This is a genomic window from Leisingera sp. ANG49 (assembly GCF_059694505.1).
This window is the reverse complement of record NZ_JCATZN010000003.1, coordinates 216,980-271,605: the sequence shown is the minus strand read 5'-3', so window position 1 is coordinate 271,605 and position 54,626 is coordinate 216,980. Positions and strand designations below refer to the sequence as shown.

Here is a 54,626-nt window from a genome sequence, read left to right as displayed (position 1 = left end):
CGCCACCATTCTGGCCAATTCCCCCAGGTGCTTGGTGCCGCGGGCTGTGACACTGTCGGGAAACTCTGCCAGCCCCGGTTCGCGCGACAGGGTCACGCTCTTCACTTCAACATAGCAATCGGCCAGGCCGACCTGCTGCAGCAGGAAGTCGATGCGGCTTTTCTCACCGTATTTCACTTCGGGGCGCACGGTCTTGTAGGCGGCGAGTTCCGGAACTTCCCCCGCTTCCAGCGCGGCACGCAAGGCGCGGTTCGGCACCGAAGTGTCGACGCCGGTGAAATGGCCGTCCGCGTGCTCCACCAGCCGCCAGCCGTGTTTCAGCTTCTTCTTGGGATCGTCGTTGGGCTCCAGCCAGACCTTCATGCCCGGCTCGGCCAGCCCCATCATGCTGCCGGGGTTGGCGCAATGGGCGGTGATTTCCCGACCGTCTTCCAGCCGGCAATCGGCGAGAAAGCGTTTGTAGCGGCGGATCAGTGTGGCGGGGATCAGGGGCTGGGCAAAGTTCATGGCGAGATGACTATCCCAGCCCAGCCCGGTAGCAAAGCCCTAGTTGCGCCCGGCCATGACGCCGCCGTCGACATCCCAAATGGCGCCGGTCACCCAGGCAGCCTGATCCGACAGCAGGTGGAGCACGGTGGCGGCAATGTCAGCCGGGCGGCCGACGCGGCCAATCGGGTGGAAGGCGTCGAAGCCGCTGGTCAGCGTATCCTCGATCTGCGCCGGGTCGATGAAGGCGCCGTAGATCGGGGTGACCACCACCGCGGGGGCCACCGCGTTCACCCGGATGCCGTGGTCCGCCAGCTCCATCGCCAGGTGCTGCGTCAGGGCGTGCAAGCCGGCCTTGGCCATGGAGTAAGCTGAACTGGGGGTCGCCTTGATGGCTTGCTTGGCCCACATGGAGCCGATGTTGACGATGGCACCGCCGCCGTTGCGCTGCATGTTGGTTGCAACGGCCTGAGTCAGGAAAAACGTGGCGCGGTTCAGCCCCATGTAACGGTCGTAGTCTTCGAGCCCGTGTTCAAGGAAAGGTTTGGGAGCAAAAACGCCGGCAGCATTGACCAGCTTGCTGATGTAGCGGCTGTCTGCCTTCAGTTCTGCCGCCAGTTCTTCGACAGCTGCGAAATCCATCAGGTCGATCTGCCGGGCCTCGGCGAGGGCCCCGAGCTCAGCCTTGGCGGCCTCAAGCTTGGCAGCGGACGAGCCCAGCAGGGTGACATGTTGTCCCGATTTGACCAGCTGGCGGGCGGTTTCCAGACCCATTCCCGAGGATCCGCCGATTATCAGTACGGTTTCAGTCGTCATAGCGATTCTCCTATCTATCAGTAGGTAGATAAATGTGGATTGTGCTGCCTGCCGTCAAGACCTATCTGTAGATAGGTAGACAGATGAGGGGTGAACATGGCAAAGCCGGACACCGCGGAACGCATCCTGGACATTGCGGAGAAGGCAGCGCGCACAGGTGGCTACAACGCCTTCAGCTTCCGTGAAATTGCTGCGGAAATCGGTATCAAATCGGCCTCTGTCCACTACCATTTTCCGACCAAGGAAGCCTTGGGGGAGGCTTTGGCGGAGCGGTATTCGGACAATTTTTTCAAAGTCTTGGGTGATCCCCAAGGGGCGAATCCCGCGGAATTGCTCAAGCGCTATGTTGCATCTTATGGCGCGGCTCTGAAACAGGACGGGCTGATGTGCCTGTGCGGCGTCTTCGGGGCCGAGATTGCCGATTTGCCGCCACCGGTGGCCAGGGCAACACGGGCGTTTTTCGAGCGCAACCTCGACTGGCTGCGGCAGGTCCATTGCCGTCAAGGGATGGCGCCGGAGCAAGCCGAAAAGGCTGCCGCGCATATGATTGCGGCCCTGGAAGGGGCGATGATACTGGCCCGCGCGATGGGGGATGCGGCGCTGTTCGACGCTGCGGTTGCGGGGCTTTCCTAGTCGCTTTGGCCCTTGTGCCGCCCCGCCGGCAGGGTATTTTCACGCTCAGCCAAGGGAGATGCTTATGTCCGCAACGCCTAACCCTACTGCCGCCATGCTGGTCATCGGGGATGAAATCCTTTCGGGCCGCACCCGCGATGCCAATATGCATTTTCTTGCGGGGGAGCTGACCAAACACGGCATCGACTTGAAGGAAGCCCGCGTTGTCAGCGACGATGAGGCGGCGATCATCGCCGCTGTGCAGGCGCTCTCGGGTGCTTATGACCAAGTGTTCACCAGCGGCGGCATCGGGCCGACACATGATGACATCACTGCCGATTGCATCGCCATGGCGTTTGACGCGCATCTGGATGTGCGCGACGATGCCCGGGCGATCCTGCAGGCGCATTACGATACCCAGGGGCTGGAGATGAACGAGGCGCGGCTGCGGATGGCCCGCATCCCGAATGGCGCGGTGCTGATCGACAACCCGGTCTCGGCGGCGCCGGGGTTCACCATCGGCAATGTGCATGTGATGGCGGGGGTGCCGATGATTTTCCAGGCGATGGTGGCGAGCGTGATGCCGACCCTGACCGGCGGCAGGCCGATGCTGTCGCAGACCCTGCGGGTGCTGCGCGGCGAGGGTGAGATTGCCGGACCGCTGCGCGCCTTGGCTGAGGCCTATGGCGATCTGTCGGTGGGCTGCTACCCGTTCCAGAAAGACGGCGCTTTCGGCGCCAATATCGTGATCCGCGGCACAGATGGCGTGCGGATCGACGCGGCGATGACCGAGCTGGCAAAGGAGCTGGACCAGTGACCACCGATCCCCGTTATTACGCCGTGACCGAGGCGACCTGGCCGCCGGCTGCGTTGCGCAAGCTTGGTCCCGTTACCCTGCGCGCGGGGCAGGGCGGCGGCAGCCGGGTGTCGGCAGCGACGGTGAACGGTGCAGCGTCGGACGCGGAGATTGCAGCGGCTGAGGATGCAATGCGCGCCATGGGCCAGGACTGCCTGTTCATGATCCGCGATGGTGAGACGGAGCTGGACGCGCAGCTGGAGGCACGGGGATACGCGGTGAAGGACCCGGTCAACCTGTGGACCTGCCCGGCGGAGCGGCTGACAGATATTCCGGTGCCCCGTGTCACTGCTTTCTGCGTCTGGGAGCCGCTGGCAATCCAGCGTGAGATCTGGGCGCAGGGGGGCATCGGGCCGGAGCGGCTGGCTGTTATGCAGCGGGTGCAGGGGCCCAAGACCGGGCTGCTGGGACGCCACAGGGACAAACCAGCCGGTGCCGGTTTCGTGGCCATTCACGACGGGGTGGCGATGGTCCACGCGCTGGAAGTCCTGCCGCATCAGCGCCGGGCCGGCATGGGCGCCTGGATGATGCGCCAGGCGGCGTTCTGGGCGCTGGAGAACGGCGCCAGCGAACTGGCGGTGCTTTGCACGAAACGTAACGAGGGCGCCAACGGGCTTTACGCTTCCCTCGGCATGGACTGTGTTGGACAGTACCACTACAGGATTATGCAACAAGGCGATTGAACGCGATGAGTGACCAGACCCAGCCCACAGCCCTCGACCTGCCGATGGTGGATCCGCTGCCGCCGGAAACGCAGAAGTACTTCGATATCTGTGTCGAGAAACTGGGCTTTGTGCCGAATGTGCTGAAGGCAAATGCCTTTGACATCGACAAGCTCAATGCCTTCACGGCGATGTACAATGACCTGATGCTGGCGGACAGCGGTCTCAGCAAGCTGGAGCGGGAGATGATCGCCGTGGTGGTTTCCTCGATCAACCGTTGTTTTTATTGCCTGGTGGCCCATGGCGCCGCGGTGCGGCAGCTGTCCGGCGATCCGCAGCTGGGCGAGATGCTGGTGATGAACTACCGGGTGGCGCCGCTGGATGCGCGGCAGCGGGCGATGCTGGATTTTGCGGCCAGGATGACCACGGCGAGCGCGGAGATTGAAGAGGCCGACCGGCAAGCTTTGCGCGATGCAGGTTTTAGCGACCGGGACATCTGGGACATCGCCAATGTCGCCGGTTTCTTCAACATGTCGAACCGGGTGGCCAGCGCCACCGCCATGGTGCCCAACCCGGAATATCACAGCCAGTGCCGTTAAGACCTCTGATTGCAGCGGCTGCGGCGGTGTTCCTGTCTGGGATGCTGAGTGCAGCGGAGCTCACCCTGCCGGCCAGTGCAACTGCGATTTCCGAGCGGGCGACAGCGCTCGGCGTGTATCAGCTGCCCATTGGTCCGGAAGACGCGGACAAGGTTCCGTCAGAGCGGTTCGAGGGGCAGATCACCCGCCGCACCTGGCGGGCGGACGGGCAGAGCACGGTGCTGCAAATCCTGGCGCCCCTGCGGGACCAGCTGGTGGAGCAGGGCTACGAGGTGCGGCTGGACTGCGCGGCGCGCGATTGCGGCGGCTTCGGTTTCCGGTTCGGGATCGAGGTGGTGCCCACGCCGGACATGATGGTGGATATCTCCCGCTATCACTTCCTGTCTGCAGCCAGGGGGAGAGAGGCGGTCTCTGTCCTGGTGTCGCGGGCAGGCGGGGCGGCCTTTATACAGGTGATAAGCGTTCGGCCGCCGGATACAGCGCCAGCCATGGTAAAACCTGTTGTTCAGGCGCAGGCAGACCCCGTACAGGAGACGACGGACCCGGGGCGGCCGGTTGAACTGGCCAAGGTGCTGGAAGTGCGCGGCCATGCAGTGCTGACTGATCTGGTTTTTGACAGCGGCTCCACCCGGCTTCGCGAAGGGCGTTACGGCAGCCTAGGGGAGCTGGCAGCGTATATGGCCGCCAATCCGCAGTACCGGCTGCTGCTGGTGGGCCATACCGACCTGGTGGGATCGCAGGCGCAGAACGCGGATATTTCCGAACGCCGGGCGCAATCGGTTAAGGAACGGCTGGTAGAGGCCTACGCGGCCGACGAGGCGCGCATCGATACTGCGGGCGCCGGGTTTCTGGCGCCGATTGCCAGCAACCTGAACCCGGAAGGCAGAGAGGCCAACCGGCGGGTCGAGGCGGTGCTGCTCGCCAACTGACAGCGGGCAAAAAAATACAATCGAACCTTCCCGCCCCTGCTGGTGCCTTGGTGCTGCCAAATCTCCTGACCTAACGGGCGTGGTGGAGTTTCCCTGTGCCTGTGAGGAGGGGGATGCCTTCGGTGAGGATTCGCCCGGCAGGCTCTCAGCCACGGCGCATATCGCGCGGGCTGCGCTGGTACATAGCTTTGAACTGGCGGGAGAACCCCGGCAGCGAGGCAAATCCGGTGGCCAGTGCCACCTCAGTGACCGGCATGACGGTGCTGAGAAGCAGTTCGCGGGCCCGCTGAAGGCGTATCTGCAGATAGGTCTCCTGGGGTGTCATGCCCAGCCCGCGTTTGCAGCGCAGGCGCAACGCTTTCAGGCTGAGGCCGAGGCGCCTGGCAATGTCTGGCAGCGCCAGGGGGTCTTGCAAGTTGTTCAGCATCACCTGCTGCATCTTCCCCAGCACCGGGTCGGCTGAGGGCTGCAGCCGCTGGCGCACCTCCGGCGGACGGATGGAGCCATGTGCCATGTCCTCCGAGGTGGCGGCCGCCAGCCCGTCCGGGCCGGTGGCGGAAACCCAGGCCAGCATTGCGTCGCCCGTGGCGGTGCCGCCCACGGCGGTCAGCCTGCGGCGGCCGAAACAGTAGATCCGGTCGCTGACGGCAATATCGGGCCAGCGCTCGCGAAAGCCCGCCTCGGCTTCGTGGTGCAGTACCGCTTCATGCCCGTCCAGATAGCCCAGTTGGGCCAGCACCACGGTGCCGGTGTCAATGCCGCCCAGCGTGGCGCCAGCGCTCCCGGCCCGTGCAATATAGGCGCGTAGCCCCTGCGGCAGGTGACGCAAGGGATCGTAGCCGGCGCAAAGCAGCACCAGATCGGGCGGTTCGCCGAGGTCCCAGCCGCTGCGGTCCGGCGCGGCCAGCCGTCCGCTGGAGGCAGGCACCTGCGCCTGGGTGACGCTGAGCGTCTCCCATGTGTACAGCGGGCGCCCGGCATTCTTGTTGGCAATGCGCAGGGTTTCAGCGGCCAGCACATAGGCCAGCATCTGGAACTCAGGAAACAGGATGAAGCTCACCTTCGGCATGCCAGGAAGTTATATACAAGAATCGGGTGTTTCCATGCAAATGACGCAGGTTTCCAGCAGCTAGGGTTTTCCAGTCACAGGAAAGGAGACGCCAATGACCGTCATGACCCCGACCCCGCTGCAGGGCCGCCCGGCGAGTTGCTCGGACGCCGAATGGGAGGCCCGCTGCGAGCTGGCCGCGATCTACAACGCGCTTGTGAAATACCGGCTGACCGATCAGACCAACCAGTGGCACGCGATCCGGGTGCCCGGAGAGGACGCTCTGATCACTCATCACTATGGCTGGATGCATGAGGAGGTGACCGCGTCGAACCTGATCAAGGTTGGCTTCGACCGGATGAACCACAATCCGGAAAACGGCGAGCCGAATCCCTCGGCCACCGAGATCGGCAAGCTGTTCTTCGAGGCGGAGCCGGAGAAAAACTGCATCATGCATATCCATACCAAGGCGATCATGGGGGTGTCTGCCCAGGCAGGCGGGGTAGGCCCCTACAGCCAGGCCTATCTGATGATCGGCGGCGGCGATGTGCTGGGCTACACCGACTATGAGTTCGAGTGCACCGAGGATTTCCTGACCGGGCTGCTGGATGCTGGCCGCGGCAAGAAGGCGGTGGTCGAGGCATGGCATGGTGCCTTTGTGTTCGGGGCGACAGCGGGGGAAGCATTCTTCCGCTCCTTTTACCTGGATCAGGCCTGCGCGGTGCAGCTGGAGGTGCAGAAGGCGGCAGCCTGTCCGGGCGTCGAGGTCCGCACCATCCCGGAGAGAGAGCAGAAGCGGCACTTGCGCGACATGGCGGCAAGTGATTGGTACGGCTATGAAGGCGAGCTGGAGTGGCACGCCATCCGCCGCCGTCTGGATGCCGAAGCGCCGCATTACAAAAACTGAACCTGGGGTTAGCAGCCGTCCGGGGGCTCCCGCACCTTGGCCGCGGCATCACAGATGCCGCCGAAAGTCTTGGGCCCGGCACCGTGCCTGAGCACGGCGTGCGCCGCGTAGCGGCGCCTGGCCCAACGGGTGCGGGTCAATCTGTGATTGGCTCGGGACGTGCGGGAGCCTTCCCATCCGCTTTTGGCACCCGCCGTTGCAGGTTTCAAAAAAAGCCCCCGCGAGTGGCGCGGGGGCAGGTCTTCGAGGGATGTCTTGGCCCGGTTTTCCGTTGAACCGGTTCAGGTTTTCCATTCGGACGGGTCGCGGTCGGCAAAGGCCGCCACCAGGAAGTCGATGAAGGCCCGCACCTTGGGCTGGGTGAACTTGCCAGGCGGGTAGACGGCATAGATGCCCTGGGTTTCCACCGGCAGGCTGGGCATCACATCCTCGACCAGCCCTTCCTCCATGGCCTCAGAGTAAAGGTAGCTGGGCAGGTAGGCGATGCCGAGACCGGAGATGGCCGCATTCAGTAGAGACTGGCCGTCATTGACCGACAGCCAGCCGGAGGTGCGCACCTGGCGTTTTTCGCCTGACGGCGCGGTGATCTTCCAGACGTTGCCGCTGGACTGGCTGGAGTAGTGCAGCAGTTTGTGGATGTTCAGCTCGTCGATCTTCTGCGGACGGCCGTATTTCTCCAGGTATTCCGGTGAGGCGATCATCCGTTTGGTGGTCTCGGTCAGCTTGCGGGCGCGCAGGGAGCTGTCTTCCAGCTCGCCGATCCGTACGGCCATGTCGAAGCCCTCGGAGATCAGTTCCACATAGCGGTTGTTCAGCACCATGTTGACTGTGATATCCGGGAAGTCGCGCAGAAAGTCCGACAGCACCGGCGACAGGTGGTTCACGCCGAAATCGGTGGCGACAGAGATCCGCAATAGACCCGAAGGTGCTGACTGCATCGAGGTGACCAGCGCGTCCGCCTCGCCTGCATCATTCAGCACCCGGCGGGCGCGATCGTAATAGGCCAGGCCGATCTCGGTCGGGGAGACCCGGCGGGTGGTGCGGTTCAGCAGTCTTGCACCCAGGCGGGCCTCCAGGCTGGAGACATGTTTGGAGACGGCCGATTTGGAAATCCCCATCTTGCGTGCCGCATCGGTGAAGCCGCCCTGGTCCACCACATTGGCAAAGGCCTCCATTTCCATCAGTCGGTCCATATTCACCCATCCTAGTAAAGCCGTGTTGCCCTGAAGCTGCCGGGGAAATCGGGCAAGAACGGGGCGGAGGTGGGATAATTGCGAGGTTTCGCCGGGATCGTTTGCGCTGTGGAAACGGCTGGAGCTGAAGAGGGCTGCCGAATGCGGGAAGGTTAATGATTTCTTAAATCACGAGCCTGATCGTCAGGATCCACAGGGGCAGGGTCGCCGCGCTGAGCAGGGTGGATTGCGCTATAAGTGTGGCAGCCAGCGTGCGGTCGGCGCCAAAGGCAGAGGCGAGCACATGCGCCGCGGAGGCTGTGGGCAGGGCGGCAAACAGCACCAGCACCGCGGCAAAGCCGGGATCGCTTTCCAGCAGCAGGCAAGCGGCCAGCACAATGGCAGGCACCAGAACAAGCCGGACCAGGCAAAGATAACCGTTGAACAGGTCGAGCCGCGCCAGCGCCCGCCAGTTCATAGTGGCGCCGATGGAGAGAAGCGCAATTGGGATCGCTGCATGGGCCAGCATCTCGGCAGGTGCCAGGATCGGCGCAGGAATCTTGTAGCCCGAAAGCCCCACTGCAACACCTGCGACCGAGGCCAGCAGGAAAGGATTGAGCGCGATCTTCACCGCTGTTTCACGCAGCGAGAGGCTGCCGCCGCGTGACAGCGCGGTGACGGCCATGACATTGGCCACCGGCACGGCCATGCCGATGGCAACCGCCATCTGGCCGGTCAGCTCCTTGCCGGTCGAGGGCAGGGCGACAAAGGCAATGGCGGTATTGAAGCGCCAGGCGGTCTGCCAGGCGCCGGCGAAGTCGAGAAACTTCCCGGGCCCGAACCTGCGCGCCAGAAAGCCGAGGCCAAGCGCCAGGGCCAGGATGCTCCAGACCGCGGGGCCAATACGGCCGAGGTCGGCAATGGCGATTGGGCGGCCGCTGGCGGCAAAGAACAGCAGCGCGGGAAACAGCACTTCGAAATTCAGCCTGTCGAGGCCTTGCCATGCCTGCGGCGACAGCCGTCCGCGGACCAGGCCGCCAAGAGCAACCATCAGGAAACTGGGAGTCAGGCCCATCAGAATAACTGCAAATACCACGATTGCCCTCGCCTTGCGGTTCGGGTGCGACACTGCCGCCGCATGACGCCGCAGGCAAGCGGAACGCGGAACTGGGTCCTGGCTTTCGGTGAAGGTGACGCAAAATTGTGCATGTGCCGTCACCGCAGGGATTGCCGCCGCTGGCGCTGCTCCTAGCTTTATTCTGTTTGTTGAACAATTTGCTGGAGGATCCGGTATGAAAATTCTGTTGGCTGCTGCCGCCGCCCTGTGCCTGGCCGCACCGCTTGGGGCGCAGGAGCGGACACCGTCGCACCCGGATGCGAAGGTGTATTTCGTTAACCTGAAGGATGGCGCAACCGTCACCTCGCCAGTGACAGTTGTGTTCGGCCTCTCGGGCATGGGGGTCGCGCCAGCGGGCACAGAAAAAGAGCATACCGGCCATCACCACCTGCTGATTGACCGCCCGGCCATCGGGGAGGGCGAGGACGGTGCTGACGAATTGCTGTACGGCTTGCCAGCGGATGAGCACCATGTGCATTTCGGCGGCGGTCAGACGGAGGCCACCATCGAACTGTCGCCGGGCCGCCACACGCTGCAGCTGGTGCTGGGCGACACCAGCCATGTGCCGCATGACTCACCGGTGGTGTCTGAGGTGATCACCATCAACGTGGAGTGATACTTCGGCGTGCGGCGAAGCATCCGCCGGATCATGCAGGCTAGGCAGGAGGTCCTGAACATTCGAAGGACCTGCCATGCTGACCTGCATAATCCGCTACCGCATCGACCCCGCCAAGAAGGCGCAGTTCGAACAATACGCCAGCAACTGGGGTCAGGCGATCCCGCGCTGCGGCGCGGACCTGGTCGGCTATTTTGCGCCGCACGAGGGGTCCTCTACGCTGGCGTACGGCATTTATAACGTGAACAGCCTGGCGGAGTACGAAGCCTACCGGGCGCGGCTGGCGGCCGACCCATTGGGGCGCGAGAATTACGAGTTCGCGCAAAAGGAACGGTTTTTGCTGCGCGAGGACCGGACCTGGCTGAAGCTGGCTTCGGCGCCGCATGGTGTGAGATAGGAGAAGACCTGCATGATTGCTGTCATCTTTGAAGTGGAGCCTGCTGAGGGCATGAAGGACACCTACCTGGAACATGCCGCCGGACTGCGGCCGCTGTTCGAGGGGATCGAAGGGTTCATCTCGGTCGAACGCTTCCAAAGCCTGACAACGCCGGGCAAGCTGCTGTCGCTGTCGTTCTGGCAAAGTGAGGCAGCCTTGGCCGCCTGGCGCCAGCTTCCGGCGCACCGGGCGGCGCAAGCCAAGGGGCGCGGCGGATACTTCGCGGACTACCGTCTGAGGGTTGCGGGGGTGATCCGCGACTACGGGATGGAGGCGCGGGCGGAGGCCCCGGCGGACAGCGTTGCTGTGCATGGCTGAGGCCGCACGGGCCTCGTCCCTTAAGGGCGGCTGCAGGCGGGAGGTCTTCTTTGGTGTCACAGGCTGGCGGCCAGCCGGGTGCCCTGGTTGATGGCGCGCTTGGCGTCCAGTTCTGCAGCCACATCGGCGCCGCCGATCACATGGGCAGTGATGCCGCGCTCGGCCAGCTGGTCGGCCAAGGACCGCTCGGAAACCTGGCCTGCGCATAGAACGATGGTATCCGCCGGAATCACCCGCGGGTTTTCGCGGGTTTCCCCAAAGCTCACATGCAGGCCCTCTTCGTCGATCCGCTCGTAGTTGACGCCGCCGACGAATTCCACCTCCTTCATCTTGAGCGTTGCCCGGTGGATCCAGCCGGTGGTCTTGCCCAGCCGCTTGCCGTGGCGTTCGGCCTTGCGCTGCAGCAGGGTCACCTGGCGGGCAGGGGCCGCGGGCTGGGGGCCCTCGGGCGCCAGGCCCGCGCGGTGCTCAGCCGGGTCGGCCACACCCCATTCCTTCATCCAGGCGGGCAAGTCGGTGGCCGGGCTGTGGCCTTCTTCCAGAAGGTATTCGGAGACGTCAAAGCCGATGCCGCCGGCGCCGACCACGGCGACGCGCTGGCCCACCGGCTTCTTGTGGCGCAGCACGTCGATGTAGCTCAGCACGTTGCCCCGGTCCTGACCGGGGATTTCAGGGTCGCGCGGCAGCACGCCGGTGGCAATCACCACCTCGTCGAAGCCGGTCAAATCATCCGCGGAAACCTCACGGCCAAGTTCCAGAGCGATGCCGGCGTCGGCCACCATCACCCGGTACCAGTCCACAAGGCCCCAGAACTCCTCCTTGCCCGGCACTTGCTTGGCCATGTTGAGCTGGCCGCCGATCTCGTCTGCACGGTCAAACAGCGTCACCCGATGGCCGCGCTGGGCGGCGGTGAGCGCGGTGGCAAGGCCTGCAGGGCCAGCGCCGACGATGGCAACGGTCTTGGCAGACGCAGCCGGTTCGATCACCAGTTCGGTCTCGTGGCAGGCGCGCGGGTTGACCAGGCAGGACGTCAGCTTGCCGCTGAAGGTGTGGTCAAGGCAGGCCTGGTTGCAGGCGATGCAGGGGGCGATCTGATCCGCCTGACCCGCTTCGGCCTTGGCGAAAAAATCGGCATCCGCCAGCATCGGCCGCGCCATCGACACCATGTCGGCGCAACCGTCCGCTAGCACCTCTTCGGCCACTTCCGGCGTGTTGATGCGGTTGGAGGTGATCACCGGAATGCCGACCTTGCCCATCAGCTTTTTCGTCACCCAAGCAAAGGCCGCGCGCGGAACGCTGGTGGCGATGGTCGGAATGCGGGCCTCGTGCCAGCCTATACCGGTGTTGAGAATTGTGGCGCCGGCCTTTTCGATCTCCTGCGCCAGCTGCACAACTTCGTCGTGGGTAGAGCCCTCCGGCACCAGGTCGATCATCGACAGGCGGTAGATGATGATGAAATCGCGGCCCACGGCCTCGCGGGTGCGGCGCACCACTTCGATGGGCAGCCGCATCCGGTTTTCATAGGAGCCGCCCCAGCGGTCGGTGCGCTTGTTGGTGTGGGTGACCAGGAACTGGTTGAGGAAGTAGCCCTCGCTCCCCATGATCTCGACGCCGTCATAGCCTGCCTCCTGTGCCAGCCGGGCGGCGTTCACGATGTCGGCGATCTGCTTTTCTATGCCGTCCTCGTCCAGCTCATTCGGCGGGAAAGGGGAGATCGGCGACTTCACCGGGCTGGGGGCGACGCATTTCGGGCCGTAGGCGTATCGGCCCGCATGCAGGATCTGCATGGCGATCCTGCCGCCGGCCTCATGCACCCGGTCTGTCACCACGCGGTGGTTTTCCACGTCCTTGGCCGAGGTCATCATCGAGGCGCCGGGCAGCACCGAGCCTTCCAGGTTAGGGCCGATCCCGCCGGTCACCATCAGCGCAACGCCGCCGCGGGCGCGGGCGGTATAGAATTCCGCCACACGGTTCCAGTCGCCGGTTTCCTCCAGCCCGGTGTGCATCGAACCCATCAGCACCCGGTTCTTCAGCGTGGTAAAGCCCAGATCCAGCGGGGCAAGCAGGTTGGGGTACGCAGTCATCTAAAACTCTCCCTGGCAGTTGCCGCCTAGGATCACGGGGCGCGGGCGGCTTGTCACGGGCAAACGCCGCGTCACCCCCTTGCGTGCCCCTGCGGCAAGCGGTCTAAGGTTATGCCAGCGTTTAGTGAGGAGAGCCGGATGACGCCGGAAGATATTGCCAAGCTGCCCTACCGCCCGAATGTGGGGGTGATGCTGATCAATGCCGAGGGCGCGGTGTTCGTTGGGCAGCGCAAGGACCGCTACAAGGATGCCTGGCAGATGCCGCAGGGCGGGATCGACGCGGGCGAGGACCCGCGGATTGCGGCGCTGCGCGAGCTGGAGGAAGAAACCGGTGTGGCACCCGATCTGGTCGAGATCATCGCCGAGAGCGACGGCTGGCTGCCTTATGACCTGCCGCATGACGTGGTTCCCAGCTTCTGGGGCGGCAAATACCGCGGGCAGGAGCAGAAGTGGTATCTGATGCGGTTTCTGGGGACGGATGATCAGGTCAATATCGAGACGGATCATCCGGAGTTCTCCGCCTGGTGCTGGCAGCCGGTGGAGAGCCTGGTGGAGAAGATCGTCCCCTTCAAACGCGAGGTTTATGCGCGAGTGGTGGCAGAGTTCCGGGAGTATTTATGAGATGGGATTGAAAAACCGCTTTCAAACAGCTGGAACCGGTGCCGCCCTGGCCGCGTGTCTTGTAATTACTGCTGCAAGCCCTGCCGCAGCCCTCAGCTGCCTGCCATGGGGACCCGCGGATGCATATTTGCATGCTGCGAAGTCGGAGAGCGTGTATAACGTCATCGCAGGCGAGTTGCGGTTTGACAAAACCCTGTTGCCGCAGTCGCATTCAGACAATCCCATCGATACGCCGCCGCTTACCCGCATCCCGGCGCAGCTGACGGGCAAGGTGCTGGAAGACAAGTATTTCTCGGGCCGGGTCAATGTGCCAGCAGTGCTGGAAGTGGAATGCCTTGGCCCCTGGTGCGGTGGGATAACGCCCGGTCCAGATTATGTGTTCTTTGCCGAGCAGCGCGGCAAAGAGCTGGTTATCCGGGCCAATGCTTGCGGCGGGTTTGCGTTTGACGACACAGCGGACGTGCGGAAACAGGTGCTGAACTGCCACCGCGGCAAGGCTTGCGATCCATCCATGCCGCGGTGACGGGGTTACTCTGCCGGGGCTGAGGTGCGTTTTGCGCGCAACCGCAGCCGGGACTGGCCGAGCCACAAGCTGAAAAGGGCCAGCAGCGCGCCCAGCATCTGGTCGGGCGTCAGGGTTTCGCCCAACAGCAGCCAGCCCAGGATCACAGCGGACAGCGGGCTGAGCACTCCGAGCAGCGAAACTTGCGACGGGTCGATTTGGGCAAGGCCTCGGAACCACAGGATATAGGTCAGCGCGCCGCCAATCAGGCTCATGTAGGCAAGGCCCAGAACATTGGCGGCCGTGAAGGCCGGCATTTCCGGCACCATCCACAGCGCGACAGGCAACAGCAGCAGCCCGCCGGCGGTCAGCTGCCAGGCGGTAAAGGTGAGGGGAAGCACCTGTGGCTGCCACTTGCGGGTCAGCACAACGCCTGCAGCCATCGACAGGGCGCCGCCAAGCCCGGCCAAGACGCCCAGCGTGTCCAGCTTGGCGGCCGGGGTCAGCACCAGCAAGGCAACACCTGCCATGCTTAGAAGCGCGGCGGCAACGGCCACGGCGCGGATCTGCGTCTGCAGCAGCAGGGCGGACATGAACACCACGATCAGCGGTTGCACAGCCCCAAGGGTTGCCGCGACGCCGCCAGGCAGGCGGTAGGCTGACAGGAACAGGAGCACCCAGAACAGCGAGAAGTTCAAAGCGCCCAGCACCAGCAGCTTCGGCAGCCAGTTGAGCGGCGGCAACTGGCGCACCAGCACCAGCAGCAGCAGGCCTGCGGGCAATGCCCGCAGCAGCGCCACCACCAGCGGCGAGTGGCCGGGCAGGAAAGTTGTCGTCACGATGTAGCTGCTGCCCCAGATGGCAGGGGCCAGCGCGGTCAGCAGAAGGGTCTGGATCGGCATGTGGTTCTCCTTATCTTGATGTCGAGATAATGGATTTTATCTTGACGTCAAGATGTAAATGCCTAAACCGGTTGCATGGACCATGTGGATTTTATCACCCAGCAATGGGGGCAGGAGCGGCCGGAACTGGATGTGACGGCCATGGGCGTGATCGGCCGGGTGGCACGGCTGTATCTGGCCTATCAGCGCGAAATGCATAAGACATTTGCGGAATTCGGGCTGAATGCGGCCAAGTTTGATGTGCTGGCAACCTTGCGCCGGTCCGGGCCACCTTACACGCTGTCGCCGGGCGATCTGCTGAAGGCGACAATGGTGGCCTCCGGCACCATGACCAACCGCATCGACCGGCTGGAGGCGGACGGGCTCGTCAAGCGCACGGTGAACCCGGAAGACAGCCGCAGTTTCCTGGTGGGGCTGACGGAGGAGGGGTTTGCGCTGATCGACCGGGCTGTGACTGCGCATGTGCAGACCCAGGCGCGGCTGCTTGAGGGCATGAGCCCGCAGGACGTGGAAACGTTTACGGCGCTTCTAGGCGAGGCTCTGACGGCGGCTGACAGCTGAGGCCAGGGGCTGGATTGCGCGGGGCGGCAAAGCCGCTCCACGCCACTCCCAACGGGCGGAAACTCACCGTCAGGAGCGGTTCCGGCGGACGGGAGAGCGCTGCTGACTTAGACCAGCCCGGCCTCTTCCAGCAGGTGACGCACGTTTGTTTCCGGGCGCGGGCCGATATGGCGGATCACCTCGCCTGCGCAGATGCAGCCTATGCGGGCGCAGATTTCCATGCTGCGGCCGGTGGCCAGGCCGAACAGGAAGCCGGCCGCGAACTGGTCGCCGGCCCCGGTGGCGTCGACAGGAGTAATTGTTTCGACCGGAACGTCGACGCGCACGCCGTCGTTCAGCACCGTGACCCCGTCGCCGGAGCGGGTGCAGACCACCAGCGGGCAGATCGCAGCGGTCTTGGCCATGGCCTCTTCCAGGTCATCTGTCTCGAACAACGCGCGAATTTCATCCTGATTGCCGATCATGAAATCCAGCTCTTCGCCGATCAGTGTCAGGAAGTCGGCGCGGTGGCGCTCGACGCAGAACGGGTCAGAGATCGAGATGCCGACCTTGCCGCCGCCCTCGCGGCAGTCGCGGGCGGCCTCCAGAAAAGCGGTCTTGCCCTTGTCCTTGTCGAACAGGTAGCCCTCCAGGAACATGATCTGCGCGTTGCCTGCAACGTCTTGCGGCACGTCATCAGAGCTCAGCTCGGAGGAAATGCCCAAGTAGGTGTTCATCGACCGTTCGCCGTCCGGCGAGACAAAGATCATCGACCGCGAGGTGGGCAGCTCGCCATCCGCAACCGGCGGATTCACGAAACCGACGCCCTCGTTGTTCATTGCGTCCGCGTAAAACCTCCCCAAGTCGTCGTCATGGACCCGGCCGATGAAGGCGGCCTCCAGCCCAAGCGCACCAGCGCCGGCGATGGTGTTGGCGACCGAGCCGCCCGGTGTCATTACCCGGTTTCCCATCGCCGCATAGAGATCCTCGCAGCGGTCGCGCTCAATCAGTTGCATGATGCCTTTTTCGATGCCCTGTTCGGCCAGAAAGCTGTCCTCGCATTGCGCGATCACATCAACGACGGCGTTGCCGATACCGACGAGCTGGTAGGTTTTGGTCATGGTCCCTCCTCGGGAAATCCGAAGCGATTTCAGTTTTGCCGACTATGCCGGCCCAAAGTTTACAGGTTCTTGTCTTCGAACATGCAGAGGTCGCGGATCAGGCAGCTGCCGCACATCGGCTTGCGCGCCTTGCAGTGGTAGCGCCCGTGCAGGATCAGCCAGTGATGGGCGTGCTGTTGGAAATCCGCAGGGATGTTGTCCTCGATCGCGCGCTCAACCGCGTCCACGTCCTTGCCCGGTGCGATGCCTGAGCGGTTGCCGACGCGGAAGATGTGAGTGTCCACTGCCTGTGCGGGTTGTTTCCACCACATGTTCAGCACCACGTTGGCGGTTTTGCGGCCGACGCCGGGCAGCGATTGCAGCGCAGCGCGGGAATTCGGGACCTCGCCGCCGTAGTCCTCCACCAGGATCCTGGACAGCTTGATCACGTTCTTGGCCTTGTTGCGGTAGAGGCCGATGGTCTTGATATGCTCGATCAGGCGTTCCTCGCCCAAGTCCAGCATCTTCTGCGGGGTGTCGGCGATCTTGAACAGTTCACGGGTCGCCTTGTTGACACCGGCATCGGTTGCCTGCGCCGACAGCGCGACCGCCACCACCAGCGTGTAGGCATTGACATGTTCCAGCTCGCCCTTGGGTTCGGGCTCAGCTGCCTGGAACCGCGTGAAGATTTCGCGGAGCGTATGATAATCGAGTTGCTTTGCCATCGCGCGCCATATGTACAGAGCGGACCTTAAAGCGCAATTTAATTTATATTTGAGAACCCGGTAAACCGGCGTTTTCCGAAGGAGACCCAACGGCCTCCAGCGCTGCCCGGACAGCAGCGAACTCGGCGGGCGTTTCATTGCCGCCGTGAACGAAGGCTGCCGCAATGGGCTGCCCCGGCAGATCCGGGAACCGGGCAACCAGATTGGCGCAGAACGGGCCGCAGCCGGTGTGGCCGATAAGCCGGCCCGCACCCTCTGCCGTTCCGTTCATTATTCCAAGCCCGTATCCGGTTTCCTTCCAAACCCGACCCGGTATCGGGCCTGCCTGCATCTGCTGGTGCAGCAAGGAAGCGCGGGCCGCGTGGGTGAGAATGGATCCGGTCAGAAGCCCATGCAGAAGGCGGGCGGCATCAGCGGCGGTTCCCATCAGGCAGCCGTGATAGACCCAGCCGGGGTGATACCCCTTTGCATCCCAATGCAAGGCGTTGAAATCTTCGGGCGTTTCTGCCAGCCGCGCGCTCAGGCCAAGCGGTTGCAGGATATCCCGCCGCAGGATTTGTCCAAGCCCGCAGCCATGCAGCTTTTCCAGTTCAAGCCTAAGCAGCAGGAAGCCAATGTTGGAATAAAGCCAGCCCTGGCCGGGTGGATAGGCAAGTTCCTTGGCTTTCGCTTCGGCCAGCATCCGGCTGGGAGGCCAGGGCGGTATGCCCTGGGCAACAGCAGTTTTGTAGGCAGGCAAAGGGCCGTAGTCCCGCAATCCCGCACGGTGTTGCAGCAATTGCCGTGTGGTGAAAGGCCAGTCCGGCAGCCTGGCATCAAGATCCAGCAATCCCTTTTCAGCGGCCCGCAAGACAAGCGCAGCAATGACCGGCTTGGTAAAGCTCCACCAGGGAAAGATGGCCTTGGAGGCATCATCCCGCAAGAGATTTCCCGCGTGGTCCAGCACTGCTATGATCATGGCCTGGCCTCCGTTTCCCAAGCTATTGCGCGCCAAAAAGGATTTCGCAAGTTCCGGGTCGATTGGCCGGCCGCTGCGCGCTAGCTTGGCGATCAAGACATTCGAAGGACAAGACGATGAATATCGAAGCGCGGGAAAATTCTTATCACTACGGCGTCATGCGGCGGGCGATTGAGCTGATCGACGATGGCGGCGAGGATCTGACGCTGGAGCAACTGGCGGCCCGTATGGACATGAGCCCGGCGCATTTCCAGCGGCTGTTCTCGGCGTGGGTCGGGGTGTCGCCGAAGCGATACCAGCAGTATCTGCGGCTGGGCCATGCCAAAGCGTTGCTGCGCGAACGGTTCACCACGCTGGAGGCTTCGCATGCGGTGGGACTGTCCGGTTCCGGCCGGCTGCACGACCTGTTTCTTCGGTGGGAGGCGATGAGCCCCGGAGAATATGCCCGCAGGGGGGATGGCCTGCGGATTTTCTGGGGCTGGTTCGACAGCCCGTTTGGACTGGCCTTGGTGATGGGGACGGAGAAAGGCATATGCGGGCTTGGCTTTGCTGCCGAAACCGGTGCCGAGGCCGCCATGGAAGACATGCGTTCACGCTGGCCGCAAGCGGAATTCATTGAGGACGCCGAAGCGCTCCGTCCCCTGGCAGAGGCGGCTTTTGCCCAGAAGGGCGAAACCGCGCTGCACATGATCGGCGCCCCGCTGCAGATTAAGGTTTGGGAGGCGCTGCTGCGCATCCCTTCGGGCCATGTCACAACATATTCCGAACTGGCCCAGGCGATCGGCGTGCCCAAGGCCGTGCGGGCGGTAGGCACAGCGGTCGGGCGCAACCCGGTCAGCTGGCTGATCCCCTGCCACCGTGCTCTGCGCAAGTCCGGCGCCCTGGGCGGTTACCACTGGGGGCTGCCGGTCAAACGCGCGATGCTTGCCTATGAGGCCGCGCGGGACGAGGACCACGCGATGCATGAAGTGCGCGCCGCCGGCTGAACAGGCGCTGCAGCAGGCCGGGGCGGGCGGGCTTGGCCGCCTGTTGCGCGTCGTGCCGCCTGCGCGCTTCCTCGCGCTCGACTTCATGCGGGGCCAGGGGGCGTCGCTGGCCTTCCCAGCGGTCCAGCCCCAGGGTGATCAGCACAAACCAGTCATAACTCAGCATCTGTGTTCTCCTTATTTGCGGAGATCATAAAAACAGAGCACTGCTGACAGGCTGTTGTCAGTGGCATGTGCTAGGGTGTCAGCAGACTGTCACTGGAGCCTGCTCATGCCCCGCACCGGCCGCTTGTTTGAAATCATCCAGATCCTGCGATCAGCTTCCGCTCCGGTGCGGGCAGAGGATCTCGCGAATAAACTCGAAGTTTCCAAACGCACCATCTACCGGGACATCGCTGCATTGCAGGCGATGCGTACGCCGGTGGAGGGTGAGGCCGGGATCGGCTACATGCTGCGGAAGGGTTACGACCTGCCGCCGCTGAATTTCGACGAGGAGGAGCTGGAAGCGCTGCATGTAGGCCTGGCGATGCTGATGCGCACCGGTGACGGCGCTTTGCAGAAGGCTGCGGAGCGGGTGAGCCACAAGATCAAAGATGTACATGCCACTGCCGACTGGCTGCAGGTTGCCCCTTGGGGGGCGCCGCTGGATGATCCGGAGCAGGGCTGCGTGTCCAAGGCGCTGTTGCGCCAGGCAGTGAGGGAAAGCCGGAAACTGCATCTGACCTACTTCAGTCCTGAGCGCGGCGAAAGCTGCCGCACTTTGCGGCCGCTGGCTCTGATATATCACATCGAGTGTACCATGCTGGCTGCCTGGTGCGAGCTGCGCGGCGGGTTCCGCCATTTCCGTACCGACAGGATGCTGGCAGCGGATCTGTTGGAGACGGATTTTGCAGCCGAGGCCGGGGCCTTGCGAAAGCTGTGGATGGAACAGGAAGGCTGGGACTTTGCTTTTGCCCCCTAAGCCCCCCTGTTTTGAGTGGATTTTGCGCGGTATTCCGCCGAAACGGAAAACTCTTGCCTTGAGAACGCGGTGCGGCATCCCGATATTCGAGCGGACTGCCGGGCGCCGCCCGGAGCTTAGAAAGCAGAAGGCAATTTTATGATGCAGATGAAACTCACCACGGCTAGTATTGTCGCCGCAACCCTGGCTCTTGGCGCCTGTACCGATCCTGCAACCATCGGCACACCGGGCAGCAATACGCAAAAGGGCGCGGTTCTGGGCGGCATCATCGGTGCGGGTGTTGGCGCAATCGCAAATGACTCGGACCGTGGCCTGGGTGCCGTGACCGGCGCGCTGGTCGGTGCGACTGCAGGCAGTGTGATCGGCAACCAGCTGGATGCCCAGGAGCGCGAGCTGCGCCAGAACCTGTCAAATGACGATATCACCATCGTCAACACCGGCGACCGGCTGATCCTGTCCTTCCCGAACGACCTGACCTTTGCCACCGACAGCGCTGCAGTGTCGCCGGCGGTGCAGGGCGATCTGCGCCGGGTGGCGAACAGCCTGGTGCGCTACCCCAACAGCACGATCCAGGTGATCGGCCATACCGACAGTGACGGTGATGCGGGTTACAATCAGGGTCTGTCAGAGCGCCGCGCCAATGCCGTAGCCAGCGAAATCGCAGCCGGCGGTGTGCCTTACCACCGCATGCGCATTATTGGCCGCGGCGAAGAGCAGCCGGTAGCCTCCAACCTGACGCCGGAGGGCAAGGCCCGCAATCGCCGCGTCGAGGTAGTGGTGATTCCGCAGGCGGCCTGATCCGATACCTGACGGCAGAATGTGCAGCCCGTCCCTCAAGGGGGCGGGCTGTTTCCATTACGGTTGCAGCAGCTTTACGCAACGCTGCACATGGACTGCGCGGGCAAGGCTGTTTCATGCTGGGTGCAGCCTCCTACATGATGGGTGCAAAACCGACGCGAACCGAAGGAACTTCCCATGGCTGACCCTGTCCTGCTGACAATCTCTGGCTCGCTGCGCCGTGAGGCGACCAACCGCAAGCTTCTGGCCGAGGCGGCCCGGGTGTTCGGGCCCGCGTCGGTGGTTGAGGCGGATCTGAACCTGCCGCTTTACGATGGTGATGTCGAGGCGGCAGAGGGCATTCCGCCTGCTGTCCAGGCGCTGGCGGATCAGATTGCGGCAGCGGATGCTATCGCGATCTCCACCCCGGAATACAACAAGGGGCCGTCGGGGGTGCTGAAGAACGCGTTTGATTGGGTGAGCCGCACCGAAGGGAGCCCCTGGGCGGACAAGCCTGTGGCAGTGATGTCAGCAGCGGCTGGCCGCGCCGGAGGGGAACGGGCGCAGATGATCCTTCGGGGTTTCCTGGTGCCGTTCCAGCCGCGGCTGATCACCGGGCCGGAGGTGCATCTGGCTGGCTCCAGCAAGGAGTTCGGCGAACGCGGACGGCTGACCAGTGACCATTATGAGGCCACTCTGTCAAAGCTGATGCAGAAACTGCGCGCCGAAATCGGCCGCTGAACTTGCCTAGCGGCGTGACGCGGCTAAGGTGGCGGCATGACCAGCGACACCGCCGCCCCCGCACAGCATCTGACAGACATGATGGACCCGGCCAGGGCGGCTGCCTTTCAGGCGGCGCTGGGGCGGGTTCCGGACATTGAGGCGGGCAGCGTGCTGCCGCCGTTTTTTCACCAGCTCTACTTCTGGACCCCGCTGCCGCCGGAGGGGCTGGGCCGCGACGGCCACCCCAGGGTGGGCGGTGCCGGGTTGATCCCGGATATGGGCCTGCCGCGCCGGATGTGGGCCGGCGGGCGGCTGCGGTTCGAGGCGCCTTTGCGGGCCGGGATTGCTGCAGAGAAGTCTTCGGTGCTGGAAAAAGCAGAGCGGAAGACCGGCAGGACCGGACCCTTGGGGCTGGTGACGCTGCGCCATGAGATCCGCCAGGAGGGGAGGCTCTGCCTCACCGAATGGCATGACCTGGTCTACCGCGAAGACCCGGACCCCGCCGCACCGAAACCGGTGCCGCCGGTGGCGCGGACCGATGAGACGGAAGCGCGGGAGGAGTCGTTCAGCTCGACCCTGCTGTTCCGCTACTCGGCGCTGACCTTCAACGGGCACCGGATCCATTATGACCTGGACTACGCGCGCGATGTTGAGGGGTACGAAGGGCTGGTGGTGCACGGCCCCTTGCTGGCACAGCATCTGATGCTGCTGGCGGAGGAGCTTGTGGGGCCGCTGGCCGAGTTTTCTTTCCGGGCGTCCTCGCCGCTGATGCATTTCGAGAGCGCTACTCTGTGCCGCAAGGGCCAGGACCTGTGGGTGCGCGGGCCGGACGGGCGCCAGTGCATGAGTGCAGCGGCGGTTCCCAAAAGCTGAAACGAGGGGCACCCGCGCCGCAAGCTGCCCTGAGAGGGCAGATTAGGGGCTTGGGCGTGGCGCCGCTGCGCGGCGCGGCGGCTGAAAAGCGCTTGAAGAGCAGGTTTGCCCTTCAAAGCACGTATTCGATTGCAAGGCGCACTTTGACGCCTCAAGTGAGTACCGCGCGTGCCGCGCGGCGGCTGCGCCGTCGTTGACCCGCCAAAGGGCGGAAGAGGGGCGGGTCAGAGGTTGTCCTCCACGTGGAAGCCTTGCGGGATGGTATCGTTGTCTTCGAGAAGCAGGTCCGCCATCACATGGGCCGCTTTGGGAGCCATGCCAAAGCCGATCTTGAAGCCGCCATTTGCGATGTAGTGGCCGTCGCGGCCGGGCCATGCGCCCAGCATCGGGGCGCGGGACTTGGCGCGGGGCCGTACGCCGGCCCAGCGTTCGATCACCTCAGCCCCGTGCAGCACCGGCACCGCGGCGCGGGCGCGCTCGATCACATCGTCAAGCTGAGCGTCGGTGGCCTTGCCGTCGTCGAACTCGCGCTCGGAGGTGGAGCCGATGGCGAGGGTGCCGTCTGCGTGCGGGATGATGTGCAGGCCGTCGGCGTAAAGCTGCGGCACCTCGCCCTCGTGAAAGCGCAGGAGCGCAGCCTGACCCTTGACGCCGCCGCCTACGGACTTGCCGAAAGCTTCGTTCAGCTCCAGCAGACCCGCGTAACCCTTGGCGTGGACCACCTTGCCCTGATCGGCCGCCTCCGGCTGCACCTCGACCCCCATCACAGCGAGGGCGGAAACCAGCGCCGCGCAGGCCTGGCGGGGATGCATACGGGCGCTGAGGGTGTCGTGGATGACATAGCCGGTGGTGCTGGGTGGCACCCAGGGACCCAAGGAAGCAGCTTCGCAGACGCGCCATTCGGCCTCGCCCTTCCAGAACTCGCGGGCGGTTTGCTCGCGCAGGCGGGCGAGCTGCAGAGTGCGCTCGTCGTTAATTGGCTGCAGCCGTCCGGTGCGGCCGTAACCGGGGGAGACGCCGCCAGTTGTCTCGACATCCTCCCAGAAGCTTTCGGCCATTAGCAGGCTTTCGAGCTGGAACTGCTTCTTGGCGTTCCAGTTCTCCGGCACATGCGGGGCCAGGGCGCCGACCAGGCCGCCGCTGGAGCCTGCACCTGCGCCGAACGGGTCGACCACCTGCACATTTGCACCGTACCGGGCGCAGAGCCAAGCGATCGAGAGGCCGAAAATACCCGCCCCGCGCACCGTTACATCTGCCATTGCCATTTGGTATTCCTTTCGCCAGTGTCGCGCCGTTCCGGGCAACCACTTAGGGGATTATAGCATGGCAGACCAGCAGGCCCGCCTCAGCTGGCGTGATGGCACCGTTCCGGTGTCGGATCAGTTCGACGATCCCTATTTCTCGATCCAGGACGGACTGGCGGAAACGGAGCATGTATTCCTGGCGGGCAACGGCCTGCCGGACCGGTTTGCGCCGGGGTTCCGGATTGCCGAGCTGGGCTTTGGCACTGGTCTGAACATGCTGGCAGCCTGGCGCGCTTGGGAGGCGGCGGGGCAGGAGGGGGCCTTGCGGTTCACCAGTTTCGAGGCTTTTCCGATGGCGCCCGCCGACATGGCCAAGGCTCTGGAAGCTTTTCCGGCCGTTGCCCCTTGGGCGGAGCGGTTTCTGGCCAAGTGGCAGGGCACCGGGGCTTGCGACCTGGGCAGTCTGCAACTGGAGGTGATCCAGGGCGACGCGCGGATGTCGCTGCCTGAGTGGACAGGGCAGGCGGATGCCTGGTTTCTGGACGGGTTTTCGCCGGCCAAGAATCCCGAACTGTGGGAGGAGGCCCTGATGGCCCAGGTGGCCGCGCACACAGCGCCGGGCGGAACGGCTGCGACCTATACCGCGGCGGGGTTCGTGCGCCGCGGGCTGGAGGCGGCAGGATTCGAAGTGACCCGCATTCCCGGCTACGGGCGCAAGCGGCATATGACAAAGGCGGTACTGCGATGAGCATGGTTCCACAGGCCAAGAGCCTGCCCCAGCCCCGGGTGCAGCAGAACAACGTGCCGTTAGGCATCCTGCTGATGATCGGCGCGACCATCGTCTTTGCGCTGCAGGACGGTATCTCGCGCCATCTGGCGGGCACCTACAACACCTACATGGTCGTGATGGTGCGCTACTGGTTCTTTGCGGCCTTTGTGATGTACCTGGCGGCGCGGGCGCCGGGCGGGATAAAGGAGGCCGCGCGCACCGATCAGCTGTGGCTGCAGATCTTCCGCGGTGTGCTGCTGGTCGGGGAGATCTGCGTGGCAGTTTATGGTTTCACTGTGCTGGGCCTGATCGAGAGCCAGGCGGTGTTTATCTGTTATCCGCTGCTGGTGGCGGCGCTGAGCGGCCCGGTGCTGGGCGAAAGCGTCGGCTGGCGGCGTTGGGCGGCGATTGGCGTCGGCCTGATCGGTGTGCTGATTATCCTGCAGCCGGGTATGGGCGTGTTCAATCCGGCGGCAGTGATCCCGTTCATCTCGGCGCTGATGTTTGCCGTCTACGGGCTGGTGACGCGCTACGCCGCGCGCAAGGATAGCACCGCCACCAGCTTCTTCTGGACCGGGGTTGCCGGTATGGTCTTCATGACCGCCATCGGCATCTGGTTCTGGGAGCCGATGAGCCAGCGGGACTGGTTCTGGATGGCCCTTTTGTGCGTCTCGGGCGTGACCGGCCACTGGTTGCTGATCAAATGTTACGAGATGGCCGAGGCCAGCGCGGTGCAGCCCTTTGCCTATTTCCACCTGATCTGGGCGGCGATGCTGGGCATGGCGGTGTTCAGCGAGGTGATCCGCACCAACGTCGCCATCGGTGCGGGCATCATCATCGCGGCAGGATTGTTCACACTATGGCGCGAACGCGTGAAGCGTTGAGCCCATCAGCTCCTTTGAGAACGGGACCGGCAGCGGCGCCTTCCCAAGCCGGGCGCGGTAAACCGGCAGGCTTTCGGTCACGCGCATTACGTAGTTGCGAGTCTCGTTAAACGGAATGTGCTCGATCCAATCGACGATGTCTGGACTGCCATCCCGCGGGTCGCCATAGCGTTCCATCCAGGATGCAGGGCGGTGCGGGCCGGCGTTGTAGCCTGCCGCCATCATTACCACGTTGCCGCGGAACTTGCCGGCCAGGCCAGCCAGGTAATTGGCGCCCAGCTTGGCGTTGTAGTCCCACTCCGCCGTCAGGCGGGAGGTGTTGTGGTTCGCCAGGATCCCCAGTTCTGTTGCCACCAGCTTAGCTGTTGCCGGCATTACCTGCATCAACCCGCGCGCACCTGCGTGGCTGATGACTGCAGGATCAAACTCGCTTTCGCGCCGGGCAATGGCCAGGGTCATCTCCTCGGCCATCGGCAGCTGGTGCTTGGCAACCGCGTGCAGCGGGTAGTAGGCGCCTTCCAGCTCCACCCCTCCGCGGGCTGCGCGTTTGGCGATCATCACTGCCAGATGCGGCTGGTCCAATTCCACCGCCATTTTCCCGAGCTGGCGCGCCTGCACCGGCGGCAGGGTTTCCACCAGATGGGTGAGGAAACGCTCCGCCAGCGCCAGATCGCCGGCTTCCAGCAGCATTAGCCCTGCCTCCGTCACAGAGGACTCCATGAAGGCCGCTTCGCGCCAGTCCGGCAGAGGGGCGGGTTTTACCAGTGCCGGATCAAAGGGGCGCCCCAGTTTTTCGGCGGCCAGCAGCCCATAAAAGGAGGTCTGGTATTCCGCACCCTTGGCGTAGGCCTCGTGCGCCTTGTCTGCCTCGCCCATCGCGGCATAAGCCCGGCCCAGCCAGTAACCGCCGCGGCCGATCGAGATCGGGGTTTCGACCGAGGCCAGGAAACGCTGGAAATGCACTACGGCCAGTTCCGGATCGCGCAGTTTCTGCAGCGCGATGTACCCTGCCAGCCATTCGCAGTCGGAGTAGCCGTAGCCGTCCTCGGGAGAGGAGAAGTGATAGGCCGCCAGCTGGTAAGCGCGCTCATGATCGCCGTCGCGCATCACTTGGCGGGCCAGATCGAGGCGGCGGCGCAGCCATCTTCCGGGCTCGCCCAGTTTGTCGGCGCTGGTACTGCGGTCCATCATCATCTCGATGGCACTGTCCTGCAGCCTCTTGCGGTCGCGCCAGGCAAACCGGTCATAGGCAAGGCCGGCGGAGTCCTTCAGCCGGTCCGGAACCGCCTCGATGCGCGCATCCACCCCCGGCGCGCGCTCCTTCAGGGCGATACGCGCTTCGGCCAGCCTGCGCTCGCCTTCGGGCACCAGCGGCAGCATCCGCTTGGAACTGACCAGGTGGTCCTCCCACAACAGCCGGTCCAGCCGGGCGGTGTGGTGCGGTTTCAGGAGTTTGGCGAAATCGCGCGTGTAGGCGTCCTGAATGGCGCTGCCCATTGCCATGGTGCGCCAGGCCCAAACGATCTCTGCTTCGCCATCGCCGCGCCGTCCGTCAGCAATCAGCGCTTTGCCCAGGCTCAACGCGCCTTCGGCCGTTTGCGGACGGTCTTTGCCGTAAAAGGCGAGAATTGTCTCGCGTCCGGTTGCGGCAATGGCGTCCTCGTTCTGGCGGCGCAGATAGCCCAGCCCTGGCCAGTCCGGGCGCCGCTGCAGAAAGGCCATCACATCACCGGCAGAGCCCAGTCCGGCCCGCAAACGGTGCCATTCAATGATATCGCGCGCCACGCTTTGCTGCTTGCCCGCCTCGCGAGCGGCATCGTCCCACTTTTCGGCCCGCATCAGTTCCAGCGCCTTGCCCAGATCACGGGCGTGGGCGGGCATCCCGGGCAGAGCCGCCGCAATCAGCAGAATAAGGGCCAGGATGCGTGTCATCTCTTGCATTTTCCAACGGTCCGGGGATAGAGGCTTGAACGTTACTCATTGGCGTGCCGGTATCAACTCAAATCACCGGCATTCCGTATCTTGACGGCGGCGGATTGCCGCCTGCACCTGCAGCGAAGGGAGCGTGCCCATGTTCAAAGGCTCTATGCCAGCACTCGTTACCCCGTTTTCGAACGGCGAGCTGGATCTGGATGCGCTCAAACGTCTGGTGGAATGGCAGATTGCCGAAGGCTCGACCGGTCTGGTGCCGGTCGGCACCACCGGTGAAAGCCCGACCCTGACCCACGAAGAACATGAACTGGTCATCGCGGAAACGGTCAAAGCAGCAGCCGGCCGGGTGCCGGTTATCGCGGGCGCAGGCTCCAACAACACCGTCGAGATGATTCGATTCGTCGAGTTTGCTAAGAAAGTCGGGGCCGATGCGGCGCTGGTTGTGACCCCCTATTACAACAAGCCGACCCAGCGCGGCATGGTGCAGCACTTCCAGGCTGCTCATGACTGCGCCGAGATCCCGATCATCATCTACAACATTCCCGGCCGTTCGGTTGTCGACATGACACCTGAGACCATGGGCGAGCTGGCCAAGCTGCCAAGTATTATCGGGGTGAAGGACGCCACCGGCGATCTGGCCCGGGTCAGCCAGCAGCGCGCATCCTGCGGCAAGGATTTCTTGCAGCTGTCCGGAGAGGATGCAACCGCGCTGGGCTTCAACGCGCACGGCGGTGTCGGCTGCATCTCTGTGACCGCCAACGTCGCACCGAGGCTTTGCGCCGAGTTCCAGGCCGCGACCCTGGCAGGTGATTACGCCAAGGCGCTGGAGTATCAGGATAGGCTGATGCCGCTGCATGAAGCGATCTTCATCGAGCCCGGCCTTGCAGGCGCAAAATACGGCCTGTCGAAGCTCGGCATGTGCAGTGAAGAGGTACGCTCTCCGCTGACCACACTCGAAGACAGCTCCAAGGCAGCGATTGACGCAGCTATGCTCCACGCAGGCCTGCTGTAATCGATACCCGCAGCATCAAAACGGCGAGGGCGGCTCCAATGCGGAGTCGCCCTTGTCGTGTCGTGCAGGCATAAAGTGCGCCAGCTTACTTCAGCGCCTCTGCCAGATGCCGGGTCTTGTCGGGATTGCGTGTGACGTAGATCCGCGTGATCCGGCCATCTGCCATCTCCAGCGACGTTGCCTGCAGGATCCCGTCCTCGGCCAGGTTTAAAATTGCTGGCAGGCCGTTCAGGCGGCAAAACCGCCACCGGGTTGGAATGGTGTTGCCGAATTTGCGGGCTACACCTTCCAGAAGCCGCAGGACCTTTTGCCGACCGTAGATCGGGTTGAGCGCCGCCATTGCTTTGCCGCCGCCGTCCGAAATCAGTTGCACATCCTGCGCCAGAAGCTGCGTCAGCGCAGCGGTGTCGCCGGTTCTGGAAGCGCGGAAGAAGGCTTCGGTCAGGTCCCGGCACCGATCCGGGTCGGCAGGGGGCTGGGGCCGCAGCTTTTGCACTTTGCGCCGCGCCCGGGCAGCCAGCTGGCGGCAAGCCGCGGGTGAACGGTTCAGAGCTGCGGAAATGTCGTCGTAAGAACTGTCGAAAATGTCATGCAGCAAGAAGGCGGCACGCTCCAGCGGCGACAGGGTTTCCAGAGCCAGCAGCAGGGCGACCGAGACGTCGTGGTCCAACTGCCCGGTTGCGTCTTCGGTCAAAAGCGGCTCCGGCAGCCATTCGCCAGGGTAGGTTTCGCGCCGGACGCGGGCGGACTTCAGCTGGTCCAGGCACAGCCGGGTGGTGATCCGCATCAGATAACCTGTTGGGTCTTGTACCTCCGACCGCGGGGCCGCCTGCCAGCGCAGGAACGCATCTTGCAGGATGTCCTCGGCGTCGCTGACGGTGCCCAGCATGCGGTAGGCGGCCGCAAATAATCGCGGCCGCGCTGTCAGGAACGCGTCGGTTCCGTCACTGTGCTGCTGAGCTGTCACGCGGCATTGGCCTCCTCAGCGGCAGGATGCGGGGTGCGGAAACCGATTGCAATGCGGTTCCAGGCGTTAATGGCGCTGATCAGAAGTGTCAGCATCACCTGTTCGCGCGGGGAGAACAGCCGGGTGACTGCCTCATAGTCCGCATCCGGTGCACCGGTTGTTTCCACCCGCGTCAGCGCCTCGGTCCAGGCCAGCGCCGCGCGCTCCCGGTTTGAGTACAGCGAGGACTCGCGCCAGGCGTTCAGCAGCTGCATCCGGTCCTCGCTTTCGCCATGAGAGCGCAGGTCGTGGCTGTGCATATGGATGCAGAATGCGCAGCCGTTGATCTGGGAGGCACGCAGTTTCACCAGCTCCACCAGACTGTGCTCCAAGGTACTGTCCTTGAACAGCTTTTCCTGCTCCAGCATAGGCTGAAACAGCTCAGGGGCGATGGCAAAGTAGTCGAGGCGTTGGGTCATTTTCTGTTCCTTTGTGATGGCTTCAGGAACAGGACGAGACAGCCAGGCCGTCTGTGACATGGCCGGCAACAAAACCAAAAAAAATTGGGGCGCCGCTTTGGGCGCCCCGGGAAATGTCAGCGTTTGCCGTAGTAGAGGCCAACGACATGTTCGGCCTGTGCAAAGAACAGCCAGCGCGAGGTGGCAACGCCAGCAAGGTGCGACAGCACCGCGAGAGCGGCAAACACATGCTTGATCACGAAGCCCTGAACAGGGGTCAGGATCAACAGCAGCGGCAGGGCAAAACCAAGGATGAAGGCAATCATCCGCAGCTTCTGCGCGTGCTTGCGGCCGACCACATGCACGAACTCGCGCAGCAGGTAGTTGGAGCCGGTGTGGGGTGGCTCGAACGCGCGCACTGCACCGCGATCGCCAAGGCCGGTGGCTGTGCCCAGGTTGGTGCCGGAAGTCTCCAACGCCTTGTCACCCTTGGCCCAATAGGCCAGCTGCACCGCGCCGGCGATGGCCAGCAGCCAGGGCGCCACAGACTCGGCACCGGCCAACAGTGCTCCGCCTGCAAGGCTGAAGGAGAGGAATATCGCCGGTGTCAGTTCCATGTTCCAGCGCGGGATGGTCTTCAGTTGGGTGTAGATCATCGAGGTGGTAAAGACAGTGGCGAGGCTGAGCGCGGCGCCAATCCAGCCCAGCAAGGTCCACTGGCTGTCCATGAACACTGCGCCAAGCGCGTAGAGCCCCATCACGATTAGAGCACCGACGGCACAGACGCCCTCTCGGCTGAGCCAGCTTGTCTTCCACTGGGTGAAGGCGCGCCAGGCGCGCTCCGGGTGGCCGAGGTGAAAGGTAGAGGCCAGAAGGCCGCCGCAGGCAAGGCCAAAGGCGATGGCATAGAACACGAAAGCCACGGTGCCGGTCACAGCGGGCTGACCGAGGCCGAGGAAGAACAAGAGGCCAAAGCCAAGCCCCGACAGGGTGGTGAATATGATCACGGATGGTGCGGGATGCATCAGTTCGCTCCTCCCGGAAGTTTGTCGAGGGCCTTGTCCAGCCAGCCCATGAAGCCCTGCGGCTCCTCAGCGACCGGCGCCAGCAGCGGCGCGAGGATGTCGATTTTCTCTTCGATCGTGTCCTTGGGCCGGGGCGGCAGATACTTGTTCACCGGTTTGGTGCCCATTTCCGGCATCAGATCCATACCGCCGCGCTCTGCCACCAGCTTGGAGACATCGCTGCCGGGATCGCCCAGATCGCCGAAATGGCGCGCACCGGCAGGGCAGGTCCGCACGCAGGAGGGGATGCGGTCCACTTCCGGCAGGTTCTCGTTGTAGATCCGGTCAACGCAGAGGGTGCATTTCTTCATCACGCCCTCGGCCAGATCCAGTTCCCGCGCGCCGTATGGGCAGGACCAGGCGCAGAGGCCGCAGCCGATGCAGTGGTCCTCGTTCACCAGCACGATGCCGTCCTCGGCCCGCTTGTAACTGGCGCCGGTGGGGCAGACGGTGACACAGGGTGCGTCCTCGCAGTGCAGGCAGGACTTGGGGAAATGGATCAGCTGCGCTTGGCCATCCGCGGGCTGCACCTCGTAGGAGTGCACGCGGTTCAGGAAGGTGCCCGATGGGTCGCTGCCATAGGGGTTCTGGTCTGACAGGGGCGCGCCGTAGTTTTCCGTGTTCCAGCCCTTGCAGGAGATCACGCAGGCATGGCAGCCGACGCAGGTGTCCAGGTCGATGACCAGGCCCATCTTGCGGTCTGTGGAGTTGGGGAGCTCGGTCATTTGCCTACTTTCCACTTCAGTTCTTTCGGGCCGGTGCCAACCGGGGATTCCTGCGCCGGGAAAGCTGGCTGGCTTTCCTGCAGATCTTCCGGCGGTGCGGCCTTTTCAATTCTGACTTTCAAGTCGAACCAGGCCGCCTGGCCGGTGATCGGATCCGAGTTGGCCCACCGCATACCGTCGCCCTTGGCAGGCAGCAGCTCGTGGATCAGGTGGTTGAGCAGGAAACCCTTGGTGGCCTCCGGCGCATCCTCTTCCAGCGCCCAGGCGCCCTTGCGCTTGCCAATAGCGTTCCAAGTCCAGACGGTGTTGTCATTGAGCGCCGCCATTTCCATCACCGGCACGGTAATTTCCCCGTGCGGTGAGGTGACCTTGGCCCAGTCGCCGTCCTGCAGCCCATGCTCGCGCATCAGCTTCGTTGGCACATACAGGGGGTTGCGTCCGTGCAGCTGCCGCAGCCAGGCGTTCTGGGTCCCCCAGGAGTGGTACATCGCCATCGGACGCTGGGTCAGCGCGTTGACGGTGAAACCCTCGTTGCCCTGCTGGTCGGTCTCGTACCAGATCGGCAGCGGGTCCATCACGTCCTTGACGCGTTGGCGCAAATGCTCCGGCGGCTGGCGCTCGCCGTGGCCTTCGGCGGCCAGCTGGAACTTTCGCATGGGCTCCACATATAGCTGGAACAAGTAGGGCTGCGGGCTGTCGTAGATGCCCATGCCAACCGCCCAGTCCTGATAGGCCGTGTTCCAGGGTTTGTAATAGTCCGCGCCGTCCGGGATGTGGGCGACGTAGAAGCCGCCGTTTTCGATGTATTTATTCAGCTGATCCGGGTTCACCTCACCCCGGCCTTCTTTGTCGCCGTTCTCGCCGCGGAAGCCTGCCAGCGGGCCAATGCCCGGCTTGCGCTCGTGATTGACGATGTAGTCGGCGTAGTTCTTCCACTTGGGTGTCCGGTCCTCATTGGTGAAGTTCGGCAGCTTCATCCGGTTGGCGAGTTGGATCAGGACGGTCTGAAAACCGCGCACGTTGCGGTCCGGCTCAATCACCGGCCAGCGGATCGCATCTGCCGCTGCATCTGCCTCGCAGATCGGACGGTCTAGCAGCGAGATGCAGTCGTGGCGCTCCAGATAGGTGGTGTCGGGCAGGATCAGGTCGGCAAAGGCCACCATCTCCGAGGAATAGGCATCTGAGTAGATGATATGCGGGATCTTGTAGTCGCCGTTCTCATCCTTGTCGGTCAGCATCTCCATCACACCCTTGGTGTTCATGGAGGAGTTCCAAGACATGTTGGCCATATACATGAACAGCGTGTCGATCTTGTAGGGATCGCCTGCATGGGCGTTGGAAATCACCATATGCATGAGGCCATGCGCCGACATCGGGTTTTCCCAGGTGAAGGCCTTGTCGATGCGTGCCGGGCTGCCGTCCTCCTTCAGCGCCAGATGCTCGGGGCCGCGCACAAAGCCCAGGTGCGGGCCGTCCAGCGGGGTGTCGGGTGTGGACTTGCAGTGCGGGGTCGGGTGCGCCTCGACCGGCTTGGGGTAGGGCGGTTTGAAACGGAAGCCGCCGGGCACCTCGACGGTGCCCAGCAGGATCTGCAGCACATGCAGCGCGCGGCAGGTCTGGAAGCCGTTGGCATGGGCCGACACGCCGCGCATCGAGTGCATGGCAACCGGGCGGCCGGTCATCTTGGTGTGCTTCTCGCCGCGGAAGTCGGTCCACTCGTGATCGAGCTCGAACGCCTCGTCAAAGGCGACGCGGGCCAGCTCGCCGGCGATGGCGCGGATGCGCTTGGCCGGGATGCCGCACTTGTCTGCAACCGCTTCCGGCGCGTATTCATCCGCCAGATAGCGCTCGGCCATCAGGTGGAAGACCGGGCGGTGGGTAATGCCGTCCCTTTCATAAACGGCAGACAGGTCCGGGCGCACGCCGGGCTGGTCGAACGGGGTCAGCTTGCCGGTGTTGCGGTCGATGACCAGCATCTTGCCGTCATCATCGCGCATCAGCAGGCCCTTTTCGGGCCCTTCCGAGGCATTTACCAGCACCGGCGCGTTGGTGAAGCGGCTGAGATAGTCGAGGTCGATCTTGCCGGCCTTCATCAGCACGTGGATCATCGATAGAATGAACAACCCGTCGGTGCCAGGGGTGATGCCGACCCAGTCATCCGCAACCGCATTGTAGCCGGAGCGGATCGGGTTCACACCGATAACCCGCGCGCCGCGCTTTTTGATTTTACCGATGCCCATCTTGATCGGGTTGGAGTCATGGTCCTCCGCCACGCCGAACAGCATGAACAGCTTGGTGTGGTCCCAGTCGGGCTGGCCGAACTCCCAAAACGCGCCGCCCATGGTGTAGATGCCTGCGGTCGCCATGTTGACCGAGCAGAAGCCGCCATGCGCGGCATAGTTCGGAGTGCCGAAGCTTTGCGCCCAAAAGCTGGTGAAGCTTTGACTTTGGTCACGGCCGGTGAAGAAGGCCAGCTGCTCCGGTGCCTCGTGGCGGATCGGCTCCATCCAGCCTACCGCAATTGCCAGCGCCTCGTCCCAGGTGATTTCCTTGAACTGACCCGACCCACGCGGCCCGGTACGCATCATAGGCGCTTTCAGCCGCGAGGGGGCGTTGACCTGCATGATCCCGGCTGACCCCTTGGCGCAGAGCACGCCCTTGTTCACCGGATGGTCGCGGTTGCCCTCGATATAGGCGACTTTGCCGTCCTTCATGTGAACATTGATGCCGCAGCGGCAGGCGCACATGTAGCAAGTGGTTTTCCGCACCTCGTCGGATACGGGGGGTGAAGTCTCCACCCGGGGTTGCTGGAATGTCATCTGGCCTCCCTTCTGGTTCCCCTGATCAGGTCAATAGTTCGATCCCCGCCAGGATCAGCCCGGCAATGAACAGAGTTTCGACGATGATCAGGGCAATGGCCGCGCCTCCGACGGCCAGAACCTGTTTCAAATTTGTCTTCATTCCCACCGCCGCGATGGCAGTGAGCAGCAGCCAGCGCGACGACTGGCTGAGGAATTCGGTGACGGCCGGCGGGATCATCCCCAAGGAGTTGATCCCGGCCAGCACGAGGAATGCAATTACAAAGCCTGGCAGGACCGGCGGGCGCTGGCCGTCGCTGGGCAGCTCGGCAAAGGAGCGGATCATCAGCGAGGCCACCAGCACGATCGGCGCCAGCATGGCCACTCGCATCAGTTTAACAAGAGTGGCGGTGTCGCCGGTCTGTTCGGATATCGAAAAGCCCGCGCCGACAACCTGTGCAACATCATGAATCGTGCCCCCCAGGAAAACCCCGGCTTGCAGGGAGTTCAGTTCCAGAATGTTCACCAGGATCGGATAAGCGATCATTGCCAGGGTCGACAGCACGGTGACACCCATCACGGTAAAGATCAGCCGCTCCTCGGAGCGCTCATCGCGGGGCAGAATGGCACTTATTGCCATCGCCGCTGAAGCGCCGCAGATCGCCACTGAGCCCGCGGTCAGAAAGGCAAAGCGCCATTTGTGGCCAAACAACCGGGCGACAGCGAGGCCGAAGGCAATGGTGGCAATCACGCCGCCCACCACCAGGGCAATCAGGTCCCAGCCCAGGCCCATCATCAGCACCATGGAAACCCGCACGCCCAGCAGCGCCACTCCCAATCGCAGCAGCGAGCGGGCTGAGAAGGCGATGCCGGGAACTGTCTTGCCCTCTTCGCCCAGGAAGCTGACGGCAATCCCCAAGAGCAGCGCAAGCAGCATTGCGGGTGTTGCATAATGCTCGGCCAGGAACTGCGCGGTGATGGCCACAATAACCGAGACCGCCACTCCTGGCAGAAGCAGGCGGAGCTTCTCCTTAAGGGCGCCTGATTGCAGCGATGTGACAGCGGATGAGATGGACATGACAGGAAACCTTGGATGCTTTCTTTAGGATTGGCTGCTGACGTGCGTTGGCGGGTCCTGTTGGGTGGTTTCGGCGACCGTAAGACGGAACGCCTCAAAATGGGAATAGTGTTCTTGTTGGGTTCTGATTTTTGGAACCATTGTTCAAATTTACGGTCCTTAACTGCCTTTGGCCTGCAGGATGGTGACGGCGATGATCTGGGTCACATCCTCGGCGCTGCAGCCCCGCGACAGGTCGTTGGCGGGTTTGGCCAGCCCCTGCAGAACCGGGCCGATCGCGGAATATCCGCCCAGCCGCTGGGTGATCTTGTAGCCGATGTTGCCAGCGTCCAGGTTTGGGAAGATCATCACGTTGGCCTGGCCCGCGACGTTGGAGCCGGGCGATTTGCGCTCGCCGACGGAGGGCACAAAGGCCGCGTCAAACTGCAGTTCGCCATCGGCGGGCAGCTCCGGGTGCGCCTCCTGGAACAGGCCCAGGGCTTCGGTCACCTTGTCCACTGCCGGGTGCTTGGCGCTGCCGGCGGTGGAGAAGCTGAGGAAGGCCACTTTCGGATCCACCCGCAACAGCGCGCGGGCCGATTGAGCTGAGGCGGCGGCGATCGAGACCATCTCGGCAGGGTTGGGATCGATGACCAGCCCGCAATCGGAAAAGAGCATGGCCCGGGCGCCCTCCGGCGAGCCTTCGGGCGGGTACATCAGGAAGAAGGAAGAGACCATGCCCGCGTCCGGCGCCATGCCGATCACCTGGATGGCGCTGCGCACCACGTCGCCTGTGGTATGAATGGCGCCGCCGACGGTGCCTGTGGCATGGGCTAGGCGCACCAGCATGGCGGCATAGACCAGCGGAGTTTCGGCAGCGGTGCGAGCCTTTGCTTCATCAACGCCCTTGTGCTTGCGGAGTTCATAATATTCGGCGGCGAAGGAAGTAGTCAGTTCTGAGGTGGACGGATCGTGGATTGTCACGCCGTCGCCTGCGCTGGCGCCTTCGGCCTGCAGCGCGGCTTCGACCTCACCCTGCGGGCCGACCAGGATCACATCGGCAATGCCAGCCTGATGCGCCGCCAAGGCGCCGGCAACGACGCGGGGGTCGGTGCCTTCGCTCAGTGCGACAATGGGGCGGTCCGCCGGGGCTTCGGCCTTCAGCAATTCAAGCGGGGACAAGGTCTGGGTCACGGGTGTGCGTCCTGTAACAGCGGTTTCGGGGCAGGGCCGGGCGGTCAGAGCGCCAGCCTTGCGATATTGATCAGCGACAGCGCGGTCAGCATCAGAACCACCGCGCGGCGGAACAGCGCTTGCGAGACCACCTGGAAACTATGGGACCCGGCCCAGATGCCGAGGCCCAGAATTGGAAAGGCCAGCAGGATGCCGGTCAGGGTTTCCGGACCGACCAGCCCGTTTGCCGCCATAACCGGAAGCGCCATCACGTCGATGCCGGTCAGGAACACGATCATCGTGGCACGGAACACCGCAGGCGGAACCGGCTGCGCGGTCAGGAAGGCCGCCACCGGCAGGCCGCCGACACCGGCACTGTTGGCGATGCCTGCGATGGCGCCCACGCCCACATTGCCGTTACGCCCGACAGGGCGTTCCAGCTGCCAGCCGCTGAGCAGAACCAGGCTAAGAACCAGGATTAGGCTCGAGATCGCCAGCCGGGCCTCCTGTTCGCCCAGCCGTGCCATGATGGCGATGGCGGGTACAGTGGCCACGGCGGCCCCTGCCAGCAGGGCAATGGCGCGGCGCCAGTCGATATGCAGGCGGATGTCCCGCGCCTGAAAGGCGGTCATGGCGATTTCGCAGGAAAACACCACTGGGATCAAAGGTAGCGGATTGGTAGTGAGTGCAGCCAGAATGATGAAGATCGCGGAAAATCCGAAACCCGAAAAGCCCCGGATAACGGCCGCCGCGAATAACGCGGCGGCCAGATAGAGCCCCTGGCCCATAGAGAGGTCAAAGGGCAGGGGCATCAAGTTCAGACTTTCTGCGGACGCATGTCGTCCTTGCTGATGCCTGCAACCTGAACCGGCTTCTTCATCGCGTCGCGGCGGAAGGGCTCACCCAGTTCCTGGTTGATCATCGCCTCGATCAGTGTGGTGATGCCTTTCTTCTGGTCTTCACAGGCCTGGCGCAGGGCCTCGGTGAGCTCGTCCTGAGTGCGGGCCACGACACCTTTCAGGCCGCAGGCCTGGGCGATGCCGGCATAAGACACTTGGGTGTCCAGCTCGGTGCCGACAAAGTTGTCGTCGAACCACAGGGTGGAGTTACGCTTTTCCGCACCCCACTGGTAGTTGCGGAAGACAACCTGGGTCACGGCGGGCCATTCTTCGCGGCCGATAGCGGTCAGCTCGGTCACCGCGATGCCAAAGGCGCCGTCGCCGGAGAAGCCGACAACCGGAACGTCCGGGCAGCCGATTTTCGCACCGACAACCGCCGGCAGGCCATAGCCGCAGGGGCCGAAAAGGCCGGGGGCCAGATACTTGCGGCCTTCTTCAAAGGACGGGTAGGCGTTGCCGATGGCGCAGTTGTTGCCGATGTCGGAGGAGATGATCGCATCCTTCGGCAGGCCGGCCTGGATCGCACGCCATGCACGGCGCGGCGACAGCCAGTCAGGCTTGGCAGCGCGGGCACGCTCGTTCCAGGTGGTGCCGGGATCGTCCTGCTCGCTGTCCATCGACGAGAGTTCCTGCGCCCAGGAGGATTTGGTGTGCGCGATCAGCGCCTTGCGCTCGTCGCGGCCCTCGTCGCCTGCGGTGCCGGACAGTTTGCCCAGGATGGTGTCTGCAACCTGCTTGGCGTCGCCAACGATGCCGACGGTGACTTTCTTGGTCAGGCCGATGCGGTCCGGGTTGATGTCAACCTGGATGATCTTCGCGTCGGTCGGCCAGTAGTCGATGCCGTAGCCCGGCAGGGTCGAGAACGGGTTCAGGCGGGTGCCCAGGGCCAGAACGACGTCTGCTTTGGAGATCAGTTCCATGCCGGCCTTGGAGCCGTTGTAGCCCAGCGGGCCTGCAAACAGCGGGTGCGAGCCGGGGAAGGCGTCGTTGTGCTGATAGCCAACGCAAACCGGAGCGTCCAGACGCTCGGCCAGAGCGATTGAGGATGGGATCGCGCCGCCGATGACAACGCCTGCACCGTTCAGGATGACCGGGAATTTGGCGTTCGACAGCAGGTCTGCTGCTTCGTTCACCGCGTCGGTACCGCCCGCGGGGCGCTCGAAGTCAACCACGGCGGGCAGATCAATGTCGACCACTTGGGTGAAGTAGTCACGCGGCACGTTGATCTGGGCCGGAGCGGAGTTGCGCTTTGCCTGCATGATCACGCGGTTCAGTACTTCCGCCATGCGGGACGGGTCGCGTACTTCTTCCTGGTAGCACACGCAGTCTGCGAACATGCGCATCTGTTCCATTTCCTGGAAGCCGCCCTGACCCATGGTCTTGTTCGCCGCCTGCGGGGTGACCAGCAGCAGCGGAGTGTGGTTCCAGTAGGCGGTTTTCACTGCGGTAACGAAGTTGGTGATGCCGGGGCCGTTTTGCGCGATCATCATCGACATCTTGCCGGTGGCGCGGGTGTAGCCGTCCGCCATCATGCCGCCGGAGCCTTCGTGGGCGCAATCCCAGAAGGTGATGCCCGCCGGCTCGAAGATGTCGGAGATCGGCATCATCGCCGAGCCGATAATACCAAAGGCATGCTCGATGCCGTGCATCTGAAGCACTTTGACAAAGGCTTCTTCGGTGGTCATTTTCATGGGTTTGCTCCTGAGTGAGACGCATATTCCGCCCGGGCCAGAATGCCGGGAGTTGACTCTGGTTTAGGGGGCAGTGGGGTGCTGGGTTAGGGCCAGTTATTTCACTGGAATAAGTCCAAAACTGGACTCATGAAAATAGCCGGTCGGAATTTTCATATAGGGTTCAGCCGGTCATGCCGGGTGGGAACCTAAAATGATCACGTTCCGCCTGATGATACAAATCGTATCAATTTTCCGGTTGGCGGGCCTGTGAGCCAGAAAATCTGTCAGCGCTGTTTAAGCGCTTGGGCCAGCAAGGCCAGACCAGGCTCGATTCGGGTTGCCGGAATCGAGGAATAGCCAAGCCGGTAGAAGTTTTGCTTCCGGTGCTCGGCGGCAAAGAAGGGCGCACCTGGTTCGATGATCACGCTTTTCTCCCGCAGCTGCTCGGCCACTGCTGTGGCATCGACGTCCTCGGGGGCCTGCATCCACAGAGCTGAACCGCCAAAGCTGCCGACCCCGGCAATGGTCAGCTCGTGTTTGCGGATAGCATCCTCAATCACGGCGCGGCGGTCGTGCAGAACCTTGGCGATGCGGCGGATCTGCGCATCGTAATGGCCGAGCGAGAGGAAATAGGCGACCGTGCGCTGAACATGGCCTGGGGGGTGCCGGAGCACGCTGGCGCGCAAAGCGCGGGCCTGCCGGATGAAGGGTTCCGAGCCGACCAGATAGCCAAGACGCAGCCCTGGAAACAGCGACTTGGAGAAGCTTCCAGCATAGATTACCCGCCCTTCGGTATCGAGGGACTTGAGGGAAGGCGAGGGCGCGCCGAGGAAGGACATCTCGAACTCATAGTCGTCCTCGACAATCACGGCGTCGATGTCGTTGGCGCGCCGCAGCAGTTCCTTTCGCCGCTCCATCGGCATTGTGAAGGTGGTGGGGCTCTGGTGGCTGGGGGTGCAGAAGATGACGTTTGTATCGTCGGGAATATCTCCGGGCGGCAGGCCGCGCTCATCCACAGGGATGCAGTCAATTTGGCAGCGGGTCTGCACAACCTGATCGCGCAAGGTGTAGTACGCCGGGTCTTCCACTGCCGCCCTTCGCCCGCGGTTCAGCAGCAGCTGACACGTGATCCACAGTGCGTTCTGGGCGCCGAGCGTGATCAGAATTTCTTCCGGCCGCGCCGTAATCCCGCGCCGCGGCAGGGTGTGGCGGGCAATGTATTCGATCAGGAGAGGGTCGTCTTGGTCGAAGTAGTCATTGGCCAGGGCGGAGAAATCCTTCTGCCCCAGCGCACGTAGCGCGCACAGCCGCCAGTTGGCATGGTCGAACAGCGAGGCATCGGCCTGGCCGTAGATGAACGGATAGCGGTAGTCGCGCCAGTCCTGCGGTTTGCGCGGGGTGTCGCCGCCGGTAAAGCTGCGCGCCATAACCTTGCCCCAGTCCACCGTATCGCCTGATTTCTGCTGCGGAGTATAGGAAGGTGGCACCGGCGCGTTGTCAGAGACAAAATACCCCGACCGCCCGCGCGAGGTGAGATAGTCGTTTGCCAGCAGCTCCGTGTAGGCCAGCGTCACGGTGATCCGGCTGATGCCCAGATGCGCGGCCAGCTTGCGCGAGGACGGCAGCTTCTCCCCGACCCGGAAGCGGCCCGAAAGAATGCCCTCTGCGATCATTTCCTGGATTTGCGCCTGCAGGGTGCCCTGAGCGTCGGGGTTGAGGAAGAAGGTGTCAACGGAGATGGCCATGCTGGACACCTTAAGGTGGACTTAAATGGGGTGCAATCTGGACTTAGGGCCAGTTTGGAGGAATCTGCATCTTGCTTTGGCCGACGCGCGATGCAAGCGTGCCGCCATGTTAAAAATCGTTGGTCATCTGGCCCTCGTTGTATTCTTGACTCTTCTTACGCAGCTGGGCGGCATAGCCTGGCTTGCATCGCTCATGTTCCGGCGCAGGCTGCTGGCGTTTCTGATTCTCTACGCGGGTCTCAGCCTGGCGGCGACTTGGGTTGCGCAGCATTCCGGGCGGGTTGCCCTCAGCTGCTGGGAACGCGGGCCGCTGCAGGTGCAGTCTTGGTTCTATTGCGCGTTGAACCGGAACTACGTGACGCCGGAACTCGCAGATGTCTTGCAGGGCACGGCGGGTGCCGTGGACACGGCATATCCCGGCACCGTCACGCAGGTGCTCGACGCCAATTTCCCGTTCCTTGCAAGTTTCCCGCTGCTGCCTCACCTGTCTCACTATGATGGCCGAAAGGCGGATCTTGCGTTTTACTATGCAGGTGCAAAGGGTTATAGCCCCAAGGCAACCCGGTCTCCGATCGGCTATTTTGCCTTTGAGCAGGGGCCGACGGAATGCCATAACAACTGGCTGACACTCCGCTGGGATTTGCAGGTGTTGCAGCCCTTGTGGCGGAACTTGGAGGTTGATGCGGACCGTACCCGCCATTTGTTGCAGGTTCTGGAAGCAGACAGCCGGGTTGGGAAGATCTTTCTGGAGCCGCATCTGCAGAGCCGACTGGGGCTGCGCCCGGGCAAGTTGAGATTTCAAGGCTGCAGGGCAGCGCGACACGACGATCACATCCACTTGCAACTCTAGACCTCGTCCCGAGAACCACGCTCTTGAAAAATGCTAAAAAAACTATAAACCTAGTTTTATCGAATCAATTGGAGCTGACATCATGCAATGGGAAGAAGCTGCACAGGGCTTTGCCGCGATGGGATCGGAGGCACGGCTGCAGGTGCTGCGCTGCCTGATCCGGGCGGGTGAGGCCGGGCTGACGGTTGGGGACATCCAGGAGCGCACCGGCATCGCGCCCTCGACTCTGGCGCATCATTTGAAATTCCTCACCGGCGCCGGTGTGGTCGTGCAGGAACGCGTGGGGCGTTCGACGATCAGCCGCGCCGAATTCACCCGGTTGGAAGCATTGGCCGGTTTCATCCTCAGCGAATGCTGCGCGGATGCGGGCAAGAAGGCGGCAAACGATGGTTGAATTGACACAAAACCCCGGCAAGGCAAGAACGCTTGGCAGCTGGCTGAAGACACCTTGGGCTCTGAGCCTTGCCCTTCTGACGGGCGCTGCCGTTCTTGATCCGGGCAATTTCCGCGCTGTCGTGGAATTCACCCTGTCAGCGCTGGGCAGTACTGCGCGGTACATATTGTTTGCGGTCCTGCTGCTGGCCTATCTGAAAGCGACGGGGGCCGAGGCAATGGTGGCGCGTGCCTTCGAGGGGCGCGAGACGCGGATGATTTTGCTGGCAGCGCTGTTCGGCGGGCTGGCGCCGTTCTGCTCCTGCGAGGTGATTCCGTTCATTGCCGGCCTCCTGGCGCTTGGCGCGCCGCTGTCGGCGGTGATGGCGTTCTGGCTGTCCTCGCCGCTGATCGACCCGCCGACCCTTCTGATCACCGCGGGCGCGCTGGGCTGGCCCTTTGCCATCGGCAAGGCGGTGGCTGCGGTGGCGCTGGGGCTGTTCGGCGGCTTTGCCATCAAACTGCTGCGGGGGCAGGGAGTCTTTGCAAACCCGCTGCGCAAGCAGCAAAGCAAAAGCTGCTGCGGCTGCAGCGGGCCGAAGGTGGATGCCAAGCCGAACTGGCGTTTCTGGACCGAGGCGGACCGCAAGGTGAAGTTCCGCGAGGAGTTCGTCTCCAACGGTCTCTTCCTGCTGAAATGGCTGGCACTGGCCTATGTGCTGGAATCGCTTCTGGTCCATTATGTACCGGCCGATGTGATCGCCGGTCTGGTGGGCGGCGAGGGTGTGCTGCCGATTGCCACTGCGGCGCTGGTCGGGATGCCGGCCTACCTCAACTCCTATGTCGCGCCACCGCTGCTGGCGGGGTTGATGGAGCAGGGGATGAGTGCAGGTGCGGCCATGGCCTTCATGGTGGCAGGCGCGGTCAGCTCGGTTCCTGCCATGGCGGCGGTCTGGTCTTTGGTGAAGCCAAAAGTCTTTGCGGCTTACCTGGGACTTGGGGTGAGCGGCGCGGTCCTGTCGGGCATCCTGTTCCAGCTGATCTGAAGCGCAAGCCAAGCGCATCTCAAGCGGGGCCGCATATCCGGCCCCGTATTATGGTTCCGGCGCACCGTTCAGGGGACCTCCTCGCCCACGGCATGGTAGGCCTGAATGAGGCTTGGCGATTCTTTGCATTCGGTTCGGGGCAGGTCATCATGGATATCCAGCCAAGGCATCCTGCTTTCGACGCCGAGGTGGTAGGTGGGCGGAAAATTCTGCGGGTTGTCCAGGGAGGCTGTGAAAATCATCGTCCATTCTGTCCATTGTCCGACAAGCCCCTGATAAAGCAGCGCGGTTCCGCAGTTTTCGCAGAACCCGCGCTGTGCGATCTTGGAGGACTGGTAGAATTTCGGTTGTCCCTTGGTGAATTCCACGGCGCTTGCGGGATAGGTCGTACCGCCGAGAACCGGTGCCCCCGAGAATTTCTGGCACATCCGGCAATGGCAGAGCATGGATCCGAGCTCCTTTTCGGTCACCCGGTACCGCACCGCGCCGCACATGCAGCCGCCGGTTGCCTCTGTCCGCGGCTCGCTTGGCATGTCGACAAACGGCCGGAATTGGACATTTGCGGGAGCAGATCCGCCTGGCACACTTGTGTGCCAGATATGAACCCCGCGAGAGATGTTCTTGAACTTATGCGCGCCGAGATCGGCAAGGGAAACAGGGGGCGGGTCCGGCAACAGGTCTTTGATGACTTGCGAGACTGAGATGCCGTCCGGCTCCGTGACGGCAAGCATCCGGGCCGCAATATTGATCCCGTCGCCGAATGCTTCGCTGTCACCAATAAGGATCTCGCCCAGGTTCAGGCTGATACGCATCTGGATGCGCTGGTCTTCGGGCAAACCGTGATTGCGTTTGATCAGACCTTCCTGCAACCTGACAGCCCATTTCAGTGCCTTGGCAGCGCTTGCGAACTCGATCAGATACCCGTCACCGAGCGTGTTCAGCATCCGGCCCTGAAACTGGCCTGTCAGCGGATCGACCAGGGCAAAGCGGCATTCCTGCAGCCTTTGAACTGTCTCGGATTGGTGCTGGCCCATGAGGCGGCTGAAACCGGCCACATCTGCAAAGGCAATCACGCTGGTACGGCTTTCCAGTCTACTGTCAGTCATGGGTTCCCCCTTTACCGCAGTGAATGCTGTCAGGTTAGACACGGATGAGGATCATGTCCAACCCGGTCAAACCCTTCCGCTCCGGTCCGGGCAGGCGGATCCGTCCATAAAGAAAAACGCCCCGGAGTTTCCGGGGCGCAGTTTGTTCGTCCAACAGGGAGAAATTGTCAGCCGAAAACCTTGGTCAGGGCCTTATCAACCGCATCGCAGATCTGGTCGATGTCGTCTGCGGTGGCGATCAGCGCGGGGCTGAAGCACAGGGTGTTGTTGCGGCCCGGCAGCGAGCGGTTGGTGACGCCGATGATCACGCCCTGCGCGCCGCATTCCGCGACAACCTGCTGAGCCAGTTTCTCGTCCACCGGCTCCTTGGACTCGCGGTCCTGCACCAGCTCGGCGCCCAGGAACAAACCCTTGCCGCGCACGTCGCCGATCACGGCGTGCTTTTCCTGCAGCGCGCGCAGGTTGTTCAGCATCCGCTCGCCCATGGCCACGGTGTTTTCCAGCAGGCCTTCTTCCTCAATGATGCGCATGTTCTCCAGCGCCGCCGCCGGGCCTGCGGTGCAGCCGCCGAAGGTGGAGATGTCGCGGAAATAGTTCATCGGATCGGAAGTGTCGTCCTTGAACATCTCAAAGACTTCCTCGGTGGTGACCATGCAGGCAATCGCCGCGTAACCGGAAGCCACACCCTTGGCCATGGTCACGAAGTCGGGCTTGATGCCATACTGCTGGTAGCCGAACCACTTGCCGGTACGGCCGACGCCGCAGACCACTTCGTCGATGTGCAGGAGCACGTCGTACTTCTTGCAGATCTCTTGCACGCGTTCCCAGTAGCCTTCCGGCGCTTCGATCACGCCGCCGCCTGCGGTCACTGGCTCCAGGCACAGAGCGCCCACGGTTTCCGGACCTTCGCGCAGGATCACTTCCTCAATCTTGTCTGCAGCTGCGATGCCGAACTCGCGGCCGGACAGATGTTCCAGGCCCAGCTCATGCTTGCGGTATTCCATGCAGTGCGGAACGCGGACGAAGTCCGGCGCAAAGGGGCCGTACTGCGCGTTGCGCTCGTCCTGGCCGCCGGCCGACATGGTCGCCAGGGTGGAGCCGTGGTAGTCGCGGTCGCGGTACAGGATCTTGGTTTTCTTGCCGCCGTATTTCTTGTGGGCGATCTGGCGGATCATCTTGAAGGCCTTCTCGTTGGCCTCGGATCCGGAGTTGGTGTAGTAGACGCGGGTCATGCCCGGCATCTTGGAGATCAGCTTCTCGGCAAATAGCGCGCCCGGGATGGAGCCGGCGGAGTTGGCGAAATAGCAGACTTTCATCAGCTGGTCGTAAACGGCCTTGCAGATGTTTTCGCGGCCATAGCCGACGTTGACGGTCCAGACCCCGCCGGAGACCGCATCCAGGAACTCCTTGCCGTTCTGATCCCAGACGCGCATGCCCTTGCCCTCGACAATGATGCGCGGGTCGGAGGATTCCAGCGCCTTGTGCTGGAACAGGTGGTGCCACATGTGGGCCTTGTCGGCCTCCACCACACGGGAGAGATCGTTTTCGTTGAACGTGCCGTCCATGACATGTCCTTTCGGCGTTAGAAGTGAATCGGGCTGCCCGGAACCCTACAGGGCTTCTGAGGCGTATTATGTACCAGAAACGTCAGTTTCGGGGAATTCGTTAGGGCCAAAGTATGTGCTTGCTTAGGTCCAGAAGCTGGATGCCCAGGTCCGTGGGCAGAGCGCTGCCAGACCGGGTCGAGGTAAAACAAATGTTCTGAGATTGGCAACTTGAGAGCGTATGTCCCGTGAGGGCAAGCTGCTCAGGTGTTCCAAGCACGAGTCGCGGCAGCGCAAGCGGCATAGGAGGAGACCGGTGGCAGAGTACAGTTTGATGGTGGCACCCAATGGGGCTCGCCGGGGGCGCGGGGATCACCCGCAGCTGCCGGTGACGTCGCGGCAGACGGCAGAAACCGCAGCGGCCTGTTTCGCTGCAGGGGCCCATGCGCTGCACCTGCATGTGCGCGATGATGAGGGGCGCCATTCGCTGGATGCGGGCCGCTACCGCGAAGCCCTTGATGCGGTGCGGGAAAGCGCGCCGACGATGGCAGTGCAAATCACCACGGAAAGCGCTGGCCTCTACGATGTGGCTGCCCAGTTCGCTTGTCTGGAGGCGCTGCACCCGGCGGCGGCTTCAGTCTCGGTGCGGGAAATGGCGCGGGACGCGGGGCTGGCTGCGCGCACCTATGCCTTGTGCGCCGAAGCAGAAACGCAGGTGCAGCATATCCTGTACGGTCCGGACTGCATTGCCCGGCTGCGCGCCTGGTATCAGGACGGCACCGTTCCGGGCGCCATGCGCGATGCGATCTTTGTTCTGGGCAAGTACAATCCGCCGGTTCTGGCCCGGCCCGAGGGGCTCACCGTGTTCCGGGACGCGGCGGCGGATCTGCACCTGAACTGGACCGTTTGCGCTTTTGGGCGGCATGAACAGGCCTGCCTGCTGGCGGCGGTTGCCGCCGGAGGGGATGCACGAATCGGATTTGAGAATAACATCGAAACACCGGAGGGCGGGCTGCTGGCAGAAAATGCAGCTTCGGTTGCCGCCTTCGTTCAGGCCGCAAAGGCCCAGGGCCATACGCTCAAGGAGTGCTGATCATGAGTCATGTCTTTCCCCGCCACACCAAAGCCAGCCTGCCCACCGCTGTTGCCGGTGACGGCTGCTACTTGATCGACGCGGACGGCAAGCGCTATTTCGACGGCTCCGGCGGCGCGGCGGTCTCCTGCCTGGGCCATTCCGACGCCGATGTGATCAAGGCGGTGCAGAAGCAGGTCGGCAAATTGGCCTTTGCCCATACCGGTTTCCTCACCTCGGAACCGGCGGAAGAGCTGGCGGACTTGCTGGTGGCCAACGCGCCCGGAGATATTGACCGGGTTTATTTTGTATCGGGAGGGTCGGAGGCCACCGAGGCCGCGATCAAGCTCGCCCGCCAGTACCACCTGGAGCGCGGCGAGCCGCAGCGCCGCCATATCATCGCCCGCAAGCAGAGCTACCACGGCAACACCCTTGGCGCGCTGGCGGCAGGCGGCAATGAATGGCGCCGCACCCAATTCGCACCGCTGCTGATCGACATCTCCCATATCTCGCCCTGCTACGAATACATCGGCCGGGCCGAGGGGGAGAGCACCTATGACTACGGCCAGCGGGTGGCGAATGAGCTGGAGGCGGAAATCCTCCGCCTCGGCCCCGAGACCGTGATGGCCTTCATGGCGGAGCCTGTGGTCGGCGCCACCTCCGGCGCGGTGCCAGCGGTTGAGGGCTATTTCAAACGCATCCGCGAGATCTGCGACCAATACGGCGTGCTGCTGATCCTGGACGAGGTGATGTGCGGCATGGGCCGCACGGGGCATCTGTTTGCCTGCGAGGCGGACGGCGTCGCGCCCGATATCCTCTGCGTCGCCAAGGGCTTGGGCGCCGGCTACCAACCGATTGGTGCGATGCTCTGCACCCGGCAGATCTATGAGGCGATCGAGCACGGCTCCGGCTTTTTCCAGCACGGCCACACCTACATTGGCCACCCGGTGGCGACCGCTGCGGGCCTGGCCGTGGTCAAGGCGATGCTGGAGCGCGGCCTGGTGAAACGCTGTGCGGAGATGGGAGAGAAGCTGCAGGCGGCGCTGGAGGACCGTTTCGGCCAGCATCCCAATGTGGGCGACATCCGCGGCCGCGGGCTGTTCCGCGGGGTGGAGCTGGTGGCCGACCGCGACACCAAAGAGCCGTTTGATCCGGCGCTGGGGCTTGCGGGGCGGATCAAGAGGGCAGCGTTCCAGGCCGGGCTGATCTGCTACCCGATGTCGGGCACCCGCGACGGCCAGAACGGCGACCACATCCTGCTGGCACCGCCCTTCATCATCACCGATGAACAGATCACCGAGGTGGTGGACAAGCTGGAAACCGCGATCACCCAGTGCTTGCCGTAGGGTTGAACCTGACTGGTTCAGTGTCCTTTCGCCTGTTGCGCCAGCGGCAGGCACGCGTTCGCCCGGGCGGGCGCGTTCCGCACCCGCCCGGGCGAACGCTCAGCGTCCTGATCGGCACCTAGGCGTTTTCCGAAATCCCGGCAGTCAAAACGCTTTTGCTGACAGCCCCAACTGCTCCAGAATGCTGGTGTAATTCTCCGCCCCCTGCGCGCCGGTCACCAGGTGGCGGCCATTGAACACCATGGCAGGCACGCCGCGGATGCCTTGCTGCATCCAGAAGGCCTCGCGCTGGCGCACGTTGTCCGCATGTTTGCCGCTCTCCAGGGCCGCACGCGCACCGGCGCCATCTATGCCAAGGCTTTCGGCGGTCTCTACCAGCACCTCCGGATCCGAGACATTCTTGCCATCGGTGAAATACGCGCTCAGCAGTGCCTGTTTCATTTCGTGGCCCTTGCTGTGCTCTTCGGCCCATTCGATCAGCTGATGCGCCTGAAAGGTGTTGTAGATCCGCATGCCGTCAAAGAAGCGGAAGGTGAACCCCAGCGCTTCACCAATTTCTGTCAGCTGCGCCCGCACTTGGGCCGACTGCACCGCCGTGCTGCCGTATTTTGCGGCCAGATGCTCACGCAGGTCCTCGCCTTCGAGCGCCATATCCGGGTTCAGCTCAAACGGCTGCCAGTGGATGTCCAGCGCCACCCCGGCGCGGCGGGCTGCAAAGACCAACTGGTTGTAACCGACCGCACACCACGGGCAGACAACGTCTGAGATGATATCAACCCGAAGAGCTGGATGGGGTTCTGTTGCTGGCATTCGGCTGGTCCTTGGCGGTGCAGTGCTTTGTCAACAAATGGGAACCGCAAGAGGGTAAAGCAACCGCTTTAACCTTCAAAGAAAGCAGAGCAGGCTTAGCCCGCCACAATCGTTTGGCTGACATTTTTTATTGACGAGACGGGTGATGGCTTCACTGTTGGAAGAAGCTACTTTTGGCGCCAAATAGAGGTTCCCGAATGAACATGACCGAGGATTGCCTCTCTGTCTTTCCCCGTGCGTCTTTACTGGCACAGCCGACCCCGCTGGAACGGCTGGACCGGTTGTCGCAGGAATTGGATATCGATCTTTGGATCAAGCGGGACGATCTGACAGGGCTCAGTTTCGGCGGCAATAAAACGCGTCAGCTGGAGTTCTACCTGGGGGCTGCGCTTGCGGCAGGAGCGGACACCATCCTGATCACCGGAGCTGTGCAGTCGAATTTTACCCGCACCGCTGCTGCCGCTGCTTCGAAACTTGGGCTGCAGGCCATTCTCCAGCGTGAAGAGCGGGTGCCGGGAATGGGCACGCTCTATTACAGCTCAGGCAATATCTTCCTGTCGGATATTCTGGGAGCAGAAAGCGCCGGCTACCCGGAGGGCGAGGATGAAGCCGGGGCTGACGCTGCCCTGAAAACGCGGGCAGAAGAATTGCGAAAGGCAGGACGCGAACCTTTCATCATACCGCTTGGCCTGGGGCATCCGCCGCTGGGTGCGTTGGGGTATGTTCTAGGAGGGGCTGAGGTTGCGGCACAGATTGGCAGCTTTGATGCGGCTGTGGTTCCGTCGGGCAGCGGAGCAACTCATGCCGGTTTCCTGACTGGGGTACGCCGTGCTGGCATCACCGCACCTGTTTTCGGGATCTGCGTCCGCAGAAACGCGCAGCTGCAAAAGGACAGGCTCGAACAGGTAACGGATGATCTGGCGGATCTGATGAACATTCCGCGTCCATTCGCCAGCGGAGAGATCCATACCTGGGACGGTGCGCTCGCCCCCGGGTACGGCCGGGCAGGACCAACGACGCGCGCCGCGCTGCAGCGCATGGCAAGGAGGGAGGGGATCCTGCTGGACCCGGTTTATTCCGCTAAGACGTTTGCAGGGCTTTTGGGCTTGCTGGACGCGGGATCTATCCGCAAAGGCCAGAAAGTGTTGCTGCTTCACACTGGCGGGCTGCCGGCGTTGTTTGCATATCAGGCCGAGTTGGGATTCGGCCACGGTGGCGGCGCAAGCTGATTCCGCGCCGCATAACTGCTGCCGGTGCCAACGTATTCAGGTCTTGCCCAGCCTGGCTGCCTCGCTTGCCATTTTTTTGATTGCGTTCCAGTTTCCGGTTTGGACGAGGTTCTTTGGCGCGACCCAGCTGCCGCCGGCGCAGACCACGTTGGGCAGGCTGAGGTAGCTGGCGGCGTTCTGCGGGGTGATGCCGCCGGTGGGGCAGAAGGAGATCTGCGGCAAGGGCGCGCCGATGGCTTTCAGCGCCGGGGCGCCGCCGGAAGCTTCGGCCGGGAAGAACTTCTGCATGCCGTAGCCGCGGGCCAGCAGCCGCATCGCCTCGCTGGCAGTGGCGGCCCCGGGCAGGAGCGGCAGGCCGATGGCTTCGCAGGCCTCCAGCAGCGCATCCGTGGCGCCGGGGGAGACGCCGAACCGGGCGCCGGCCGCCTTGGCGGCCTCGGCGTCCCTCGGGGTGATCAGCGTGCCGGCCCCGACCACGCCGCCCTTGACCTGCGCCATTTCGCGGATCACATCCAGCGCCGCGCCGGTGCGCAGGGTGACTTCCAGGGCGGGCAGCCCGCCCGCCACCAGCGCTTCGGCCAGGGGGCGGGCGCGGGCCGCGTCCTCCACCACCAGCACCGGCATCACCGGCGCCAGGGCGCAGATCTCGCAGGTGCGCAGGCTGGCGTCCTGAGGGGTTATCCGCATCCGTCACACTCCAAATACGCTGGCGCCCTGGTCGGCCGAAGCCACCGAGCGGCGGAACAGGGAAAACAGCTCGCGGCCGGTGCCGTGCTGGCAGGCGCTGAGATCGGCGGTGGCCGGCGCGCGCTCCAGCGCGCCTTCGGTGAGGACTTCCAATGTTCCCTTCACCGCATCCAGCCGCACCAGGTCGCCGTTCTGGATCCGGGAAATCGGCCCGCCATCCAGGGCTTCGGGCACCACATGGATCGCCGCCGGGATCTTGCCGGAGGCGCCGGACATCCGCCCGTCGGTGACCAGCGCCACCTTCTGGCCGCGGCCCTGCAGGATGCCGAGGAAGGGGGTGAGGCTGTGCAGCTCGGGCATGCCGTTGGCCTTGGGGCCCTGGAAGCGCACCACCACGATCACGTCGCCGGTCAGCTCGCCCGCCTTGAAGGCGGCCTTGGCCTCCTCCTGGTCATGAAAGACCCGGGCCGGGGCCTCGACCGTCTGGTGCTCCTTTGCCACCGCCGAGACCTTGATCACCGCGGTGCCCAGGTTGCCGGTCAGCCGCTTCAGGCCGCCGGTGCTCTGGAACGGCGCCTCCGCCGGGCGCAGCACCGCGTCGTTCAGGCTTTGCCCGGGCCCGGGGCGGAAAGTGAGGCCGTCCTCCGACAGGAACGGCTCCCGGGTGTAATGCTCCAGCCCTTCGCCGGCGACGGTCCGGGTGTCCGGGTGCAAGAGCCCCGCCTTCAGCAGCTCGCCGATCATGTAGCCGAGCCCGCCTGCTGCGTGGAAATGGTTCACGTCGGCCAGGCCGTTGGGATAGACCTTGGCCAGCAGCGGCACCGCCTCGGAGAGATCCGCAAAATCCTGCCAGTCCAGGAGGATGCCGCCCGCCCGCGCCATCGCAATCAGGTGGATCAGCAGGTTGGTGGAGCCGCCGGTGGCCATCAGCCCGGTGATGCCGTTGGCATAGGCCTTCTCGTCCAGCACGTCGCAGACCGGGGTGTAGCTGTTGCCAAGCGCGCTGAGCGACAGCGCCCGCTTGGCGCCCGCCGCGGTCAGCGCCGCGCGCAGCGGCGTGCCGGGATTGACGAAGGAGGAGCCGGGCAGGTGCAGCCCCATGAACTCCATCAGCATCTGGTTGGTGTTGGCGGTGCCGTAGAAGGTGCAGGTGCCGGGGCCGTGGTAGGCGGCCATCTCGGCCTTCAGCAGTTCCTCGCGGGAGATCTCGCCGGCGGCGAACTTCTGGCGGATATGCGCCTTTTCGTCATTGGCCAGGCCGCTGGTCATCGGGCCTGCGGGCAGGAACACCGCCGGGATATGGCCGAAGGCCTGGGCGCCGATCACCAGGCCGGGCACGATCTTGTCGCAGACGCCGAGGAACACGGCGGCGTCGAACACGTTGTGGCTGAGCGCGACGCCTGCGGCCATGGCGATGGTGTCGCGGGAGAACAGGCTCAGCTCCATCCCGGCCTCGCCCTGGGTGACGCCGTCGCACATCGCAGGCACCCCGCCCGCCACCTGCGCGGTGCCGCCGGCCTGGCGCACCGCCTCGCGGATCAGGGCGGGGTAGGTCTCAAACGGCTGATGCGCCGACAGCATGTCGTTATAGGCGGTGACGATCCCCAGGTGGCCGGTTGAGGCCTCCGCCAGCGCCTGCTGGTCCGCGCCGGTGGCGGCATAGGCATGGGCCTGGCCGGAGCAGCTGAGATGGGCCCGGGCCGGGCCCTTGCCGCGGGCGGCGCGCATCCGCTCCAGATAGGCGGCACGGGGACCCTCGCTGCGGCGGATGATGCGCTCGGTGACGGCGGCCAGTGTGGAATTCAGGGGCATGACGTGCCTTTGCTGCAAACTGCGGGGGCGGAGGGGGAAACGGCCATCTCAGGCTCCGATGCTGCGCCAGCGGCGGCCGTCGCGGTGGATCAGCAGCAGGGAATCATCGGGGCCGGAGCTGCCGCTGTCATAGGGCTGCGGCGTGCCGCCCGCCTCCTGCCAGGCGGCGATGGCCGGATCGGCCCAGGCCCAGGCGGCCTCGACCTCGTCGCCGCGCATGAACAGGGTCTGGTTGCCGCGGATCACATCCATGATCAGCCGCTCATAGGCGTCCTGCGGGCGGCCCGACTCCGGCAGCTCATCGGCGAAGGTCATGTCGAGGTTGGCGCCGGTGAGGCGCATGCCGCCGGGGCCCGGATCCTTGATGGTGGTCTTCAGGGTGATGCCCTCGTCGGGCTGCAGCCGGATCACCAGCACATTGCCGTGCACCGGGCCCGAGCCCTCGAAGATGTTGTGCGGCGGGTCGCGGAAATAGACCGCGATCTCGCTCACCCGCTCGCGCAGGCATTTGCCGGTGCGCAGGTAGAACGGCGTGCCGGCCCAGCGCCAGTTCGCTACTTCGACCTTGAGCGCGATATAGCTTTCGGTGCGGCTGCCGGGGCTGCCCGCGTGATCGCGGTAGCCGTCGCCGCCCTTTCCGCCGTTCCTGCCCCGGTACTGGCCGCGGGCGATGCTGTCCTGCGGCACCGGGCGCAAGGCCTCGATCACCTTGACCTTCTCGTCGCGCACCGCGTTGGGGGTGAACTGGGCCGGCGGCTCCATCGCGGTGAGGCACAGCAGCTGCATCAGGTGGTTCTGCACCATGTCCCGCATGGCGCCAGACTTGTCGTAATACTCGCCGCGCCCCTCGACGCCGATGCTTTCGGCGACGGTGATCTGCACATGGTCGATGTGGGAGGAGTTCCACAGCGGCTCGAACAGCGAATTGGCAAAGCGCAGCGCCATCAGGTTCTGCACAGTCTCCTTGCCGAGGTAATGGTCGATCCGGTAGATCTGCCGCTCCTCGAAGTGTTCCCGCAATGCAGCGTTCAGCGCCTGGGCTGAGGCCAGGTCGTGGCCGAAGGGTTTTTCCAGCACGATGCGGCTGTCGGGCGTGGCGATGCCGGTTTCGCTGAGGCGCCGGGCGATGTCCGTGAACAGCGACGGGCCCACCGACAGGTAGAAGGCGCGCACTGCATCGTCACGCAGCTTGCCGCGGATCGCGTCCCAGCCGGCATCGCCGCGCGCGTCCACCGCGGCATAGTCCAACAGCGCGGTGAAGCCGGCGATTTCCTCCGGCGATTTTTCCGCATCCTGGCCGAATTCGCGGATCGCATCGGCAGTCTGGCTGCGGAACTCCTCCGCCGTCAGCGTGCTGCGCGAGCTGCCGATGATCCGGCAGTCGCTGCTGAACTGGCCGATCTGGAACCGGTGGAACAGGGCAGGCAGGATCTTCCGCCGCGCCAGATCGCCCGTCGCGCCAAACAGCACAAGGTCAAAAGGAGCAACAGGGATAACGCGAGAAACCATTGATTTTACATCGCTGTTCCATTGGGGCCGCGGAGCTAGGCCATTGTGCCGCCAAGGACGGGGCAATTCAATTGCCTCTGCTCACACAGGTTCGGTTAAAGTCATCGGTATCGCTAACATGCTGACGGCCTGAGGGCTACAGGATGTTTCGAAAATAACAGCCTGACTGCATAAAGCCGGAAGTCAGTGTGAAGCGAAGTGGGCCCGGCACCTTGGATTTGATCAAATCTTGCCGGTGGGTGCGGTAGCGGCTAAGCATGTCATGCAGAGATTTATTGCCAATAGAAAGGAGCCTCCAATGACCCCGCTTGCAGGTCTGAAAGTGGTCGAACTTGCCCGCATCCTGGCGGGGCCATGGATCGGCCAGTCGCTGGCTGATCTGGGCGCGAAGGTTGTAAAGGTGGAAAGCCCTGATGGGGATGACACCCGCAAATGGGGCCCGCCCTTCATCGAACGGGAGGGTGATAAGACTGCCGCCTACTACTATGCCGCCAACAGGGGCAAGGACTGCGTGACTGCTGATTTCCGTACCGAAGAA

General features: G+C 63.6%; 55 protein-coding genes (2 of these 55 running past the window's edge). 27 read left to right on the top strand and 28 right to left on the bottom strand.

The window, feature by feature from the left end; genetic code table 11:
- Both sfsA and AC58NV_RS11695 read right to left on the bottom strand, forming a co-directional pair.
- Window positions 1-507: the 5' portion of a DNA/RNA nuclease SfsA gene (gene sfsA, locus AC58NV_RS11700; protein WP_497227290.1), read on the bottom strand. The gene continues 195 nt to the left of window position 1, outside the view; the window shows 507 of its 702 coding nt (coding positions 1-507); it begins with the start codon at window positions 505-507; the stop codon falls past the left edge of the window.
- A gap of 39 nt (window positions 508-546) precedes the next feature.
- Window positions 547-1,302 (bottom strand): SDR family NAD(P)-dependent oxidoreductase, encoded by a 756-nt coding sequence (locus AC58NV_RS11695; protein ID WP_497227289.1) that lies wholly within the window; start codon window positions 1,300-1,302, stop codon window positions 547-549.
- Window positions 1,303-1,398: 96 nt separating this feature from the next.
- Here AC58NV_RS11695 and AC58NV_RS11690 point away from each other — a divergent pair, with 96 nt between their 5' ends.
- From AC58NV_RS11690 to AC58NV_RS11670, 5 genes are all read left to right on the top strand, one after another.
- Window positions 1,399-1,935 (top strand): TetR/AcrR family transcriptional regulator, encoded by a 537-nt coding sequence (locus AC58NV_RS11690; protein WP_497227288.1) that lies wholly within the window; start codon window positions 1,399-1,401, stop codon window positions 1,933-1,935.
- Window positions 1,936-1,999: 64 nt separating this feature from the next.
- Window positions 2,000-2,731: a competence/damage-inducible protein A gene (locus tag AC58NV_RS11685; protein WP_497227287.1), complete on the top strand. Its 732-nt coding sequence runs from the start codon at window positions 2,000-2,002 to the stop codon at window positions 2,729-2,731.
- Window positions 2,728-3,453, top strand: a complete 726-nt coding sequence (locus tag AC58NV_RS11680) for a GNAT family N-acetyltransferase (RefSeq protein WP_497227286.1) — start codon at window positions 2,728-2,730, stop codon at window positions 3,451-3,453. Before AC58NV_RS11685 ends, AC58NV_RS11680 begins: the two co-directional genes overlap by 4 nt.
- A gap of 5 nt (window positions 3,454-3,458) precedes the next feature.
- On the top strand, window positions 3,459-4,031 hold the full coding sequence (locus tag AC58NV_RS11675) for a peroxidase-related enzyme (RefSeq protein ID WP_366660587.1): 573 nt from the start codon (window positions 3,459-3,461) through the stop codon (window positions 4,029-4,031).
- Entirely contained in the window at window positions 4,022-4,960 is a 939-nt protein-coding gene (locus tag AC58NV_RS11670; protein WP_497227285.1) for an OmpA family protein, read from the top strand. The genes AC58NV_RS11675 and AC58NV_RS11670 overlap by 10 nt, the downstream gene beginning before the upstream one ends.
- 145 nt (window positions 4,961-5,105) lie before the next feature.
- On the opposite strand, the gene AC58NV_RS11665 is transcribed toward AC58NV_RS11670, so the two are convergent.
- Window positions 5,106-6,029, bottom strand: coding sequence for a GlxA family transcriptional regulator (locus AC58NV_RS11665; protein WP_497227284.1), 924 nt, complete (start codon window positions 6,027-6,029; stop codon window positions 5,106-5,108).
- Window positions 6,030-6,123: 94 nt separating this feature from the next.
- Between AC58NV_RS11665 and AC58NV_RS11660 the strand changes: the two genes are divergently transcribed.
- A complete protein-coding gene (locus tag AC58NV_RS11660) occupies window positions 6,124-6,915 on the top strand; it encodes a class II aldolase/adducin family protein (protein ID WP_497227283.1) in 792 nt (263 codons plus the stop codon).
- Window positions 6,916-7,196: 281 nt separating this feature from the next.
- On the opposite strand, the gene AC58NV_RS11655 is transcribed toward AC58NV_RS11660, so the two are convergent.
- On the bottom strand, window positions 7,197-8,108 hold the full coding sequence (locus AC58NV_RS11655; protein ID WP_497227282.1) for a LysR family transcriptional regulator: 912 nt from the start codon (window positions 8,106-8,108) through the stop codon (window positions 7,197-7,199).
- A 163-nt stretch (window positions 8,109-8,271) separates the two neighbouring features.
- Window positions 8,272-9,183, bottom strand: coding sequence for an AEC family transporter (locus tag AC58NV_RS11650; protein WP_497227281.1), 912 nt, complete (start codon window positions 9,181-9,183; stop codon window positions 8,272-8,274).
- Between the two features lie 196 nt (window positions 9,184-9,379).
- Here AC58NV_RS11650 and AC58NV_RS11645 point away from each other — a divergent pair, with 196 nt between their 5' ends.
- From AC58NV_RS11645 to AC58NV_RS11635, 3 genes are all read left to right on the top strand, one after another.
- On the top strand, window positions 9,380-9,820 hold the full coding sequence (locus tag AC58NV_RS11645) for a DUF4399 domain-containing protein (protein WP_497227280.1): 441 nt from the start codon (window positions 9,380-9,382) through the stop codon (window positions 9,818-9,820).
- Window positions 9,821-9,896: 76 nt separating this feature from the next.
- Window positions 9,897-10,217 carry an NIPSNAP family protein gene (locus AC58NV_RS11640; RefSeq protein WP_497227279.1) on the top strand — a complete coding sequence of 107 codons (321 nt, stop codon included), beginning with the start codon at window positions 9,897-9,899 and terminating at the stop codon, window positions 10,215-10,217.
- A 12-nt stretch (window positions 10,218-10,229) separates the two neighbouring features.
- Complete coding sequence (locus AC58NV_RS11635; RefSeq protein ID WP_497227278.1) at window positions 10,230-10,574, top strand: antibiotic biosynthesis monooxygenase family protein; 345 nt, start codon at window positions 10,230-10,232, stop codon at window positions 10,572-10,574.
- A 56-nt stretch (window positions 10,575-10,630) separates the two neighbouring features.
- Here AC58NV_RS11635 and AC58NV_RS11630 read toward each other — a convergent pair whose 3' ends face one another.
- Entirely contained in the window at window positions 10,631-12,658 is a 2,028-nt protein-coding gene (locus AC58NV_RS11630; protein WP_497227277.1) for an FAD-dependent oxidoreductase, read from the bottom strand.
- A gap of 138 nt (window positions 12,659-12,796) precedes the next feature.
- Between AC58NV_RS11630 and AC58NV_RS11625 the strand changes: the two genes are divergently transcribed.
- Both AC58NV_RS11625 and AC58NV_RS11620 read left to right on the top strand, forming a co-directional pair.
- Entirely contained in the window at window positions 12,797-13,279 is a 483-nt protein-coding gene (locus AC58NV_RS11625; RefSeq protein ID WP_497227276.1) for an RNA pyrophosphohydrolase, read from the top strand.
- Between the two features lies 1 nt (window position 13,280).
- Window positions 13,281-13,802 (top strand): hypothetical protein, encoded by a 522-nt coding sequence (locus tag AC58NV_RS11620; protein ID WP_497227275.1) that lies wholly within the window; start codon window positions 13,281-13,283, stop codon window positions 13,800-13,802.
- Between the two features lie 5 nt (window positions 13,803-13,807).
- Here AC58NV_RS11620 and AC58NV_RS11615 read toward each other — a convergent pair whose 3' ends face one another.
- Entirely contained in the window at window positions 13,808-14,683 is an 876-nt protein-coding gene (locus AC58NV_RS11615) for an EamA family transporter (protein ID WP_497227274.1), read from the bottom strand.
- Window positions 14,684-14,758: 75 nt separating this feature from the next.
- Between AC58NV_RS11615 and AC58NV_RS11610 the strand changes: the two genes are divergently transcribed.
- Window positions 14,759-15,244 (top strand): MarR family winged helix-turn-helix transcriptional regulator, encoded by a 486-nt coding sequence (locus AC58NV_RS11610; RefSeq protein WP_497227273.1) that lies wholly within the window; start codon window positions 14,759-14,761, stop codon window positions 15,242-15,244.
- A gap of 107 nt (window positions 15,245-15,351) precedes the next feature.
- Here AC58NV_RS11610 and AC58NV_RS11605 read toward each other — a convergent pair whose 3' ends face one another.
- From AC58NV_RS11605 to AC58NV_RS11595, 3 genes are read right to left on the bottom strand one after another with little or no spacing between them, the layout of a single operon-like run.
- Complete coding sequence (locus AC58NV_RS11605) at window positions 15,352-16,344, bottom strand: adenosine kinase (RefSeq protein WP_497227272.1); 993 nt, start codon at window positions 16,342-16,344, stop codon at window positions 15,352-15,354.
- A 59-nt stretch (window positions 16,345-16,403) separates the two neighbouring features.
- Window positions 16,404-17,048 carry an endonuclease III gene (gene nth, locus AC58NV_RS11600; RefSeq protein ID WP_497227271.1) on the bottom strand — a complete coding sequence of 215 codons (645 nt, stop codon included), beginning with the start codon at window positions 17,046-17,048 and terminating at the stop codon, window positions 16,404-16,406.
- A gap of 43 nt (window positions 17,049-17,091) precedes the next feature.
- The gene (locus AC58NV_RS11595; RefSeq protein ID WP_497227270.1) at window positions 17,092-18,006 is read right to left on the bottom strand and encodes a serine hydrolase domain-containing protein; all 915 of its coding nucleotides are present in this window, start codon (window positions 18,004-18,006) and stop codon (window positions 17,092-17,094) included.
- Between the two features lie 116 nt (window positions 18,007-18,122).
- On the opposite strand from AC58NV_RS11595, the gene AC58NV_RS11590 reads away from it, so the two are divergent.
- From AC58NV_RS11590 to AC58NV_RS11570, 5 genes are all read left to right on the top strand, one after another.
- Complete coding sequence (locus AC58NV_RS11590) at window positions 18,123-18,992, top strand: methylated-DNA--[protein]-cysteine S-methyltransferase (RefSeq protein ID WP_497227269.1); 870 nt, start codon at window positions 18,123-18,125, stop codon at window positions 18,990-18,992.
- A gap of 271 nt (window positions 18,993-19,263) precedes the next feature.
- Window positions 19,264-19,953 carry a helix-turn-helix transcriptional regulator gene (locus tag AC58NV_RS11585; RefSeq protein WP_497227268.1) on the top strand — a complete coding sequence of 230 codons (690 nt, stop codon included), beginning with the start codon at window positions 19,264-19,266 and terminating at the stop codon, window positions 19,951-19,953.
- Window positions 19,954-20,091: 138 nt separating this feature from the next.
- A complete protein-coding gene (locus tag AC58NV_RS11580; RefSeq protein ID WP_497227267.1) occupies window positions 20,092-20,751 on the top strand; it encodes a YiaD family glycine zipper/OmpA-like lipoprotein in 660 nt (219 codons plus the stop codon).
- Window positions 20,752-20,928: 177 nt separating this feature from the next.
- The gene (locus tag AC58NV_RS11575) at window positions 20,929-21,471 is read left to right on the top strand and encodes an NADPH-dependent FMN reductase (RefSeq protein WP_497227266.1); all 543 of its coding nucleotides are present in this window, start codon (window positions 20,929-20,931) and stop codon (window positions 21,469-21,471) included.
- A gap of 36 nt (window positions 21,472-21,507) precedes the next feature.
- Window positions 21,508-22,326, top strand: a complete 819-nt coding sequence (locus AC58NV_RS11570) for an HTD2 family dehydratase (protein WP_497227265.1) — start codon at window positions 21,508-21,510, stop codon at window positions 22,324-22,326.
- A 224-nt stretch (window positions 22,327-22,550) separates the two neighbouring features.
- Here AC58NV_RS11570 and AC58NV_RS11565 read toward each other — a convergent pair whose 3' ends face one another.
- A complete protein-coding gene (locus tag AC58NV_RS11565; protein ID WP_497227264.1) occupies window positions 22,551-23,591 on the bottom strand; it encodes an NAD(P)/FAD-dependent oxidoreductase in 1,041 nt (346 codons plus the stop codon).
- Between the two features lie 58 nt (window positions 23,592-23,649).
- Between AC58NV_RS11565 and mnmC2 the strand changes: the two genes are divergently transcribed.
- Together mnmC2 and AC58NV_RS11555 are read left to right on the top strand one after the other, a co-directional pair.
- Window positions 23,650-24,318: a tRNA (5-methylaminomethyl-2-thiouridine)(34)-methyltransferase MnmC2 gene (gene mnmC2 / locus AC58NV_RS11560; protein ID WP_497227263.1), complete on the top strand. Its 669-nt coding sequence runs from the start codon at window positions 23,650-23,652 to the stop codon at window positions 24,316-24,318.
- The gene (locus AC58NV_RS11555) at window positions 24,315-25,223 is read left to right on the top strand and encodes a DMT family transporter (RefSeq protein WP_497227262.1); all 909 of its coding nucleotides are present in this window, start codon (window positions 24,315-24,317) and stop codon (window positions 25,221-25,223) included. The genes mnmC2 and AC58NV_RS11555 overlap by 4 nt, the downstream gene beginning before the upstream one ends.
- On the opposite strand, the gene AC58NV_RS11550 is transcribed toward AC58NV_RS11555, so the two are convergent.
- Complete coding sequence (locus AC58NV_RS11550; RefSeq protein WP_497227261.1) at window positions 25,197-27,155, bottom strand: lytic transglycosylase domain-containing protein; 1,959 nt, start codon at window positions 27,153-27,155, stop codon at window positions 25,197-25,199. The genes AC58NV_RS11555 and AC58NV_RS11550 overlap by 27 nt on opposite strands.
- Window positions 27,156-27,294: 139 nt before the next feature.
- On the opposite strand from AC58NV_RS11550, the gene dapA reads away from it, so the two are divergent.
- The gene (dapA, locus tag AC58NV_RS11545) at window positions 27,295-28,167 is read left to right on the top strand and encodes a 4-hydroxy-tetrahydrodipicolinate synthase (RefSeq protein ID WP_497227260.1); all 873 of its coding nucleotides are present in this window, start codon (window positions 27,295-27,297) and stop codon (window positions 28,165-28,167) included.
- Window positions 28,168-28,252: 85 nt separating this feature from the next.
- Here the strand turns inward: dapA and AC58NV_RS11540 are convergent, their stop codons facing one another.
- From AC58NV_RS11540 to pdxR, 10 genes are all read right to left on the bottom strand, one after another.
- Window positions 28,253-29,134 carry a sigma-70 family RNA polymerase sigma factor gene (locus AC58NV_RS11540; protein ID WP_497227259.1) on the bottom strand — a complete coding sequence of 294 codons (882 nt, stop codon included), beginning with the start codon at window positions 29,132-29,134 and terminating at the stop codon, window positions 28,253-28,255.
- Window positions 29,131-29,592: a carboxymuconolactone decarboxylase family protein gene (locus tag AC58NV_RS11535; RefSeq protein ID WP_497227258.1), complete on the bottom strand. Its 462-nt coding sequence runs from the start codon at window positions 29,590-29,592 to the stop codon at window positions 29,131-29,133. Before AC58NV_RS11535 ends, AC58NV_RS11540 begins: the two co-directional genes overlap by 4 nt.
- A 116-nt stretch (window positions 29,593-29,708) precedes the next feature.
- Entirely contained in the window at window positions 29,709-30,596 is an 888-nt protein-coding gene (locus tag AC58NV_RS11530; protein WP_497227257.1) for a dimethyl sulfoxide reductase anchor subunit family protein, read from the bottom strand.
- Entirely contained in the window at window positions 30,596-31,360 is a 765-nt protein-coding gene (locus AC58NV_RS11525; RefSeq protein ID WP_497227256.1) for a 4Fe-4S dicluster domain-containing protein, read from the bottom strand. The genes AC58NV_RS11530 and AC58NV_RS11525 overlap by 1 nt, the downstream gene beginning before the upstream one ends.
- Window positions 31,357-34,179: a molybdopterin oxidoreductase family protein gene (locus AC58NV_RS11520; protein ID WP_497227255.1), complete on the bottom strand. Its 2,823-nt coding sequence runs from the start codon at window positions 34,177-34,179 to the stop codon at window positions 31,357-31,359. The genes AC58NV_RS11525 and AC58NV_RS11520 overlap by 4 nt, the downstream gene beginning before the upstream one ends.
- A gap of 25 nt (window positions 34,180-34,204) precedes the next feature.
- Window positions 34,205-35,236: a YeiH family protein gene (locus AC58NV_RS11515; RefSeq protein WP_497227254.1), complete on the bottom strand. Its 1,032-nt coding sequence runs from the start codon at window positions 35,234-35,236 to the stop codon at window positions 34,205-34,207.
- Window positions 35,237-35,395: 159 nt separating this feature from the next.
- On the bottom strand, window positions 35,396-36,409 hold the full coding sequence (pta, locus tag AC58NV_RS11510) for a phosphate acetyltransferase (RefSeq protein ID WP_497227253.1): 1,014 nt from the start codon (window positions 36,407-36,409) through the stop codon (window positions 35,396-35,398).
- Between the two features lie 44 nt (window positions 36,410-36,453).
- Complete coding sequence (locus AC58NV_RS11505) at window positions 36,454-37,200, bottom strand: sulfite exporter TauE/SafE family protein (protein WP_497227252.1); 747 nt, start codon at window positions 37,198-37,200, stop codon at window positions 36,454-36,456.
- A gap of 5 nt (window positions 37,201-37,205) precedes the next feature.
- Entirely contained in the window at window positions 37,206-38,978 is a 1,773-nt protein-coding gene (gene xsc / locus AC58NV_RS11500; RefSeq protein WP_497227251.1) for a sulfoacetaldehyde acetyltransferase, read from the bottom strand.
- A gap of 266 nt (window positions 38,979-39,244) precedes the next feature.
- Complete coding sequence (gene pdxR, locus AC58NV_RS11495) at window positions 39,245-40,705, bottom strand: MocR-like pyridoxine biosynthesis transcription factor PdxR (RefSeq protein WP_497227250.1); 1,461 nt, start codon at window positions 40,703-40,705, stop codon at window positions 39,245-39,247.
- A gap of 106 nt (window positions 40,706-40,811) precedes the next feature.
- Between pdxR and AC58NV_RS11490 the strand changes: the two genes are divergently transcribed.
- From AC58NV_RS11490 to AC58NV_RS11480, 3 genes are all read left to right on the top strand, one after another.
- Entirely contained in the window at window positions 40,812-41,555 is a 744-nt protein-coding gene (locus AC58NV_RS11490) for a hypothetical protein (RefSeq protein ID WP_497227249.1), read from the top strand.
- An 82-nt stretch (window positions 41,556-41,637) separates the two neighbouring features.
- Window positions 41,638-41,949, top strand: coding sequence for an ArsR/SmtB family transcription factor (locus AC58NV_RS11485; protein WP_497227248.1), 312 nt, complete (start codon window positions 41,638-41,640; stop codon window positions 41,947-41,949).
- Window positions 41,942-42,973, top strand: coding sequence for a permease (locus tag AC58NV_RS11480; RefSeq protein WP_497227247.1), 1,032 nt, complete (start codon window positions 41,942-41,944; stop codon window positions 42,971-42,973). The genes AC58NV_RS11485 and AC58NV_RS11480 overlap by 8 nt, the downstream gene beginning before the upstream one ends.
- A gap of 68 nt (window positions 42,974-43,041) precedes the next feature.
- On the opposite strand, the gene AC58NV_RS11475 is transcribed toward AC58NV_RS11480, so the two are convergent.
- Together AC58NV_RS11475 and AC58NV_RS11470 are read right to left on the bottom strand one after the other, a co-directional pair.
- Window positions 43,042-44,121, bottom strand: a complete 1,080-nt coding sequence (locus AC58NV_RS11475) for a GFA family protein (protein ID WP_497227246.1) — start codon at window positions 44,119-44,121, stop codon at window positions 43,042-43,044.
- Window positions 44,122-44,246: 125 nt separating this feature from the next.
- Window positions 44,247-45,644, bottom strand: coding sequence for an aminotransferase family protein (locus AC58NV_RS11470; RefSeq protein ID WP_497227245.1), 1,398 nt, complete (start codon window positions 45,642-45,644; stop codon window positions 44,247-44,249).
- A 295-nt stretch (window positions 45,645-45,939) separates the two neighbouring features.
- Here AC58NV_RS11470 and AC58NV_RS11465 point away from each other — a divergent pair, with 295 nt between their 5' ends.
- Entirely contained in the window at window positions 45,940-46,716 is a 777-nt protein-coding gene (locus AC58NV_RS11465) for a beta-keto acid cleavage family enzyme (protein WP_497227244.1), read from the top strand.
- Between the two features lie 2 nt (window positions 46,717-46,718).
- Window positions 46,719-48,041 (top strand): aspartate aminotransferase family protein, encoded by a 1,323-nt coding sequence (locus AC58NV_RS11460; protein WP_497227243.1) that lies wholly within the window; start codon window positions 46,719-46,721, stop codon window positions 48,039-48,041.
- 144 nt (window positions 48,042-48,185) lie between these two features.
- On the opposite strand, the gene AC58NV_RS11455 is transcribed toward AC58NV_RS11460, so the two are convergent.
- A complete protein-coding gene (locus tag AC58NV_RS11455) occupies window positions 48,186-48,851 on the bottom strand; it encodes a DsbA family oxidoreductase (protein ID WP_497227242.1) in 666 nt (221 codons plus the stop codon).
- A gap of 197 nt (window positions 48,852-49,048) precedes the next feature.
- On the opposite strand from AC58NV_RS11455, the gene AC58NV_RS11450 reads away from it, so the two are divergent.
- The gene (locus AC58NV_RS11450; protein ID WP_497227241.1) at window positions 49,049-50,080 is read left to right on the top strand and encodes a D-cysteine desulfhydrase family protein; all 1,032 of its coding nucleotides are present in this window, start codon (window positions 49,049-49,051) and stop codon (window positions 50,078-50,080) included.
- Between the two features lie 36 nt (window positions 50,081-50,116).
- On the opposite strand, the gene eda is transcribed toward AC58NV_RS11450, so the two are convergent.
- The 3 genes from eda to zwf are packed head-to-tail and all read right to left on the bottom strand — an operon-like array spanning window position 50,117 to window position 54,088.
- On the bottom strand, window positions 50,117-50,767 hold the full coding sequence (eda, locus tag AC58NV_RS11445) for a bifunctional 4-hydroxy-2-oxoglutarate aldolase/2-dehydro-3-deoxy-phosphogluconate aldolase (RefSeq protein WP_497227240.1): 651 nt from the start codon (window positions 50,765-50,767) through the stop codon (window positions 50,117-50,119).
- Between the two features lie 3 nt (window positions 50,768-50,770).
- A complete protein-coding gene (gene edd, locus AC58NV_RS11440) occupies window positions 50,771-52,579 on the bottom strand; it encodes a phosphogluconate dehydratase (protein ID WP_497227239.1) in 1,809 nt (602 codons plus the stop codon).
- A 48-nt stretch (window positions 52,580-52,627) separates the two neighbouring features.
- Window positions 52,628-54,088: a glucose-6-phosphate dehydrogenase gene (gene zwf, locus AC58NV_RS11435; RefSeq protein ID WP_497227238.1), complete on the bottom strand. Its 1,461-nt coding sequence runs from the start codon at window positions 54,086-54,088 to the stop codon at window positions 52,628-52,630.
- A gap of 298 nt (window positions 54,089-54,386) precedes the next feature.
- Here zwf and AC58NV_RS11430 point away from each other — a divergent pair, with 298 nt between their 5' ends.
- Window positions 54,387-54,626, top strand: partial view of a CaiB/BaiF CoA transferase family protein gene (locus tag AC58NV_RS11430; protein WP_497227237.1) — the 5' portion only. Its footprint extends 864 nt past the window's final position; only the first 240 of its 1,104 coding nucleotides appear in the window; it begins with the start codon at window positions 54,387-54,389; the stop codon falls past the right edge of the window.

Bases quoted from the DNA above. Each gene is read 5' to 3' on its own strand.
- AC58NV_RS11625 (WP_497227276.1), top strand. From the start codon at position 12,797: ATGACGCCGGAAGATATTGCCAAGCTGCCCTACCGCCCGAATGTGGGG.
- AC58NV_RS11555 (WP_497227262.1), top strand. From the start codon at position 24,315: ATGAGCATGGTTCCACAGGCCAAGAGCCTGCCCCAGCCCCGGGTGCAG.
- AC58NV_RS11655 (WP_497227282.1), bottom strand. From the start codon at position 8,108: ATGGACCGACTGATGGAAATGGAGGCCTTTGCCAATGTGGTGGACCAG.
- AC58NV_RS11505 (WP_497227252.1), bottom strand. From the start codon at position 37,200: ATGCCCCTGCCCTTTGACCTCTCTATGGGCCAGGGGCTCTATCTGGCC.
- pdxR (WP_497227250.1), bottom strand. From the start codon at position 40,705: ATGGCCATCTCCGTTGACACCTTCTTCCTCAACCCCGACGCTCAGGGC.
- AC58NV_RS11645 (WP_497227280.1), top strand. From the start codon at position 9,380: ATGAAAATTCTGTTGGCTGCTGCCGCCGCCCTGTGCCTGGCCGCACCG.
- AC58NV_RS11690 (WP_497227288.1), top strand. From the start codon at position 1,399: ATGGCAAAGCCGGACACCGCGGAACGCATCCTGGACATTGCGGAGAAG.
- AC58NV_RS11640 (WP_497227279.1), top strand. From the start codon at position 9,897: ATGCTGACCTGCATAATCCGCTACCGCATCGACCCCGCCAAGAAGGCG.
- AC58NV_RS11585 (WP_497227268.1), top strand. From the start codon at position 19,264: ATGCCCCGCACCGGCCGCTTGTTTGAAATCATCCAGATCCTGCGATCA.
- AC58NV_RS11615 (WP_497227274.1), bottom strand. From the start codon at position 14,683: ATGCCGATCCAGACCCTTCTGCTGACCGCGCTGGCCCCTGCCATCTGG.
- AC58NV_RS11630 (WP_497227277.1), bottom strand. From the start codon at position 12,658: ATGACTGCGTACCCCAACCTGCTTGCCCCGCTGGATCTGGGCTTTACC.
- AC58NV_RS11575 (WP_497227266.1), top strand. From the start codon at position 20,929: ATGGCTGACCCTGTCCTGCTGACAATCTCTGGCTCGCTGCGCCGTGAG.
- AC58NV_RS11550 (WP_497227261.1), bottom strand. From the start codon at position 27,155: ATGACACGCATCCTGGCCCTTATTCTGCTGATTGCGGCGGCTCTGCCC.
- mnmC2 (WP_497227263.1), top strand. From the start codon at position 23,650: ATGGCAGACCAGCAGGCCCGCCTCAGCTGGCGTGATGGCACCGTTCCG.
- AC58NV_RS11455 (WP_497227242.1), bottom strand. From the start codon at position 48,851: ATGCCAGCAACAGAACCCCATCCAGCTCTTCGGGTTGATATCATCTCA.
- AC58NV_RS11665 (WP_497227284.1), bottom strand. From the start codon at position 6,029: ATGCCGAAGGTGAGCTTCATCCTGTTTCCTGAGTTCCAGATGCTGGCC.
- AC58NV_RS11620 (WP_497227275.1), top strand. From the start codon at position 13,281: ATGGGATTGAAAAACCGCTTTCAAACAGCTGGAACCGGTGCCGCCCTG.
- eda (WP_497227240.1), bottom strand. From the start codon at position 50,767: ATGCGGATAACCCCTCAGGACGCCAGCCTGCGCACCTGCGAGATCTGC.
- dapA (WP_497227260.1), top strand. From the start codon at position 27,295: ATGTTCAAAGGCTCTATGCCAGCACTCGTTACCCCGTTTTCGAACGGC.
- AC58NV_RS11565 (WP_497227264.1), bottom strand. From the start codon at position 23,591: ATGGCAATGGCAGATGTAACGGTGCGCGGGGCGGGTATTTTCGGCCTC.
- AC58NV_RS11605 (WP_497227272.1), bottom strand. From the start codon at position 16,344: ATGACCAAAACCTACCAGCTCGTCGGTATCGGCAACGCCGTCGTTGAT.
- AC58NV_RS11525 (WP_497227256.1), bottom strand. From the start codon at position 31,360: ATGACCGAGCTCCCCAACTCCACAGACCGCAAGATGGGCCTGGTCATC.
- AC58NV_RS11595 (WP_497227270.1), bottom strand. From the start codon at position 18,006: ATGATCATAGCAGTGCTGGACCACGCGGGAAATCTCTTGCGGGATGAT.
- AC58NV_RS11610 (WP_497227273.1), top strand. From the start codon at position 14,759: ATGGACCATGTGGATTTTATCACCCAGCAATGGGGGCAGGAGCGGCCG.
- AC58NV_RS11530 (WP_497227257.1), bottom strand. From the start codon at position 30,596: ATGCATCCCGCACCATCCGTGATCATATTCACCACCCTGTCGGGGCTT.
- AC58NV_RS11490 (WP_497227249.1), top strand. From the start codon at position 40,812: ATGTTAAAAATCGTTGGTCATCTGGCCCTCGTTGTATTCTTGACTCTT.
- AC58NV_RS11590 (WP_497227269.1), top strand. From the start codon at position 18,123: ATGAATATCGAAGCGCGGGAAAATTCTTATCACTACGGCGTCATGCGG.
- AC58NV_RS11535 (WP_497227258.1), bottom strand. From the start codon at position 29,592: ATGACCCAACGCCTCGACTACTTTGCCATCGCCCCTGAGCTGTTTCAG.
- AC58NV_RS11570 (WP_497227265.1), top strand. From the start codon at position 21,508: ATGACCAGCGACACCGCCGCCCCCGCACAGCATCTGACAGACATGATG.
- AC58NV_RS11695 (WP_497227289.1), bottom strand. From the start codon at position 1,302: ATGACGACTGAAACCGTACTGATAATCGGCGGATCCTCGGGAATGGGT.
- AC58NV_RS11685 (WP_497227287.1), top strand. From the start codon at position 2,000: ATGTCCGCAACGCCTAACCCTACTGCCGCCATGCTGGTCATCGGGGAT.
- AC58NV_RS11660 (WP_497227283.1), top strand. From the start codon at position 6,124: ATGACCGTCATGACCCCGACCCCGCTGCAGGGCCGCCCGGCGAGTTGC.
- AC58NV_RS11675 (WP_366660587.1), top strand. From the start codon at position 3,459: ATGAGTGACCAGACCCAGCCCACAGCCCTCGACCTGCCGATGGTGGAT.
- AC58NV_RS11635 (WP_497227278.1), top strand. From the start codon at position 10,230: ATGATTGCTGTCATCTTTGAAGTGGAGCCTGCTGAGGGCATGAAGGAC.
- AC58NV_RS11485 (WP_497227248.1), top strand. From the start codon at position 41,638: ATGCAATGGGAAGAAGCTGCACAGGGCTTTGCCGCGATGGGATCGGAG.
- AC58NV_RS11580 (WP_497227267.1), top strand. From the start codon at position 20,092: ATGATGCAGATGAAACTCACCACGGCTAGTATTGTCGCCGCAACCCTG.
- AC58NV_RS11470 (WP_497227245.1), bottom strand. From the start codon at position 45,644: ATGGACGGCACGTTCAACGAAAACGATCTCTCCCGTGTGGTGGAGGCC.
- nth (WP_497227271.1), bottom strand. From the start codon at position 17,048: ATGGCAAAGCAACTCGATTATCATACGCTCCGCGAAATCTTCACGCGG.
- xsc (WP_497227251.1), bottom strand. From the start codon at position 38,978: ATGAAAATGACCACCGAAGAAGCCTTTGTCAAAGTGCTTCAGATGCAC.
- AC58NV_RS11450 (WP_497227241.1), top strand. From the start codon at position 49,049: ATGAACATGACCGAGGATTGCCTCTCTGTCTTTCCCCGTGCGTCTTTA.
- AC58NV_RS11480 (WP_497227247.1), top strand. From the start codon at position 41,942: ATGGTTGAATTGACACAAAACCCCGGCAAGGCAAGAACGCTTGGCAGC.
- AC58NV_RS11515 (WP_497227254.1), bottom strand. From the start codon at position 35,236: ATGTCCATCTCATCCGCTGTCACATCGCTGCAATCAGGCGCCCTTAAG.
- AC58NV_RS11460 (WP_497227243.1), top strand. From the start codon at position 46,719: ATGAGTCATGTCTTTCCCCGCCACACCAAAGCCAGCCTGCCCACCGCT.
- zwf (WP_497227238.1), bottom strand. From the start codon at position 54,088: ATGGTTTCTCGCGTTATCCCTGTTGCTCCTTTTGACCTTGTGCTGTTT.
- AC58NV_RS11520 (WP_497227255.1), bottom strand. From the start codon at position 34,179: ATGACATTCCAGCAACCCCGGGTGGAGACTTCACCCCCCGTATCCGAC.
- edd (WP_497227239.1), bottom strand. From the start codon at position 52,579: ATGCCCCTGAATTCCACACTGGCCGCCGTCACCGAGCGCATCATCCGC.